The sequence below is a fragment of the Sphingomonas arvum genome (genome assembly GCF_026013565.1).
Classification (GTDB): domain Bacteria; phylum Pseudomonadota; class Alphaproteobacteria; order Sphingomonadales; family Sphingomonadaceae; genus Sphingomicrobium; species Sphingomicrobium arvum.
Map to the genome: position 1 here is coordinate 57,092 of NZ_JAPDOB010000001.1, position 52,543 is coordinate 109,634.

Sequence of the window (52,543 nt, forward strand, 5' to 3'; positions counted from 1 at the left end):
GCAGGGCAATGCTTGGCCTAACCGGAGCGAACCGATAGACATCCTCCCATGCGCCGCTTCGGTCCACCCCCATCCGCCGACGAGTTGGAGGCGCTCGCCCGCCGCGCGCTTGAGGGGGTGCCGGAGCCATTCGCCGAGCACGTCCGCCATGTCGTTCTCGCGGTGGAGGAGTTCGCAGACGAGGAGACGCTGGCCGAGCTCGGGCTGGAGGACCCTTTTGAGCTCACCGGACTCTATTCCGGGCGCCCGTTGACGGAGAAGAGCGTCACGGACAGCGGGTCCCTGCCCGACAAGGTGACGCTGTTCCGTCGCGCTATCCTTGATGATTGGATGGCCGACGGCGAGGAGCTGGAGCATCTGGTCGCCCATGTGCTGATCCACGAGCTTGGCCATCATCTCGGCTTCTCCGACGACGACATGCACGCGCTCGAAGACGAGGTGCGTTGAGCGACCTCCTAACCATGGTGGACGTGGCCTGCTGGCGCGGCGGACGACTGCTGTTCGAAGGGCTGAGCCTGCGGGTGGCGCCGGGCGAAGGGCTGTGGGTGCGGGGTCCGAACGGGATGGGCAAATCCAGTCTGCTGCGAATCGCTGCCGGGCTTCTGCAGCCACTGGGCGGCACGGTCAGTTGCTCGGCCTGTGCCCTGGCGGATGAGGCGCTGGCGTTAGACCGCGAGCTGCCGCTGCGCCGCGCACTCGGGCTATGGGCGGCCCTGGACGGGTCGCGGCACGTGCCGGCGGCGCTTGGGGCGCTTGGGCTGGCGGCGCTGGCCGAGGTACCGGTGCGGCTGCTCTCGACCGGGCAGGCGCGGCGGGCCCGGCTAGCGCGGGTGCTGGCGTCCGGGTCGCCGTTGTGGCTGCTCGACGAGCCATTGAATGGCCTCGACGAAGCCAGCGTGGCCGCGGTTGCAGCCATGATCTCCGCTCATCGCGCGGCCGGCGGCGGCGTGCTGGTTGCGTCTCACCTGGAGGTTCCCGGTGGGGCGTGGCGGACGCTGGAGCTGGCCGCGTGATTGGTCTGCTGGTTGCCAGGGAGGTCCGGCGCGCGCTCGGGGCGTCCGCCTGGCTGCCGGTCGCCTTCTTCCTACTGGTCGCCACGGTGGTCCCGTTTGCGGTTGGACCCGACGCCCGGCTGCTGGCCCGGATTGGCGGCGGCGCGCTGTGGATCGCGGCGCTGACCGCCGCCTTGATGCCGATCGAGCGGCTGGTCGAGCCGGACCGGGCCGATGGCGTGCTCGACCAGCTCGCGGTCCGCCGCATCCCCGAAGAGGTGGTCGCGCTGGCCAAGATCGTCGGCCACTGGCTGACGTTTGGGCCGTTGCTGTTGCTGGCCGCCCTGCCAGGAGCAGCGCTGCTTGGCCTCGACGGTCCGTTGCTCGGGCGAACGCTGCTGACGCTGACGATCGGCACTCCGGCGCTCGCAGCCCTGGCGGTGGCGGTCGCCAGCCTTACCGCCGGGCTACGCGGCGCGTCAGCACTGGGCGGGCTGCTCCTCCTGCCACTGGCCGTGCCGCTGCTGATCTTCGGCGCCTCGGCGGCAGGCGGCGAAGGCGGCGCGCTCAAGTTGGAGGCGGCGACGGCGCTATTCCTGCTGGCCGGCGCGCCCTTCGCAGCCGGAGCGGCGCTGCGAGCGCTCAGGACCTAGTCACGGCTCCAGCGGGCGAAGATGGCCGTCGGCAGCAGCAGGCCGCGGCGCTCCTCGCGCACCGCCATCTCGCCGCATTCGACCCGTCCGCCGAGATCGCTGAGCGTCTGCCGCAGCAGCTCGCCGATGCTGAGCGCGCTCATCCGCACCGCGTAGACGGTCAGCACCAGGAAGCGGCTGTCGGTGTCGAGCAGCCGGCGGCAGTCGGCAAGCAGGGGCGCAAGGTGCTCCTCAAGCCGCCATACCTCACCGGTCGGGCCGCGACCGAACTTGGGCGGGTCAAGCAGGATGCCGTCGTAGCGGCGGCCGCGCCGTACTTCGCGGGCGGTGAACTTGGTGGCGTCGTCGACGATCCAGCGGATCGGCTTGTCGGCCAGGCCGGACAGCTCGGCATTCGCCCGGCCGCCTTCGACGCTTTTCTTGGACGCATCGACGTGGACCATCCGCGCGCCGGCCTCGGCCAGCGACAACGTGCCGACCCCGGTATAACCGAATAGATTGAGGACGTCGGCCCCGTCCGCCAGTTCCCGCATCCAGTCCCACTGAGGCGCCATGTCGGGGAAGAAGCCGAGGTGGCGGAAGGGTGTCAGGCTCGCTTGGAAGCGGACCTTCCCGCGGGTTAGGGGCCAGCTGCGTGGCACAGTTAGACCATGAACCCACCGCCCGCCGCCTTCCTCGTCACTTCCCGGCAGGAATTCCGCGTGCGCCTGCCAATCCTCGTCCGCGGGCGCCCACATCGCCTGCGGCTCCGGCCGGATCACCCGCACATCACCATAGCGCTCCAGCTTGCGGCCCTGACCGCTGTCGATCAGGCCCCAGTCCGCCCAAGGCTCGGCGATAAGAGTCAGAAGATCGCTCATGCCGCCAGGGCGAGGCGCCCGCCGCCCACCGCCGCCAGTGCGACCGGCCCGTCCAGCATGCGCCGACCGGCGGTCCGCGCCGCCGCCGAATCGACCGCGTGCAACTCGTCCAGTGATTCCTCCAGGCCGACCAGTCGCCCGAATAGCTCAAACGAGCGGGCGTGGTGATCGGCACGCCCCTGCACCCGCTCCAGGCTCATCCGGAGCGATGCTTCGATCTGCGCCTTGGCGCGCGCGACTTCGTCCTCGTCCAGCGTTTCGGCGGCGCTTGCCACCACCTGGCGCGCAAGGGCGAGCGCCGCGGGCGCGTCCGGTCGATCGGTGGCGGCGCTCACCGCCATGATCCCGGTGTCGGCAAAGCCCTGCGTCCAGGCGTAGATCGAATAGGCCAACCCGCGTTCCTCGCGCAGCTGCTGGAAAAGGCGCGACGACATGCCGCCGCCGACCGCCTGTGCGAACACGGAAGCCGCAGGCATGGCGGGATCGGCACCGCTCGGCGCCTGCCAGCCCACGTGCCAGTGCGCCTGGGCGGTGCGCCGGGGCTGACGGCGGCTGCTGCCCGTGAACGTAGCGGCTACGGACGCGGCAAGCGGCGCGGCGGGCAGGTCACCAAACCGCTGCTCCGCGAGCCGTAGGAGCGTATCGCCGTCGACCGCTCCAGTCCCGACCAGCAACAGGCGGTCTGGAGTGAACTGGCCCTTGAGCCAGCCGTGGAGGTCGCCCGTATCGAAGGCACGGATAGTCTCTTCGCGGCCGATCACCGGCGCACCTAACGGCTGGCCGTCGAAAGCTGCTTCGAACAGCAGGTCGCCAGACAGGTCCTCCGGATTGTCGAGGATCTCGCCCAATTCCGACAAGATCACGCCCTTTTCGCGCTCCAGCTCGTCGGGGTCGAACAGCGGGGCCCGCACGAGGTCGGCAATCAGCCCCACCGCCAGCGCCACGTCGTTCGGCAGCACCCGTGCATGGAAGGCGGTCTGGTCGCGCGCGGTCCAGGCGTTCAGCGATCCGCCCACGTCTTCAATCGCCTCGGCGATGGCCCGCGCGCCCCGATTGCCGGCGCCCTTGAACACCATATGCTCGACCATGTGGGCGAGGCCGCCTTTGCCGGTAGGCTCCTGGCGCGAGCCGACCGCGGCATAAAGGCCGACCGCGGCTGATTGCGCGCCCGGCATCGGGTCGGCGATTACCGCCATGCCGTTCGGCAGGCGTTGCAGCGCCGCTGTCACTTGGCCCGCTCCCGCAGCTTAGCCCGTACCGCGAGGACATAGATCACAAGCGCGGTCAGCGCGAAGGCGAACCACTGAAAGGCGTAGGCACGATGGTTGTTGGGAACGTCGGCGATGTCGGGCGCGGCGCTCGGCTCCAGCCCGGCAAAGCCCTGGTCGGAGATCAGCCGCATGCGCTGCTCGCCGTCGGGCCCGATCATCCCGCTAACCGATCCGCCCTTCCAGCCGCCGCCGGCGCGAGGGTCACGCGACCAGCCGATGTCGACCCGCATGCCCGGCCCTTCCATGCCGCCCGTCCGGCAGTCAACCAGGTGGCTGTAGCCAGTCTCGCCTTTGCGACTGCGGCCCCCCACAGCCTTGCTAGCAACCGGCTGCAGGCACAGCCCGGTCGCACGGCGGAACAGCGGCAGGTCCTTGTCGGCGACTGGAAGAGTCGGCCACACGGTCGGCGGCATCCCCTCTGCCGCCGCGTAGCGGGCGAGCAGGGCCTCTTTCTCGTGAGCCCGGCGGAGCTGCCAGACACCAAGGCCGACCATGACGGCAGCGGCGGCCAGCACCAGCAGGGTGGGGATGAGCGGCAGGCGTCGCATCATGGGATGAGGCGCCCTTCATGCGCGCGGTTGCGATACTCGGCGCCGAGCAGCCAGGCCTTCGCCAGCCGCAATCCGCCGAGCGTCAGGAAGACGCCTACCGGCAACCAGACGAGGTGCACCCACCACGGCGGCTCGGCCGCGGCGTCGGTCACCAGCGCGAGCACCGTGAGCACCGCGCCGACTATCAGGATCAGGAAGGCAGCGGGTCCGTCGCCGACGTTGAACTGGGTGAAATCGAGACCGCACGCGCTGCACCGGTCGGCAAAACGAACAGGGCCGGCGAACAGCCGGCCCTTTCCACAGCGTGGGCAGGTCCCCTTCAGCGCCGTGGTCAGCGCATCCGCGTCCTGCCGCTCGCCGTTTTCGCTCACCCGTGGACCGGCGCGCCCCAGCCGCCCCAGACGTAAATGGAGACGAACAGGAACAGCCACACCACGTCCACGAAGTGCCAATACCAGGCGGCGGCTTCGAAGCCGAAATGCTTCTGCGGCGTGAAGTCGCCCTTGGTTGCACGGACGTAGCAAACGATCAGAAAGATGGTGCCGATGATGACGTGCGCGCCGTGGAAGCCCGTCGCCATGAAGAAGGCCGACGTATAGACGTTGGCCGGGCTCTCCTCCGTCCCGTGCGCAGACGAGAAGGAGAAGGGTGCATGCGCATATTCGTACGCCTGAATGAAAGAGAAGATCAGGCCCAGGGCAATGGTCAGCAGCAGGCCGGTCTTCAAACCCTTGCGGTCGCCGTTGATCAGCGAGTGGTGGGCCCAGGTCACCGTAGTGCCGGAGCAGAGCAGGATTAGCGTGTTGAGGAGCGGGAAGCTGAACGGGTTCAGCACTTCCATGCCCTTGGGCGGCCATTGCGCGCCGATCGACTCCACCGCACTCGGGAACAGGGCGTTGGCGAAATAAGCCCAGAACCAGGCCACGAAGAACATTACCTCCGAGGCGATGAACAGGATCATGCCGTAGCGCAGGTGCAGCTGCACAACCGGGGTGTGATCGCCCGCGCGGCTTTCGTGCACCACGTCGCGCCACCAGCTGAACATCACCGCGAGTACGCCAAGCAAACCGAACGCGAATACGAACTTGCCGTACGGATTCTCGTGCATCCACATGACGCCGCCGCCCGTCAGGAACAGGGCGGCCATGCTGCCGGCGAACGGCCACAGGCTCGGCGGAAGGATGTGATAATCGTGGTTCTTGGTCGCGGCCATGGGCGGTGTGTGCTTCCCAGTTGATTTGCCGCGGTTCTTAGCTGGCAGTTTCCGGATTTGCCACCGGGTAAAATGTATAGCTCAGCGTGATCTCATGAATGTCCTTTGTCGCCTCGTCCTCGCGGATCTTGGGGTCGACAAAGAACACCACCGGCATGTCGGCGCGCTGCCCGGGCCGCAGCGTCTGCTCGGTGAAGCAGAAGCATTCAATCTTGCTGAAATACTGCCCGGCCTGCTCGGGCGAGACGTTGAAGATCGCCCGGCCGGTGGTGGTGCGCGCGGTCAGGTTGTGCGCGAAGTACTTGACCGTGGTCCGCTCGCCCGGATGGATCTTGACCACCGTCTGCTCGGGCTTGAACTGCCATGGCAGGGCGGGATTGATGTTCGCATCGAACCGCACTCCGATCTCACCCGCGACGGCGCCCGGCGCGCTGTCGGCGCGCTGCGGGGTGCCACCGTAGCCAGTCGCCTGGCAGAAGGCACGGTAGAGCGGGACTGACGCAAACGCGACGCCGAGCATGAACAGGACAAACAAGGTCGCCCGCAACGCAACCCGACGGTTGCGCCGATCAGGATCGAGCGGAACGGCCGTGCTCACCGGTTCACCGTCAGCTTGGCCAGCGTAATAGCGAACACCAGGATCACAAACAGGATCAGCAGGATGGCCGTGGCGCGGGCGCCGCTGCGCTGGCGCGCTCGGATCAGCTCGTCCTCGGGGGGCGGGTCGGTCATAGCGGCAGCCAGCGGTCGGCAGCGACGGCACCGAACAGGGCGAACAGGTAGAGGATGGAGAAAGCGAACAAACGCTTTTCCGGCTTCATCGCCGCCGGTTCGGTTGCCCGGTTGGCGAGCACGGCTGCGGCCAGCACCAGGAACACCGCGGACAACAGGACCGCTGTGATTCCGTAAAGAGCGCCGGTCAGGCCCAGCGGCCACGGCGCCACGGCCGCCGCCGCCATTGGCAGGCTGTACAGGAACACCTGCCGCCGGGTGTTGGCGACCCCTGCCACCACCGGCAACATCGGCACGCCGGCCTTCGCGTAATCCGACCGTACGAACAGGCTCAGGGCCCAGAAATGCGGTGGCGTCCAGAGGAAGATGAGCAGGAACAGCAGCACCGGCAGCAACTCGACCCGGCCGGTCGCAGCGACCCAGCCAATCAGCGGCGGAAAGGCGCCCGCAGCCCCGCCGATGACGATGTTCTGCGGGGTCCGACGCTTCAACCAGACCGTGTAGATCACCGCGTAGAAGAAGATGGAAAAGGCCAGGATCAGCGCCGCCAAGTGGTTGGCCGCCAAGTCCATCAGGATGACGGAAGCGGCGGACAGGCCCACGGCGAAGTGCAGCGCGGTCTGCCGATCGAGCCGGCCGGAGGGCAAGGGACGATTCTCCGTCCGCCGCATCTGCGCATCGAGGTCGGCCTCGTACCACATGTTCAGCGCGGCCGCGCCACCCGCACCCAGCGCAATGCACAGCACGGCGGCGAAGCCCAGTACGGGGTTCACGTGCACCGGCGCTGCCAACAGCCCGGCCAGGCCGGTGAATACAACCAGAGTCATCACCCGCGGCTTGGTGAGCGCGAAGAGGTCCCGCCAGTCGGCTGGCAGATGGGTGGTGGCGGCAAGGGTCGGCATTCGTGCCGGGCATATAGAGACGTTGGCTGGAAGGCGCTAGGCTGCACTCATGAACCGCCGAATCGCCTTGCTTGTCAGCCTGTTGGCTCCGCTCACGCTGGCCGCTCAAGCCGCTCCACCGGCACCCGCAGAGGCACCCAGGGACGACCTGGTGCGGGTCGCGCTCGACACCGATCACGGCCGCATCCTACTAGCGCTCGACCGTGGCCGCGCACCGGCCACCACCGCCAATTTCCTGCGCTACGTCGACTCGAAGCGCTTCGACGGGGTAACTTTCTACCGGGCGATGCCTTATGGTGCCAACAATGGGTTGATCCAGGCCGGCATCACCAAGGACGCGCGACTGCTCTATCCGCCCGTCAAGCACGAGCCGCCTTCGAGGACGGGCCTGAAGATGGAGGCGGGGACAATCGCGATGGCCAACCTGGGTCCAGGCACCGCCCGCTCCGATTTCTTCATCCTGGCCGGGCCGATCACTACCTTCGGCGACAGCTTCGCGGCGTTTGGCCGCGTCGTGGAGGGCATGGACGTGGTGAAAGCGATACTCGCCAGTCCGGTGTCGCCGACCAACGGCGAAGGATCGATGAAGGGCCAGATGCTGGAACCGGCAGTGGTGATCCGCACCGCCCGGCGAGTTGATCCCGCGGCCTAGCGCCGCTCGGCTGCGCTCTCCGTCCTGGCGGCGGCATAGGGACTGCCTGGTAGCCAGCCTGGCCACGCGGCGCTGTTCGCCAGCAGCTGCCCGACTCTGAACGCCGCCAGAGCCTCTTGTGCGGTGCCGGCGTAGGTCCATTTGAGGTCGAACTCGTCGCACGGCTGGTGATAGCAGCGCGCGTTATAAGCCGACACGATACGCTGACCCGCGGCTCGGCCGCCCACCTTCAGATCGCGGCCGGCGCGGAAGGCGAGGGCGGGGACGCCGCGCTGGGCGAAGGGAAAATGATCGGAGCGGAAGTACCAGCCGGCCTCCGGGCTAGGCTCGGGATCGACGCGCAGGCCCTGCTCGGCAGCGGCTCGGATAAGCAGCCCTTCGACGTCGGATTGGCCCGGCCCGATCAGCTCCAGGTTGCGGGCGGCGGGCAGCACCACGTGCGGGTCGAGGTTGATCACCACGGCGGTGCGCGCCAACGGTTGGAGCGGGTGCTGGGCGTACCATTCGGCGCCGAGCAGACCCTTCTCCTCTGAGGTCCATGCGGCAAACACGACCGAGCGCTGCGGGCGCGGACCGGCGGCGAACGCTCGAGCGACTTCCAGCAGCTCGGCCGTGCCAGTCGCATTGTCGATCGCGCCGTTGCGGATTGCGTCGCCGCTCGCGTCGGGGCCGTTGTGCCCGTTGGCGTCCCAATGCGCGCCATAGAGGACGAACTCGCTCGGTCGAGCCGAGCCGCGCAGGATGCCGACGACGTTGTGGCTAACCACCGGCGTTGCCCGATTGACCACGTCTAGGCTGACGGTGCCCGGCAGGGGAACGGCACGGAAGGCCGCGCTTCGAGCGCGCCGCTTCAGCTCGGGCAGGGTCATGCCCATTTGCGCCATGAGCGGCAGCATCGCTTCGCGCCGGACAATGCCGCTGAACAGCAGCGGGTTGGTCTTGAGCGGCGCGTAGCTGAACGCCGGGACCCGGATGCTGCCGCCAACTTGGCTGTACGGCCAGCTGTAGGCCTGCTCTTCATGAATGAAGAGCACGCCGGCGGCGCCAGCCTTGGCCGCGGCTGACGCCTTGGCGCCGCCGCGCCCGCCGAACACCAGCGCACGCCCACCGAAGCCGAGGTCGCGGCCGGCCTCCAGGTCTGGGTCTCCGGCCAGCATGACGACCACCTTGCCTTTGACGTCCACGCCGGCGAACGCGTCCCAGCCGCGCGCCGGATCGGGAGCGCCCCAGCCGGCGAACACCAGCTCGGCGTCGGTGAGAGTGGTCCGGCCCGGGTTGGTCGGATTGATGTCGAGGTCGGGGCCACGCAGGACGGTGCCGCCACGACGGGTGCGGACGGTCAGGCGGCCGCCGGGCAGGGTGTCGAGCCGCACCAGCGGTACGTCCTGGAACCAGCCGCCATTCTCTCCGCCCGGTTGCAAGCCGGCCGCGGCCATCTGGCGCGCAATGAACTCGATGGTCGGCCGCTCGCCTTTCTCACCGGGTCCGCGGCCGTCGAACGCGTCCGATGCCAAGGTGCGGACGTCGGCCTTGATGCGGGCGGGGTCGATCGGCCCGGCGGCGGCGAGGGTGAGGAGCAGGGCGGGGGCGAAGAGAAAGGGGCTGCGCATGGCGCGAGTGGAGCGCTGCTCCGTGCGCCTTGCAAGAAGAAAGACAGCATTGAGTGGATCCGCACCGTCCATCGGGCTGGAATTGCGCCTACCCGCCGGCCGAAGCTCGGCGTCTCAACGAAGAAGGCCCGCCTTGCTCTCGCAAGACGGGCCTTCTTCGTGTGCGCCTTGATCAGTCGATCCGCGGGAGCGTCTCGAACTGGTGGAAGGGCGGCGGGCTGGGCAGGGTCCATTCGAGGGTGGTCGCGCCCTCGCCCCAAGGATTGTCCGGCGCCTTCTTGCCCTTGGCCAGCGACCAGATCACGTTGACGAAGAAGATGCCGACCGCGGCCGCCGTGATCATGTAGCCGATGGTCGAGATCTTGTTCCAGTAAGCGAACGCGTCCGGATAATCCGGGTAGCGTCGCGGCATGCCGTCAAGGCCGAGGAAGTGCTGCGGGAAGAAGATGATGTTCACGCCGGCGAACATCACATAGAAGTGAAGCTTGCCGAGGAACTCGTTGTACATCTTGCCCGACATCTTCGGGAACCAGTAGTAGAACCCGGCGAACAGGCCGAACACGGCGCCCAGTGACAGCACGTAGTGGAAATGCGCCACCACGTAGTAGGTGTCGTGCAGGTAGTTGTCGACGCCGCCGTTGGCGAGGACGACGCCGGTGACGCCGCCAACCGTGAACAGGAAGATGAACCCGATCGCCCACAGCATGGGCGTTTCGAACGAGATGGAGCCGCCCCACATGGTGGCGATCCAGCTGAAGATCTTCACGCCCGTCGGGACCGCGATGATCATGGTCGCGGCGGTGAAGTACATCTTCACGTTCACGTCGAGACCGGTGGTGAACATGTGGTGGGCCCACACGACGAACCCGACCACGCCGATCGCGACCATGGCGTAAGCCATGCCGAGGTAGCCGAACACCGGCTTGCGGCTGAAGGTGGCGACAATCTGGCTGATGATGCCGAACGCCGGCAGGATCATGATGTACACTTCGGGGTGCCCGAAGAACCAGAACAGGTGCTGGTAGAGCACCGGGTCGCCGCCGCCTGACGCGTCAAAGAAGCTGGTGCCGAAGTTACGGTCGGTCAGCAGCATGGTGATCGCACCCGCCAGCACCGGCAGCGCCAGCAGCAGCAGGAAGGCGGTGACCAGTACCGACCACACGAACAGCGGCATCTTGTGCAGGGTCATGCCCGGCGCGCGCATGTTGAAGATCGTGGTGATGAAGTTGATCGCGCCCAGGATCGAGCTGGCGCCCGCGAGGTGAAGTGCGAAGATCGCCATGTCCACCGCCGGTCCGGCCGAGCCGGACGTGGACAGCGGAGCATAGACGGTCCAGCCGGTGCCCGCGCCGAGGCCCGAGCCGCCGGGTACCATGGTGGAGCCGAGCAGCAGGATGAAGGCCGGTACGATCAGCCAGAAGCTGATGTTGTTCATGCGCGGGAACGCCATGTCGGGCGCACCGATCATGATCGGCACGAACCAGTTGGCGAAGCCGCCGATCAGCGCCGGCATGACCATGAAGAAGACCATGATCAGGCCGTGGCCGGTGATCAGCACGTTCCAGTGGTGATAGGCCTCATCGAGATTGGCGCTGCCCGCGCCGATCGGCCAGCCCATGGTCAGGTACTGGATGCCCGGCTCGGCCAACTCGGCCCGCATGATGCCCGAGATCGCGCCGCCGATGATGCCGGCCGTGATCGCGAAGATCAGGTAAAGGGTGCCGATGTCCTTGTGGTTGGTGGACATGAACCACCGGGCGAAGAAGCCCGGCTTGTGGTCCGCGTCGTGGTGGTCGTGCGCGCCGTGCGCCTCGGCCCCGGTCAGCGGAAGGGTGTCTGCGGTGGTAGCCATGATCGTTGCGTCTTCCGCTTACTGGGCGCCGTCGGTCGCGCGCTGGGCGACGCCGGGCTGGGTGTTGCCGGGAGCGGCCGGAGCGCCGGTCGCCGGAGTGGCGGTGGCCGGAGTCGGAGCCGCGCCCGGAGTGACGTTGGTCGGCGACATGGTGGTCGCAGCAGTGCTGTCGGCAGTCGGCGCGGGGCGCGCGCCGGGCATGGTGCCGCCCTTGCTGGCGACCCACTGGGCGAAGCGCTGCGGCGTCACCACCTCGATCGCGATCGGCATGAACGCGTGGCGCGCGCCGCATAGCTCCGAGCACTGGCCGAAGTAGACGCCCGGACGGTCGACGCGGGCCCAGGTCTCATTGAGGATGCCGGGGTTGGCGTCCATCTTCACCCAGAAGGCGGGCATAGCGAAGCTGTGGATCACGTCGTTTGAGGTGACGATGAACTTCACCGTCTTGCCGGCCGGAATCACCATCCGCTCGTCGACGCCCAGCAGGCGCGGGCCGTCCGCATCGGTGCGGAAGCGCGCGCCGGCCGCGACCTCGTTCTTCTCCTTGAGCATGTTCGAGACGATCTCGAACCCGCCGTTGTCCGGATACTGGTAGGTCCAGTACCACTGGTTACCGATCACCTTGATGGTCAGGTCGGCTGGCGGCGGGCTATACTGGTGCCGGATCAGGCGAATGGACGGAATGGCGATCGCCACCAAGACCAGCACCGGCAGCAGGGTCCAGACCACCTCGACGAAGGTATTGTGGCTGGTCCGCGACGGGGTCGGGTGGGCGGCCCGCCGAAACTTGACCACTGCATAGAGCAGCAGGGCCAGTACCAGCAGGCTCATTGCCGCGCACAGCACCAGCAGCCAGTTGTTGTGAAACGAAGCGGCTTCACGTCCGATCGGGGTGAACTGGTCCTGGGTACCCATGCGGCCGTCCGGCATGCCGATGCCGGGGGTCGGCACCGCATGCTGGAAGGTGGGGCCGGACACAGCGGGCTGGCCAGCGGAAGCAGGCGCCACCGCGCTGGGCCCCGGGGTCGGGTCAGCGATCGCACCAGGCGCCGGGGCAGGTTGCGCCGCCGGCGGGGTGCCGGTGTTCGCACTGGGACTGGCCTGGCCACTGCTGGGGGTCGGCGTCGAGGTCGCGTCGACCGTGCCCTGCTGCGGGGCGGGAGACGCCGTCTGCGCTGCCAACGGAGTGAGCCCGGCAGCGGCCAGGGCGAGTACCCATGCGGAGAACTTCATTGCTACCCTTCAGGTCAGTGACGCACCGACGCGAGGGCGCGCGGCACGGGGGAAACGGCGGCCTTATAGGTACAGACCGCCCGTCTCTCAAGCGCCTCGCTCGGCCTTGGTTGAAGGCGGCCGGGCCAGACCCTATCAACGGCTGTCAGCGGGCGGATAGTGGCAATGGACGAAGCACAGGTTCTGGCGGAATTCCGGGCGGCGGGAGCGCTGCTGGAGGGGCATTTCATCCTCTCATCCGGCCTGCGCAGTTCGCGCTACCTGCAGTGCGCGCGGGTGCTGATGGACCCGCGCCGGGCCGAGCGGCTGGCGCAAGCGCTCGCCGACCGGTTGCCAAGCGAGATGCGGGACTTGGTCGAGGTGGTGGTTTCGCCGGCGATGGGCGGCGTGATCATCGGCCATGAGATGGGCCGGGCGCTGGGCGTGCCGGCACTGTTCGTGGAACGCCCGACCGGCACGTTCGAGCTGCGCCGCGGCTTCGCGCTTGAGCCTGGGCAGAAAGTGCTTCTGGTGGAAGATGTCGTCACCACCGGCCTCAGCAGTCGCGAGGCAATGGCGGCGATCGGGGCGGAAGGCGGCGAGGTGGTCGGCGCCGCGGCGCTGGTCGACCGGTCGAACGGGGTGGCCGACCTCGGCGTGCCGTTCACGCCGCTACTCAGGCTGGATGTGCCGAGCTACGCGGCCGACGCCCTGCCGCCCGAGCTGCAAGCCATTCCGGCGATCAAGCCGGGCAGCCGGACCGCCGCGTGAGCGCCGCCCTGCGCCTCGGCGTCAACATCGACCATGTGGCGACCATCCGGAACGCGCGGGGCGGAAACTATCCCGATCCGGTGCGGGCCGCGCTGCTGGCGTGCGCGGCAGGGGCGGACGGAATCACGGCACACCTGCGCGAGGATCGGCGGCATATCACGGACGAGGACATCGCGCGACTGTCGGCAGAGCTGCCGGTGCCGCTCAACCTTGAGATGGCAGCCACGGACGAGATGCTGGGCATCGCGCTTCGCCATCGCCCGCACGCCGCCTGCATCGTGCCGGAACGGCGTGAGGAGCGGACCACGGAGGGCGGGCTGGATGCAGCCGGGCAGTTCGACGTGTTGCTGCGGTTCGTCGACGAATTGGGCGGCGCAGGCGTTCGGGTCAGCCTGTTCATCGAGCCGGACGAGCGGCAGATCGACGCGGCCTTGCGCCTGGGTGCCCCGGTGGTGGAGCTGCACACTGGCCGCTTCGCCCATCTGGGCGAAGGCGAGCGGGAGACGGAGCTGAAACGGTTGACAGACGCTGCGGCGCTGGCCGCCAAGAACGGGATCGAGGTGCATGCCGGGCATGGCATGACGTTTGATAACGTGGTGCCGGTCGCCGCAATCCCGCAGGTCAGGGAGCTGAACATCGGGCATTTCCTGATCGGCGAAGCTATCTTCATCGGCCTGGAGGCTAGCGTGCGGCGGATGCGCGGATTGATGGACGCGGCGCGGTGATTCTCGGCCTCGGGTCCGACCTGTGCAACATCGAGCGCATCCAGGCTTCGGTCGATCGCTTCGGTGAGCGGTTTCTCCAGCGCGTGTTCACGCCGCAAGAGCAGGCCAAGGCTGCCCGTCGACCCTTCACCGCCGCCGGCACGCTGGCCAAGCGCTTCGCCGCGAAGGAGGCGTTCAGCAAAGCCGTCGGCACGGGCTTCAAACGCGGCGTGTTCATGAAGGATATCGGAGTCGTTAATGCACCCTCGGGTAAGCCGACCTTGATCCTGACGGGGGGCGCCCGGGCGAGGCTTGACGCGCTGACCCCGCCGGGCCACGCCGTGGAGGTCCACCTGACGATGACCGACGATCATCCCTGGGCCCAGGCATTCGTGATCCTGGAAGCCCGCAAGCTGGAGCCCTGAGTGAGCGACACCGTCCTGACCGCCGACCCCAACGCCGCGCCGGTCGCGAGCCCGCCGGCGGCGCCTGCCGAGAAGAAGAGCTCGGCCCTGTGGCGCGAGCTGAAGGGGCTGTTCTGGGTCCTGCTCGCGGTGCTGGTGTTCCACAGCTTCGTCGCCAAGCCGTTCTACATTCCGTCGGAGAGCATGATGCCGGCGCTGCTGAAGGGCGACCGGCTGGTGGTCAGCAAATATGCCTATGGCTGGTCGTGGGTCAGCCCGACGATTCCCAATCCGCTCGGCATCTTCCGTTCGCTGGTGCTGCGCGATCCGAGCGCGTCGTGGGGCGTGACGTTGCCGCCGATGCAAGGGCGGCTATGGGGCAAGATGCCGGAGCGCGGGGACGTGGTGATCGTCACGCCTCCGGGCCGCAGCGAGGACTGGATCAAGCGGGTGATCGGCCTGCCGGGCGACACGGTCGAGGTGCGTGACGGGCACCTGATCCTCAACGGCAAGGAAATGCGCCGGCAGATACTCCCGCCGGCCATGATCCCGGTCGACCCCAATGCGCCGTGCGGGTTCGAGTTCATGGGCTACCAGGTGCAAGCGGCGGACGGCGGACGTTACTGCCGGCTGCCGATCGTGCGCGAGACCCTGCCCAACGGCGTCGCCTACAACACGATCGACGTCGGTCTGTCGCCCGGTGACAATTTCGCGGCTACCACCGTGCCGGCCGGCCAGCTGTTCCTGATGGGCGACGACCGTGACAAGAGCGCGGACAGCCGGTTCGACGCGGCGTCCGGTGGCCTCGGCGGGCCGGTGCCGTGGGAGAACATCGGCGGCCGGGCCGAGTTCATCACCTTCAGCCTCGATGGTACGACCCAGGTCTTCAACCCGGTGAGCTGGTTCGAGGCGTTCCGCTCCGGCCGGGCCGGCACCTCGCTGCGCGCCCATAAGCAGGACTGACCCAGGGTGGCCAAGGCTCCCCGACGGCATGTCGAGCAGCCCGGCCCGGCGGAGATCCGCGACCCCTTGGTGCTGACTGAATTGAAGCGCGCCAGCGTGTGGGCGGCGGTAGCGCTGGCGGTGCTCGGCGTGATCTTCCTCGCGCAGCCGCTGCTGCTGATCATCGGCGGGTTGATCTTTGCGGTTCTGCTGGACGGCGGCTCGCGGCTGATCGGGCGGGTGCTGCCGATCCCGCGCGGGTTCCGGCTGCTGCTGGTGATCCTTGCCGGCCTCGCGTTTGTCGGCTGGCTGCTGTGGTATGCGGGCACGACGTTCGCGGCGCAGTTCGAAGCGCTGCGAGCGACGGTCGAGGCTCAGGCATCAAGGCTGTTGGCATGGGCGTATGATCACGGGCTGGTCAGTAGCGGCAGCCCGGACGCCTTGCTGCAGCAGGTGGTGGGATCGGTCGGGCGGCTGACCAGCGCCGTCGGCAGTGCGCTGGGCGCGGTCACCAGCGCGGTGCTGATCCTGGCGCTTGGCATCTTCTTCGCGACCGAGCCGCGGCTGTATGACCGGGGCGTGGCATGGATGCTGCCGCTTAAGCACCGGGCATTGTTCTACCAGCTGATCGAGCGGGTCGGTTTCAACCTGCGGCGGCTGCTCTTCGGACGGCTGGTAGGGATGGTGTTCGAGGGCCTGTTCACCTGGCTGATGCTGGCGCTGGGTGGGGTACCGTTCGCGGCGCTGCTAGGCCTCATCACGGGCACGCTAGCGTTCATCCCCAACATCGGCGCGATCGTGTCGGGTGTGCTGATGGTAGCCGTCGGCTTCTCGGCCGGAAACGGCACCGGGCTGTGGGCGATCTTCGTCTATTTCGCGGTGCAGAACATCGATGGTTACCTGGTGCTGCCGTACATCGCGCGGAAGACGGTCGATCTGGCGCCGGCCATGGTGCTGGCCGCGCAGCTGGTGTTCGGGGCGCTATTCGGATTCCTCGGCCTATTGCTGGCCGATCCGATCCTCGCCAGCATCAAGGTGTGCCTGGAGCAATGGGCCCGGCACCGCCACCCTGGCGATGCCGTGGACGGCGAGCCGGACGCCTGATTACTGGCCGGAGGGCGGTGGAACTGCGCTGGGGTCGATGCCCGGCGGAAGCTGCCCGGCCATCTGCGCGGCGTTCGCGACCACCTGCACGACGTGGACGTCGAAGCTCAGGTCCGCGTTGGCCGGAATGGGGCTGCCCGGCGGCGGGCTGGCACCGTAGGCGAGCTTAGCCGGGATCTTGATCTTGTAGCGCCCGCCCTTCTGCATCTTCTGCAGCGCTTCAGAGAAGCCCGGAATGACCTGACCGGCCAGCATCGGCACGGCGCCCTTGCCTTGGGTGGTGTCGAACACGGTACCGTCCGGCAGGCGTCCTTCATATTCGATCAGCACGCCGTCCTGGCTGGTCACAAGCGGACCTTCGCCGGCCTGCACCGTGCGGAACTGGAGACCGCTGGCGGTCGCCTCCCCACGCAGCTGCCCAGCGCCGAACCAAGCCAGAGCCAGGCCGGCGAGCAGCACCAGGACGAAGCCGATGGTGGCCCGCACGCGGGTGGCGCGGGCAATGGGACGGATCGGAACCTGGGTGGCGCTCACGGGCGGACTCGCGTTCAGAAGGACCGGATACAAGAAGGGCCGCTCCGATCCGAAGCGGCCCCGATTCGCAAAGCCTGGCTTAGCGGGCGTTCTCGCGGTCGGCCCGCTTGCGCTCCAGCTTACGGGCGCGGCGGATGGCCGCGGCGCGCTCACGGGCGCGCTTCTCCGAAGGCTTCTCGTAGTGGCGGCGCAGCTTCATCTCACGATACACGCCCTCGCGCTGCAGCTTCTTCTTGAGCGCGCGCAGCGCTTGGTCGACGTTGTTGTCGCGAACGATGATCTGCATAAAAGTTCTTGCCGCTCCTTGTCTTGTTGCGCTCCCCTCGTGGGAGCCGTGCCCGACCGAAGCGGAACCGATGCGTCCCACGTCCAAGCCGCGCAATGAAACTTGTCGCCGCGAACCGAAGATACGCCACGTCGCCGCGCCCATAACCGAGGCGGTGACCCATTTCAACCTGAGTCCGACGGCGGCCTTCAGGATGAATCGAAGGGCGGTTGCGGCCAAACGACTTTTCGCACGCAAACTGGTTATCGGCCATTAACCCGTTGGATGGTATAAGCTTCGCTCAACTTCGGAGGATTATGCGGATGCAGGTCAATCGCCGGGAGATGCTGCGCTGGGGCACGATCGGGGCTGGAGCGGCCATGGTTTCGAGCGCTGCAAGCACCGCCGGCCTGCCTGCCGTGGTGTTCGCGCCGCCGCCGCTGGCGCGCGATCCGCTGCTGCCGTTGACCTCTCCGGCGCCCGTCCCGGCGGCCGCTGCGCCGACACTGCCGGGCCTCAATCCGCAGCTGCTGGCGAAGGCAAAGGCAGCGTTGGATGTTCATGTCCGCAACCGCGGCGTGACGGCGCGTGACACGATCGGCATTGTCGACTTCTCCGCGGCTAGCCGCGAGGCGCGTTTCCACTTGGTGGACCTGATGAACGGCCGGGTGGACAGCCACCTTGTCGCCCACGGCCGCGGCTCGGATCCCGATCACTCGGGCTTCGTGGAGCGCTTCTCCAACCAGCCGGGGTCGGAAGCGACCAGTAATGGCGCTTACTCCACCGGCGAATATTACCAGGGCAAGTACGGGCTTTCGATGAAGGTCCGCGGGCTCGACTGGTCGAACAACAACGCGGAGGCGCGGGCGATCGTCATCCACAATGCCTGGTACGCCGAGCCGGACATGATCGCCCTGCACGGCAAGCTCGGCCGCTCGGAAGGCTGCTTTGCGTTCAGCAAGGCGAGCCAGTGGGAAGTGATGCGGCGCCTGGCCGGCGGCCGCATGATCTACGCGGATAAGCTAGCGTAATCGCGGAGCTCCGAGCCTAAGCTAACGAACGGCGCCCGTTCGGCAGCTTAGGCGAGAGAGGCGGAGCGACGGCCGGCGTGTCGGCGGAGCCGAACACGACCGACGTCGCGCGATCGATCCGCGTGACCCCCTTCCAACTTTCTACTTGCTCGAAGCCGTCTTCGTCGGCGTCGTACCCGGCGTCTTGGGCCCGTCGCGGTCGTTCAGGGCCGCCAGCACGGCACCGTCACGCTTGTACAGGTCGTCATACTGGACGAGGCTGCCATCGGTCAGCGCGGCGGTGCTGAAGTAGACGATGTAGACCGGCACCGGCTTCACGAAGTCGGCCTTCACCGTCTTGGCGCTGGCCAGCGTGCTGTCGATCCGCTCCTGCGTCCACTCGCCGCCATCGTCGGCCAGCAGCTCGGCCGCGAGGTCGAGGATGTGCTCGGTGCGGATGCAGCCGTGACTGAGGAAGCGGGCGCGGCTGTCGAACAGGCCACGGTTGTTGGTGTCGTGCAGGTAGATGTTGTGCGGATTCTGCATGACGAACTTGATCTTGCCGAGCGCGTTGCGGGCGCCGGGCGGCTGGCGCCAGCGCTGGACCTTGCCGTCCTTGCCCTTGACCGCGACGTAGCCGGCCTTGCCGGCGACCTCGCCAGACAAGCTGGGCGGCACTTCCCACCAGGGATTGAGGATCACGCCCGTGGCGTTGACCGACAGCTGCGGCGTCGGGGTCCGGACCGCGCCGGCGATCGCCCGGTGCTTCCAGCGGGTCTGGCTGTTCTCGACCAAAGTCGCGAACTGACCGGGCACGTTGACGATGATGTACTTCTGCCCAAGGTCGCGCGGCAGCCAGCGCCAGCGATCCATGTTGGTGCGAATTTTGTTCACCGCGGCGGTGTCGCCCGGCTTGGCGAGCGCCAGCGCCTGGCGGAGAGCGCCATATTGTGGATGCGTCGGCAGCAAGCCGTTAAGGATGTCGGCCACTCGGCCGCCGCTGACCGCCTGGACCAGCAACTGGTCGGAGCGGGTGACATCCAGGTCGGGATCGGTGACGAACCACTGGGTGCGGGCCGAACGGGGCACATGGCCGAGGGCGAGATCGCGGGCGACCTTGCGGAAGCTGCCGGTGGCGGCCTTGGCGAGGGTGGCGGGATCGCCGCCGCGGATTGCGAGCTGCAGTGTGTCCGGGTCGTAGTCGCGCGGGTCGAGACCCTCGCGCGCTACCCCGCGGATGTAGGTGAGCAGGTCCTGTGCCGCCGCGACTGGCCAGACGGGCGGCGCCATCTCGACCACGGGCGGTGGCGGAGGCGGCGGTGCCGGCGTCGCGGCAGGCGCGGTTGGGGCCAGCGGGTCGGTGCCCGGGGGCAGGGTCGGTTGGGCCGTCCGGGCACTCGCTGGAGCGGTCGGCGCAGGAGTGGACCGGACCGCCGTCTGGGCCCAGGTAGCCGCCGGCACGAGCGTGGCCGAAGCCATCAGCGTCACACAAAGAAAACGCGCGTTCATCTGTCCCCAACCCGTTGTTTTGGTGCGCATTGTCGCGCCCCGTCCGACGCCATCATGCCCGCTCGTCCCCATACCAGTGATGAACCGGGCGGAACAGTGTCGCACGGGTGCCACACTGGCCTTGGCGCTTAGGCTTTCTTAAGGGCTGCGGCGCCAGGCTTGGTGAACGCGGGAGGAACCAAGCGATGGAGCTGTACGCTAAGGCCGTAACGACCGACCTGGTGGGCGACGCCTGGCCGGATGGCGGGGAGTCGTGGAGAGTGTCGATTGAGGCGCGCATCGCCGGGGACAACACGGCCGCCGAACGGCGCCGTGCCGCCCGTGCGCCGGTGGAGGTCGACGCCCGCGTGCGTGAGTTGGGCTCCGAGGGCTGCGAAGCCAAGGTGCTGAACATCTCGGCCACAGGCTTCATGGCGGAGACCGCGGCCGAGTTCGAGGTTGGCGCCCGGGTGTGGCTGATCCTGCCGGGGCGCGAGCGAGCCAATGCAGTGGTGCGCTGGTGCGAAGGCGACCGGATCGGCGCCGAGTTCGCCGAGCCGATCGACACCACAGGCCTGCTGCAACGCTGAACTAGCGGCGGCGCGCAAGGGCCCGCTGCACCGTCGGCAGGATCCCGGTCACGATCCGCTTGATGCCTTCGAAGTTGGGGTGGACGCCATCGGGCAGGGCCAGCGCGCGGTTGCCGACCACGCCCTGAAGGAAGAACGGGTAGAGGGTCGCGTCATATTTGCGCGCGATCGTCGGGAAGATGCGGTCGAAGCGGCTGCGGTAGCGTGGGTCGAGGTTGGGCGCGGACAACATGCCGGCGACCAGCACAGGAATGCCGCGCTTATCGAGCTCTCCGACGATGGCGTCGATGTTGGCCTCGGTGACGCCCGGATCAACGCCGCGCAGCATGTCGTTGGCACCCAGTTCGACGATGGCGAGATCGGGCTTGCGCGGAAGGCCGTCGAGAGTCCAGCCGAGCCGGGCGCGCCCGCCTGAGCTGGTGTCGCCGGAAACGCCGGCGTCGTGCACCGAAGCCTTGATGCCGTGGCGGCGCAGCGCGGCCTCGAGCTGCGGCGCAAAGCCCAGCCCGCGGCCCAGGCCGTAGCCGGCGGTCAGGCTGTCGCCGAACGCCAGGATGAAGGGCTCGCCAGTTGCGGTGGCCCGGGCGGCGGGCTGGGCGGAAGCGGCGGCGGGGATGGCGGCGGAGAGTAGGGGGAGCAGGAAGAACTTCAGCATCCCTGGTCATCTAGGCCGTTGTCGCGCGCCTTCAACGGCCCTAGCTCGGCGGCTGCATGACCGAGCCCTTGATTGATCTTTCCGACATTCGCCTGACGCTGGGCCGGGACGACGCCCGGACGGAGATCCTGCGCGGCATCGATTTCCGCTTGGACGAGGCCGAGCGGGTAGCGATCCTCGGCGCCTCAGGATCGGGCAAGAGCTCGCTGATGGCGGTGATCGCCGGGCTGGAACGGGCGAGCGGCGGGACGGCGCGGGTGCTGGGGCAGGACGTCGGCGCGCTGGACGAGGATGCGCTGGCGCGGCTCCGCGGACGCGGGATCGGGATCGTGCTACAGGCCTTTCACCTGCTGCCGACCATGACCGCGCTGGAGAATGTCATGGTGCCGATGGTGCTGGCCGGCGTGCCCGACCCGCGCGGGCGGGCGGCGGCGGAGCTTGAGGCGGTCGGCCTGGGGCATCGGCTGAACCATTTCCCCACCCAGCTGTCGGGCGGCGAGCAGCAGCGGGTGGCCATAGCCCGGGCGACCGCGCCGGCGCCGAGATTGCTGCTGGCCGACGAGCCGACCGGCAACCTTGATGCGGCGACGGGCAGCCAGATCGTCGACCTGCTGTTCGAGCGGGTGCGGGCAGCCGGCGCGGGTCTATTGGTTATCACACACGACCCCGCCGTGGCCGAGCGGGCGGACCGGATCGTCCGCATCGCGGACGGGCGGATCGCGGGCGAATGAACGTAGCGGCGCTCGCCCGGCGTGACCTGCGTGGCGGCATCGGCGGATTGTGGCTGCTGCTGGCCTGCCTGACGATCGCGGTGGCGGGACTGGCGTCGGTGACCAGCCTGGCCAGCTCCATTCGCTCGGCCTTGGCGGAGAACAGCCGCGGGCTGCTGGGCGGCGACCTGTTGCTGAGCACGGCGCAGCGTTCGGCGACGGCGGAAGAGCTCTCGGCGATGCGGCGCCTGGGGGCGGTGGCGGAGAGCGTTACGACCCGTGCGAACGTGGTTGCGCCTGGTGGAAGCGCTTTGGTGGAATTGTCGGGCGTGGGTCCCGGTTGGCCGCTGGCAGGCCGGGTTGAGCTGGATGCCGGGCGCATGCCGGGCAGCGGCGAAGTGGCGCTCGGCCGCGAACTGGCGGACCGGTTCGGGCTGCGGCCCGGCACGGCGGTGCAGGTCGGCTTCGCGCAATTCAGGGTGAGCGGGGTGATCCGCTCGCTGCCGGCCGTGTCCGGCTTCGCGCTCGCGCCGCCGGCGCTGGTCAGCCCGGAGGGCCTGCGGGCAACCGGGCTGATCCAGCCGGGGAGCCTGTATACCAGTGGGTACCGGCTCCTGCTGCTGCCCGACGCGGACGGCGTGGCGGTCGGCAAGGCGTTCCAGGCGCGCTTCCCCGACGGCGGCTGGCGCGCCACCGACAAAGGCGACGCCGCCGGGGGCACACGGCGGTTCGTTGACAATGTCGGGCAGTTGCTGCTGCTGATCGCGCTGGGCGCCTTGGGGATCGGCGGCATCGGGGTGGCAAGCGCAATCGCTGCCTTCGCCGCCTCGCGCCGGAGCAGCATTGCCGTGCTGAAGATCCTGGGCGCGCGACGGCGCGACCTCGCGTTCATGCTGGGCATCGCCGTGGCGGCGCTGGCCGGGGCGGCGATCCTGCTCGGGTTGGCGATAGGCGCGCTGACACCGGCGATTGTCGGTCGGGCCACGGCGGACCTGCTGCCGATCCAGCCGGACCCGTCGCCGCAATGGGGCGCACTGGGGCTGAGCGCCGTCTTCGGCCTGCTGATCACGCTGGCGGCGGCGTGGCGGCCGCTGGCGCGGGCCGTGAACGAGCGGCCGGCAACCGTGCTGCGCGGAGACGTGGCCGAGGCGGACGGGCGGCCGGGCTGGCGCTCGCTGCTGGTGCCGGTGGCGGCGGTGGTCGCCGCGGCCGGGCTGGCGCTGGCGACGGCCGCCAGCCGCGAGCTGACCTTGTACGCATTCGCCACAGCCGCCGTCCTGACCGGCCTGTTCGCGCTGCTCGGCTGGCTGGTGAAGCGTGCCGCTCGGCTGGCCGGCGGCCGCGGCGGGCCAGTGACCCGGCTCGGCATCGCCGCGCTGCATCGACCCGGGTCGGCCACCGTGCGGCTGAGCATCGCGCTGGGGCTCGGCCTGTCGCTGCTAGTGGCGCTGAGCGCCATCGGGTCGAGCCTGTCGCACGAGCTGCGCGGGACCGTGCCGCAGAAGGCGCCGGCGCTGTTCATGCTCGACATTCCGGCGACGGAGGAAGCGCGGTTCAGGGCGCTGGCGGCGCGGGAACTGCCGGGGTCGGAGCTGCGGCTGGTGCCGTCGCTGCGCGGGCCGGTCACCGCTGTGAATGGCCAATCGGTGTCGGCGATGCGCGCCATTCCGGAGGGCGCCTGGATCCTGCGCGGCGATCGTGGGCTGACGTTCGCCGCCGAATTGCCGCCGGGCAACCGGGTGGTGGCGGGAGAATGGTGGCCGGCGACGTACCGCGGGCCGCCGTTGGTGTCGCTCGACGTCGAGGCGGGCAAGGCGCTGAACCTGAAAGTCGGAGATCGGATCACCGTGGCGGTGCTCGGCCGGCCGATCGAGGCGCGGATCGCGTCGTTCCGGGAGATTGACTGGCGCAGTTTCGGGTTCAACTTCGCGATCATCTTCGCGCCGGGAACGCTGGAGAGCGCGCCCTACACGCTGATGGCGACGGTCGCGCCCGGCGCCGGCCGCTCCACCGCCGGGTTCGAGCGCGCGCTGGCGGCCGAGCTGCCGATGGTGAGCTCGATCCGGGTGGCGGAGGTGGTGGAGCGCATCCAGACCATCCTTGATGCAATGGACGCGGCGATCCGGCTGGCGACGGGCCTCGCCATCCTGATCGGGGTTGCGGTGCTGGCGGGCGCGGTGGCCGCGACCCGGGCCAGCCGGGCGCGGGAAAGCGTGCTGCTGAAGCTGGTCGGCGCGACGCGGCGGCAAGTGCTCGCCGCTCAGCTGATCGAATTCGGGCTGATGAGCGGGGCCATCGCGCTGGTCGCTCTCCTGCTCGGCACTGCGGCGGGCTGGGCGGTGGTCGGTCCCTGGTTCAAGCTGCCGTTCCGGCCTGACTGGGGGAGCCTAATCGGGCTGCCGCTGGCGGGCATCGCGGTGGCGGTGGCGGTCGCCCTGCTCACCGCCTGGCCGGCGTTGCGGGCGCGGCCGGCCGAGGCGCTGCGCAGCCTCTAGGCCGGCGATCCCGCGTTAGGACAAATGAAACCATATCGTCACGGTTCGCGTTGGGCGGGGCGAAAGGATTGTTATCCATGTCGAACTTCCCGAGTCTCGGCGATCTTGGCCTGAAGCATGACCCGGCTGCGCGCGGCTACCACGCCGTTTATCGCGAGCATGAGGTCAACCATTGCCCGGGCTGCGGTCGGACTCACTGGCTGATCGGCCGGGTTTCCGCCGAGTGTGCCTTCTGCACCACAGCCCTGCCGCTGGCCGAGGCCAGCACGCGCCATCACAATGCGCCGGTCGTGATCCAGCATCGCAACCGCCACAACACCGACCAGGCCTGGGCGGCCTAACGAGACTCTCCCCCCGGCACCTGTGGCGACCAGTGCGCGAGCGGCGTTGACCCGTTGCCGCGCCCGCCCGCCGGGAGGGGAGACTATTCCAACAGGGACCTACTGCGCCGGTGTCCGCCGAACGGGCACCGGCGCATTGCATATGTCGACCCCGCCAGCGGCCACGCGGTAGAAGGGGTCGTTGCGGTTGGCGCGGGCGCGGGCGTAGGCCGCGAACGTCGGGCTGGTCTCCGCCATATACTGGAAGCTTGGACGGTCGGCGGCCGGCAGGGCCGAGGCGAGCCGGACGGACGCAATCTTCCTGGCGACGCTGCCTTCCTTGTAGAAGCCGAGCGCCTCCGTGCCGCGGGGCAGCGCGGACATCTGCTCGATGCCCTCCACCACCCGGCCGACGATCGCGATGTTGCGGTCGAGCTGGCGCGGCGCGTGGCCGATCACCGCGTAGAGCTCCCCACCCATGCCGGTGTCGGGTGCGAGGTCGCGGCCGACGCCGACCGTACCGTAGCAATGGATCAGGCTGACGCTGCCGTCGCGGTACTGGGCGACCGGCCAGCCGCCGGCATGGCCGGTGCGGACCGCATAGGGATCGGCGAAGCCGAGCGGCCGGATGGCAAAGCCCCGGGCGGAGCGGACGTACTCGGCCGGTGGCTTCGCGACGATGCCGGGCGGAAGCGGCTTCTTGTCGTCGTTGGTGCCCCATTGCGCGACGTAATTGTCCTGCACCCGGTATACCGCCGAACCCTGCCAGTAGCCGCCGCTCGCCAGTGCGCGGATGTTGGCGACGTGCACCGGCGCGAAGGTTGGCGCGAGCTGAACCACCGTCCGGCCGCCGGCGTCATAGTCGATCACCAGCAGGTCCTCGGCCGGGATCGTGCGCCAGGCCGAGGCGGGTGCGGCGGCGACGATGTCCGACGGGGTGAGCGGTTTCGCCGGCTCCGGCGCGGCGGTGAGCGGAGCGGCCAGGATCAGCGTCTGGACAGGAAAAAGGGCGAGTGTCCCCTTTGTCCACTTCGCAGCTGACCGGTCGTTCTCCATGCTTTCGCCCCCGTTGTGCCCAAGCTTGCCCATGAGCGGCAGAGTGGCACAGCAAGCGGCCGATAGGACAGAGATTTCGCGAGCGGCGGCCATCCGCTAAGCAGGGCGCCATGTGGGTCGCACGATTGATGCTGCTGGGCTCGGGCGAGCTTGGCCGGGAGTTCGCCATTGCGGCCAAGCGGCTGGGGTGCGCGGTGATCGCCTGCGACCGCTACGCCGGCGCGCCGGCGATGCAGGTGGCGGACGCGTCCGAGGTCTTCTCTATGCTGGATGGCGCCGCGCTGCGGGCGGCGGTGGAGAAGCACCAGCCGGACGTAATCGTGCCAGAGATCGAGGCGATTGACACCGTGACCCTGGCCCGGCTGGAGGCGGAAGGGTGGCGCGTGGCGCCGTCGGCGAACGCCGCGCAGCTGACCATGAACCGTGATGGCATCCGCGACTTCGCCGCGCAGGAGCTGGGGCTGGAGACAAGCCGCTACCGGTTCGCGGAGAGCCGCGAGGAGGCGCTGGCAGCGGCGGAGGCGGTCGGCCTGCCGTGCGTGGTGAAGCCGGTCATGTCCTCGTCGGGCAAGGGCCAGAGCGTCGCGCGGACGGCGGCCGAGGTTGGCTCGGCGTGGGACCATGCGGTGGCCAACATGCGAGGCGACCGGCCGCGGGTTATCGTGGAGGAGTTCATCAGCTTCGACACGGAGATTACCCTGCTGACCGTGGCGGCGGCGGACGGCATCCACTTCTGCGCGCCGATCGGCCATGTGCAGGAAGCGGGCGACTATCGGGAGAGCTGGCAGCCGGCGGCGGTAGCGCCGGTGACGCTCCGTTCGGCCCAGGAGCAGGCGGCCAAAGTCGTGGAGGCGCTGGGCGGACGCGGGCTGTTCGGGGTGGAGTTCTTCATCGCGGGCGACCGGGCGATCTTCTCCGAGTTGAGCCCGCGACCGCACGACACCGGCATGGTGACGCTGGTCAGCCAGCAGCCGAATGAGTTCGAGCTGCACCTGCGCGCGATCCTCGGCTTGCCGGTGGCGCCGATCACACTGGCGGGACCGTCAGCCTCGGCGGTGATCCTGGCCGACCGGGACAGCGAACGCTTCGCGTTCGAGGGCGTCGGCGAGGCGCTGGCGACCGGTGCGGAACTGCGTCTGTTCGGCAAGCCGCGAGCGCTGCCGGGGCGTCGGATGGGCGTGGCTCTGGCGCGCGGCGCAATGGTGGAGGAAGCGCGGACGCTGGCGCTTGAGGCAGCCGGGCGCGTCCGGATACGTTATGAAGGCAACTGAACGGAGCGGCCGACACATGCGCCTGATCATCATCTCCGCCGTCCTGCTTGGACTCCCCGGGTGCGGCGACCAGCCGACCCAGCAGCAGGCACCGGCGAACCGGCAGATTGCCGTGCGCAGCCCGGAGCAGGACCGGCTGCACCAGCTCGACACCATGGCGCGCGATATCGGGCTGAAGCGCGCCATCCAGGACAGCGGCGTGACCTGCAAGCGGGTGGTCCGTTCGGGCTATGTGCAGGAGTATAACCAGCTGTCGATGTGGTCGGCGGAGTGCGGCGACAAGCGCCAGTGGGCCATTTTCGTCGGTGCGGACGGCAGTGCGCAGGTGCGGCCGTGCGGGGACATGACTAAATTCAACCTGCCGGAGTGCCGGATCGCGGCTGACCCGACCGGGCGGACGGCACGCGGGCTGGCCCAGCCGGCCGCGGCGGAGTCGAACGCGCAATAGGAAAGGGCCGCGGCTTCCCGCGACCCCCTACCTGTATGACTCACGCGATCAGTGCATCAATTGCACTGCCGCGTTTCCTTATACTCGCCTTGCGCAGTCTTTTCCTTGACTACGATGCACGGTCCCTGGCGCTGTTCCTCACGCCAGCTTCCGTCCGGATTGGTAACGCGATTGCCGCCCTTGGGCACGCGCTGACCATTGCAGATCATGTAGTTGAGGCCGGGCGGGGAGATGCAGCCATTCTGGCCGGAGCCTTGCTGGGCCTCGGCGCCGGACGCACCGAAAACGGCCGCGGCAGCGAGGCCGGCGACCGGGATCAAGGTGCGGAGAAAGATGGTCATCGTCGTCATGGCTCCTGTCCCTGCCCATATAGGACGGGTCAGCTTAACCGCCAATGGACGACGGAGCGTGGCGGATCAGCGGCAAGCTGAGTTGAAGCCACCGGGTTTGCTGGCGCGCTTCAAGAGCGCGCCAGAGCCGTCAGCCCTGCCGCGCTTTGAAGCGACGGTTCGTCTTGTTAATGACGTAGGTGCGGCCGCGACGGCGGATCACGCGGTTGTCCCGGTGACGATCCTTCAGCGACTTCAGCGAATTGCGAATCTTCATGGCCGGGGCTGCCCGTTTCTCTTGTTCTAGTTGTCAGCTGACGCTCGCGAACGAGCTTCGGTCGGGGCGCTTATGGGAGGGGTACGGGAGAGTCAAGGTCAGTGGGGCGCGGAGTGTCTGCTTGGGCCGGAAAGCGGACGCGTTACCGGGTGGCCTGACGTTCGATGATAGCCGCCAACACCCAGAGCAGCCCTCCAACTAAGAACGACGCCCCGCCCAGATACCAAGCGGTGCCGAGCAGCCTGGTGGTGTATATGCCGTGCGGACCGAGCATGGGAATGAAGACCTCACCGATCCATATCGAGGAGTTGCCCTTGTGGAACATCGCCCAGAGCGAGATTAAGCCTACGCACCCGCCGGTCAGAGCAACGGCGAGTGAGATTTTGCTGATTATCCGAAGCAAGCTCACGCCACGACATCTCGCCGAAGAGCCATGGGTTCGCAATGGGGCGAGAACGGACCTTTGCCTCGCCGCCGCAGCCGTCACGGGATTGAATCCGTGACGTCGATCTTGCCAGCCTGGGCGGCTGCAGGCCGTCCGGCCGCCGCCCCTCTTCGCGCTGCTCGGGCGACGCCTTGCGTCGGCGTCGCTGCGCTCGGCCGCTAGCGGGTCGCTTTCGCTTGCTGAGGCGCGAACGCCTTGCCGAAGTAGCTGTCCGCGTACCATCTGGGGCGCTGGGGATCGTCGGCGAGGCGCCGGGAGATCCGATAGTTCAGCTCTGCGTAGCGTGCCGCGGCGTCCCACAGAATGGCCTGGCTGAGGTCGTCGCCGACTTGGTGGTAACGATCGGCGAAGAACTTGTCCCAGTAGGGTTTGCCGTTGGCGCCATAGCCGGTGAACATCAGGATCGCCGGCACCCCGCGCTTGGCGAGCGGATAATGGTCTGAGCGTACGAAGATCGATTGTTCGGGAAACGGGTCGACGCCGACCTTGAGGCCCATGGTCGAGGCGGCGGCGGCAACGGTGCGGGCGACCGTGTTGTGAGGGGCGCCGAACGCGACCACTTCGGTGAACTGGTAGAGCGGCATCGGCATGTCGAGGTCGACGGCGGCGGCAACCTGGGCAATCGGCACGGTCGGGTGCGCGGCCCAGTAGCTGGCGCCAAGCAGGCCGAGTTCCTCCGCCGTGTGAGCAATGAACAGGACCGAGCGGCGCGGGCGCTTGCCCGAAGTGGTGAACTCGCGCGCGGCCTCCAGCATGGTGGCGACGCCTGCGGCATTGTCGAGCGCGCCGTTGTAGATCGCGTCCTCGCCCGGCTTGGCGTCCTTCTTGACGCCGAGGTGGTCGAGGTGACTCATCAGCAGGACGTACTCGGCTGCGAGCGTCGGGTCGGAGCCGGGAATCATGCCGAGCACTTCGGGGCTGGTGAAATCCTCCCATCGCGAGGTGGCGTCGAGGCCGATGGTGCCGGTCAGCGGAAATCCGGCCGGGCGAGCGCCGGCTTTGGCGGCCTCGGCGCGGACCTGGGCGAGGGTGCGGGGCGTGCCGGTGAACAGGCGAGCGGCGGCGTCGTCGGACAGGGCCATGCGAAAACGCAGGCCCTGAGGATTGCTGCCGGCCTGGCCCTGCGCGTCGACCCAGTCGACCGCCGATCCGCGGGCGTACTGGCCGATGCGCGAACCGCGGGCGGACTGGCCGATCTCGATCAGGCCGACGGCGCCGGCGCGGGCAGCCATTTGCGGCTTAACCGAGCCGAGGTGTGCCGCGACCTCCGTGTCGAGGCCGGCGGGGGTGCCGCCCAGCACGACCACCGTCTTGCCCTTGACGTCCAGGCCTTTGAACTCGTCAATGCCGAGCGCCGGATCGCTGATGCCGTAGCCCGCGAAGACGAGCTGGGACGTGAGCTTGCGGGACTTCTCCGTGACGCTCGGGCGGACGCCGACGTCCGTGCCCCAGGCGAGGCGCGCGGCCTGGCCGCCGCTGGTGAGGGTGACGACCGGGGTGCCGTCGGTGCTGGCGCGGCGCAGGGGCACGCGCTGGAACCAGCCGCCGTTCTCGCCGGCAGGCTTGAGGCCCAGCGAACGGAACTGCGCCGCGACGTAGCGGGCGGCGATCTCGTGCCCGCGGGTGCCGGCGGCGCGGCCCTCGAGCAGGTCGTCGGCGAGGAACTCGACATGGGCTCGGATGCGGTCGGCGGCTGCGTTGAGCTCGGGCGAGGGCTGAGCGGGCTGGGAAGCCGGGGCAGCGCCGAGCAGGGCGAACGCGGCAAGCGGCGCGAGTGCGAAAGTCTTGATAGTGCTACTCCTGTCCGGCCAGCCGCTGCTCCCAGGCGAGGGCGGTGCCGATGATGTGCTCGATGGCGTCGTGGGCCGGCGTCCACCCGAGCCGTTCGACCAAGCGGCGGTTGGAGGCGACCAGTTGCGGCGGATCGCCGGCCCGGCGCGGGCCGACCTGGCGCGGCACGGGCGTGCCGTTCACCCGGTCAAGCGCGTCCAGCATCTCCAGCACGGAGAAGCCCCGGCCGTAGCCGCAGTTGAGGGTGAGGTTCTCGTCGGGAGCAGCGATCAGCGCAGCGAGCGCGGCGACGTGCGCACCAGCAAGGTCGGACACGTGGATGTAGTCGCGAATGCAGGTGCCGTCGGGCGTCGGATAGTCGGTGCCGTATACGTCCACGTGGGAGCGCTTGCCGACGGCGGCTTCGCAGGCGACCTTGAGCAGGTGGGTCGAGCCCTTACCGACCTGGCCTGAGCGGCCCTGCGGGTCGGCGCCGGCCACATTGAAGTAGCGCAGCGCGCCGTAATTGAACGGGTGCGCAGCGCTGCAATCCGCCAGCATGGTCTCGGTCATGAGCTTGCTGTTGCCGTAAGGGTTGATCGGCCGCGTGGGGTCGGTCTCCTCAATGGGCACCCGATCCGGCGCGCCATAGGTCGCAGCGGTGGAGGAGAAGAGGACATGGCGCACCCCGACTGCGACCGCCGTTTCGATCAGGCTGTGGGTGGCGACCGTGTTGTTGCGATAGTATTTGAGCGGGTTCTCGACGCTTTCCGGCACCACGATCGAGCCGGCGAAGTGCATGATGGCGGTGACGCCGTGCTGGCGCAGGAAGGGCTCCACGGCCGAGCCGTCGGCGATGTCGGCCTGCAGAAAGGGGACCCCGGTGGGGACCGCCTCCCGCCGGCCGTTGGACAGGTCGTCGACCACGACGGTGGACCAGCCAGCGTCGGTCAGGGCGAGCACGGCGTGGCTGCCGATATAGCCGGCACCGCCGGTGACGAGAACGGTTGGACGGTCGATGACAGTCATGGTGATGGTAACTGCTCCTTAACGCCCGCCGCCCACGAGCCCGCTAGACGTTTTCTTGCTGACGGCGCAAGCCGCGGCCCGTAAGAGCGCGTCCGCATCTATCGAGATTAACCATCACCAGCGGGGCTCATGAGCATCACGATTTCGAGCGCGTTCGATTCGGGCAACATCCGGGTCGTGAAGCAGGACGGACCGACGATCGACCTGGAGATCGTCGCCGACCACCTCAGCGACTTCTACCAGTGGTTTCACTTCCGGGTCGCCGGAGCGGCCGGCCAGGCGCTGACGCTGCGCATCGTGAACTGCGCGGCCAGCGCCTATCCGAACGGCTGGCCCGACTATAAGGCGCGGGTCAGCTACGACCGTGAAGAGTGGAGTCTGGCGCAGGAGACGAGCTACTCCGACGGCGTGCTGACCATTCGGCTGACGCCCGAGAGCGACCTGCTGTGGGTGGCTTACTTCGCGCCTTATTCGATGGAGCGGCACCACGATCTGGTCAGCAGCTTCGCGCAGCTGGATGGCTTTTCCTATCGCAGCCTGGGCAAGAGCCTCGACGGGCAGGACATCGACTGTCTGTCGGTCGGCGAGGGGCCGCTGACCGCGTGGATCTACGCCCGCCAGCATCCGGGCGAGAGCATGGCCGAATGGTGGATGGAAGGCGCGCTCGAGAAGCTGGCCGACCCGGACGATCCCGTCGCCCGTGTGCTGCGGCGCGAGCTGACGTTCCACATCGTGCCCAACATGAACCCGGACGGGTCGAAGCGCGGCCACCTGCGCACCAACGCGGCCGGCGTGAACCTCAACCGTGAGTGGCATGCCCCATCGGTCGAGAGGAGCCCGGAAGTGCTGTGCGTCCGTGACGCGATGGACGCCGCCGCTCCGGACTTCGCCATGGACATCCACGGCGACGAGGCGATCCCCGCCAACTTCCTGGCCGGGTTCGAAGGCATCCCATCCCTGACCGAGCGCCAGTCGCTTCTGTTCGCCCGCTACAGCGAATTGCTGGAACAGCTGTGCCCCGATTTCCAGACCGCCCAGGGCTATGAGATCCCGGCGCCGGGCGAGGCGAACATGAGCATGTCGACGACCCAGCTGGCCGAGCGCTACGGCTGCCTGTCAATGACGCTTGAGATGCCCTTCAAGGACAATTTCGATCTGCCCGATCCGGTCTACGGCTGGTCGGCGGAGCGGTCCAAATATCTGGCGCACCATTGCCTCGCCGCGCTGCACGCCATCCTTCCGGAGCTGAAGTCGTAAGATGCCGACCCTTGTCCTGCTCCGCCATGGTCAGTCGCAGTGGAACCTGGAGAATCGCTTCACCGGCTGGTGGGATGTGGACCTGACCGAGGCTGGCGTCACTGAGGCGGCCGCCGCCGGCCAGCTGTTGGCCGAGCGCGGGTTCGACTTTGATCGCTGCTTCACCTCCGTGCAGAAGCGGGCGATCAAGACGCTGAACCTGGTGCTGGAATCGATGGAGCGGCTGTGGCTGCCTGTCACCAAGGACTGGCGGCTCAACGAGCGGCATTATGGCGGGCTGACCGGGCTCAACAAGGCCGAGACAATCGCGAAGGTCGGCGAGGAGCAGGTCAAGATCTGGCGGCGCAGCTTCGACGTGCCCCCGCCGCCCCTGGAGGCGGACAGCGCCTACGCCTCGTTGCAGGCCGACCGCCGCTACGCCGGTGTAACGGTGCCGGCCACCGAGAGCCTGAAAGACACGATCGCGCGGGTACTGCCTTATTTCGAGGCGGAGATCGCGCCGGCGCTGAGGGGTGGCGAGCGGGTGATCGTCGCGGCCCACGGCAACTCGCTGCGGGCGCTGGAGAAACAGCTGTCCGGGATTTCCGACGCTGACATCGTTGGGCTGGAGATCCCGACGGGGCAGCCGATCGTTTATGAGCTGGGCGACGACCTGACGGTGAAGGATCGCTATTATCTGAGCGAGCGCGGCTAGGCCGCCGCCAGGCCGCTAAGCCGCGGCCTTTTCCTCGTACATGGCCCGATCGGCGCGGATCAGCACCTGTTCGGCCAAGTCGCCGGGCTCGATTATGGCGATGCCGATGGCGGCCGACAGCGGGATGGCGTGCCCGTCGTGGCCGAAATCCGTGCCGGCAATAAGGTCGACCAGCCGGGCGGCGGTGTCGCTAGCCTGGTCCGCATCGGTCCGTTCCAGCAGGATGGCGAATTCGTCCCCGCCGAAGCGCGCTACGCAGTCGCTCTGCCGGACGCCGCCGAGCAGCAGCTTGGCGACGTGGACCAGCGCCGCATCCCCGGCATGGTGGCCGAAGCTGTCGTTGACCATCTTCAGGCCGTCGACGTCGATGAACAGCATGGCGCCGCCGTCGCCATAGCGGTTGGTGCGGTCGATCAGCTTTTCCAATTGCCGCACGAAGCCGCGCCGGTTGAGCAGCGGAACCAGGCTGTCATAGTGCGCGAGGCGATCGAGATCCTCGATCTGGGCTCGGAGGCCCACCACTTCCGCCCGCAGCCGGCCGATCTCATCCAACAGGCTCTTGGGATCGGCACTGAGTACATCAGCCATGGCGGAGGATCCGAGCGGTTGAGCCGTTTTCATAACCCAGAATCATGATATTGCAGAGTCCCTCAACCCCCTTTGCGGCCAAGCGTTGCACCGCCGCACACCCTTTCGTAAGGCGGGGGCATGAGCGCGGCGGTCGGCATCATCATGGGCAGCCAGTCGGACTGGGAGACGATGCGCCATGCGGCCGAGACGCTCGACCAGCTGGGCGTTTCGCATGAGGTCAAGGTGGTGTCAGCTCACCGCACGCCGGACCGCCTGGTCCAATATGCCAACGGCGCGCGCGGGCGCGGCCTCAAGGTGATCATCGCCGGCGCGGGCGGGGCGGCGCACCTGCCGGGCATGGCGGCGGCGATGACCAGCCTGCCGGTCCTGGGCGTGCCGGTGAAGAGCAAGGCGCTGCACGGGGTCGATAGCCTCTTGAGCATCGTACAGATGCCCGGCGGCGTGCCGGTGGGGACGCTGGCCATCGGCAAGCCGGGCGCGATCAACGCTGCGCTGCTGGCGGCGGCGATCCTGTCGCTGGCGGACGAGGCGCTGGCCGGGCGATTGGAGGCGTGGCGCTTGGCGCAGACCGAGGCGGTGGCCGAGGCGCCCGAGTGATCCCACCCGGCGCCACGATCGGGATTATCGGCGGCGGCCAGCTTGGCCGCATGTTGAGCGTGGCGGCGGCGCAGCTGGGCTATCGGTGCCATATCTTCGACCCCCACGAGCGGCCATGCGCGGCGGACGTCGCGGCGGAGTTCACGCGAGGCGCGTTCGACGATGCGGCCGCGCTCGAGCGGTTCGCGGCCGCATGCGACGTGGTCACCTATGAGTTCGAGAATCTGGCGGTGGAGCCGCTGGCGGGACTGGCGGGCACGTTGCGCCCGGGAGCGCGGTCGCTGGCAGTCGCGCAGGACCGGGCCGAGGAGAAACGCTTCATCGAGGCGAGCGGGGCACCGGTGGCGCCGTGGCGCGCGGTGGAAAGCCTGGCAGAAGTCGAAGCCGCGGTGGCGGAGCTTGGCTGTCCGCTGGTGCTGAAGACGCGGCGCTATGGCTATGACGGCAAGGGGCAGGCGTGGGTGCGCGAGCCCGGCGAGGCGGCGGCGGCTTGGGCCGCGATCGGCGAGCAGCCGGCGGTGGCGGAGCGCGGCATATCGTTCGAAGCCGAGTTTTCGGTGATCATGGCGCGGGGGCTGCACGGGGATACGGCCTTCTTCGACTTGCCGGAGAACCGGCATGAAGGTGGCATCCTGCGGCGGTCGCTGGTGCCGGCCGGTCCGGAGGTGAAGCGCCATGCGGCGGCGGCGCGGCGAATGGCGCAGGGGATCGCGGATGCACTGGAGCATGTCGGCGTGCTGACTGTTGAGTTCTTTGCCTGCGCCGACGCCCCGATCGTCAACGAGATTGCGCCGCGGGTGCACAACAGCGGCCACTGGACGATTGAGGGCGCGGCGACGTCGCAGTTCGAACAGCACGTGCGGGCGATTTGCGAGTTGCCGCTGGGCAGCACGGCGCTGCGCGGTGCGGGCGCGCAGATGGATAACCTGATTGGCGCGGACGTGGACCGCTGGCCGGAGCTGGTGTCCGAGCCTGGGGCGGCGCTGCACCTTTATGGCAAGGGCGAAGCGAGGCCAGGAAGGAAGATGGGGCACTGCACGCGCGTCCGCGTGTAAGGAGCGTTTGCCGGTCGGTCCGCCGCCTTCCGAACGACGCGGCGTTCCTCTTGAAGGCAGGATCAAGGGATTTGCACCCTGCTGCCCTTGTGGTGGGATTGGCTGATGGCGCGCTGGTCCTCAGTTTCCCTGGCGAGCTTCGGTAAGGATAGGGGCGCTGGTCGGCATCTGGTCCGGGTCAAGCCACTGAACACCCTCGCTCGTCACCCGTTTCACCTCCATGAGCATGAGCGATGCATCCAACGAGACCGCCGGCGGCTGCCTGTGCGGCGCGGTGCGGGTGGTGGCGCGGGGGGAGCCGGCGCGGGTGGGCCTGTGCCACTGCCTCGATTGCCGCAAGCACAGCGGCACCCTGTTCTTCGCCGCCGCCATTTTCCCGGCCGAGGCGGTGACGATCACCGGCGAGACGCGCGAGTACAAGAACCGTCATTTCTGCCCGACCTGCGGCAGTAGCGTGTACGGCTTGTGGCGGGACGAGGTGGACCTGCACCTGGGCGCCCTCGACGCCCCCGACCAGTTCACCCCGACCTACGAGCTATGGACGGTCCGCCGCGAGGCGTGGTTGCCGGAGTTTGGGCTAAGGGGTTTCGAGGGGGATCGGAAGGCGCCGGAACCGCTCAAGTGAAAAGCCCCCGAGCTTGAGCTCGAGGGCTTTTCGATCGACACCGTGCCAAGCTTGTTATCGCTTTGGCACGGCCGCCCTTCGCAGGGTCTTGAGGCTCAACGGTTGCCCGCGAGCAATCGATGCTGAGTTGGAGTCTGCAATCCTACTTGTCAAGTGAAATGCCGAGTGCGTAACGAACCGCGACCATGATGGCTTCGAACTGCTGTTCCGAAACGCGGAGGTTCGTCAGATACTTACGCCTGCCGTGCTGGTCGCGTTCGGTCCGAAACAGATCAAGTCGTTCGAAGCCCACTGTTGCCAGCATGTCAGCCTTCACCCACCAGACGGTTTCGGCAAAGGGCGCAGGCAAGGGCTGCGGCAGTTCGATCCGGCAATGGTAGAGATTGCGTTCGTCGGAGGGCGTGCCGCTAAGCGGAACGATCGTGTGCAGGTTGTTGCGGCGGGGCAGCACGCCGGTGATCACCACGGCTGGCCGCCGCTTGACCATCTCAGGCGGCCGAAAGCCCCCGAGCGAGTAGTCGCACAGCAGGATCGTTCGCGGCAGGACAGGATACTTCAGAACTGTAGTTCTCTGTTTGTTCTTGACACCGTTTGAGCGCAAGTTATAATCGGAGCATCGCGACGTTTTCGCACTGCAGTGCCCTTTTCGATTTTGCGTGGCGTATACGCTTCTCAGTCTTTCGCATAATCCTCGTATGCTTGCTCCTGTTGCGAGATGCTTTACTCACAGACTTGCTACGCCTTTTTTTGGGTATCTGAAGTACCAGCGGATTTAGGCTTAGAGTCGCGAGCCGCGATCCCATCAAGCTTGCTCTTAGGCAATGAGTCGTACAGCTCGTCCAGTCGCCTCGGCTCTGTAATGGCGGTTTCGACGATCAGATTCACAATTCGAAACAGGGCGAGAGCGGTATCGCGATCATCTCGGAGGTCCATCTCTCCTGGATGCACGCATTCGTTGCCAATCACCCGGACGGTGTCCAGCGCTCGCTGAATGGGCGTCTTTATCTTTCCTGTCGCAACCAATTCACCAATCGCCGCATCGATTCCGGATTTGGTTGCGCCGAGTGCCGGCAGTAATTTCTGAATCACTAAGCGTAGGAGTGCTGCGGAACCTCGCGGTGACCGCGGCAGGATCGATTGCGCTTCTTTGTAGTCTGCGATTAAGTCAGGAGGCATGTCCGACGCGGGCGGAGGAGCGTCGCTCTGAGCAGACTCGATAAGTTGCTCACCCAGGAAGACAGTTTCTCTGTCGCAAGCTGTGCACCGCGCGAGGCTGAGCGTTGGCAATTTTCCCAATTCCCTATGTGAGAAGCGCCCCGCTCCCCACGCGACCTGAAGCCCCTGCACATAGCCAAGCTGTTGGACCGCATAGGTTCGACAGTCAGGATGTAGACACACAAACTTGATGGTTCCGGTAGCCGGAATTCCAGCTGCTTTCGGAACTTCCAAGAAGGCGCATTGGGCGGTCACATCAGACTTCGACACGTGCCCTACTCCGCCGCCACCCCAGCAGCCGCGAACAGACCACCCTCACCCTCACCCTCGTCAGCCACCTCGGCGCTGCCCACGGCCTTGGCCTTCATCCGCCGATCGAAGTTGTCCCACACCGTATTCCAATCCCCCCGCGTCGCCGCCTTGGAATACTCCGTCGCGCGGGTCTCGAAGAAGTTGGCGTGCTCGACGCCGTTCAGCAGCGGGGCGAGCCAGGGGAGGGGGTGCTCCTCGATCATGTAGATCGGCTGGAAGCCCAGCTGGCCCAGGCGCCAGTCGGCGATGTAGCGGATGTACTTCTTGATCGACTTGGGCGTCATGCCCTCGACCGGCCCGGCCTCGAACGCCAGGTCGATGAACGCATCCTCCAGCCGCACCGTCTTCTGGCAGGTGTCGATGATCGAGTCCTTGACGTCGCGGGTCAGGCAGTCGCGTTCCTTCACAAAGGTGTGGAACAGCTTGATGATGCCTTCGCAGTGGAGGCTCTCGTCGCGGACCGACCAGCTGACGATCTGGCCCATGCCCTTCATCTTGTTAAAGCGCGGGAAGTTCATCAGCATGGCGAAGGAGGCGAACAGCTGCAGCCCCTCCGTAAAGCCGCCGAACATGGCCAGCGTCTTGGCGATGTCCTCGTCCGTGTCGACGCCGAAGGTCGACAGATAGTCGTGCTTGTCCTTCATCTCCTTGTACTGAAGGAACATGCCGTACTCGCTCTCGGGCATGCCGATGGTGTCGAGCAGGTGCGAGTAAGCGGCGATATGCACCGTCTCCATGTTGGAGAAGGCCGCCAGCATCATCTTGATCTCGGTCGGCTTGAACACCCGGCCGTACTTCTCGTGGTAGCAGTCCTGCACCTCGACGTCCGCCTGGGTGAAGAAGCGGAAGATCTGGGTCAGCAGGTTACGCTCGTGCGGGGACAGCTTCTGCGCCCAGTCGCGGCAATCCTCGCCCAGCGGCACTTCCTCCGGCATCCAGTGGATCTGCTGCTGCCGCTTCCAGAACTCGAACGCCCAGGGGTATTCGAACGGCTTGTACTGCTTGCGGGCTTCGAGGAGGGACATGGGCTAGGCTCCTTTGAGCGAGAGAACGGCGGCGGCGCCGAGGATGACGCCGCACACGGCGACGGTGATGAGCAGCCACTTGCGTCGGGCGGCGGCGAGTTCGGGAGCTGGGTCGACCACCGGCTCGCGGCGGCTGTTGACCAGAAGGGAGCCGATCAGCGCCGGGATGAAGACGGGGGCGTGGCGGAGCGACCGGAAGGACGTAAGGCCGAACTCGCCGGCCAGCATCGCTGCCACCAGCAGCAGGCTGAGCACGATCAAGGCGACGCCCGTCCACTGCACCCGGTTGAACGGGCGCAGCGGCCGGCCGCCGGCGGAGGTGGCCAGCGGATCGTAGGAGGACTGGCGGTAGCTCATGCGGCACCGTCCGTGCGACCGGCGCGGCGGCGCTTGCGGAACCGCAGGCTGACGAGGGTCGCGATTGTGCCGACCACCGTCGCCACCGTGCTGACGAGTTCCACCGTGCGCATCAGGCCACTCCGCTCTCGACCGTCGCGGCGAGGCCCGAGCGCCGGCGCCAGCGGCGGAGCAGGGCATGGCCAAGGGCGGCGGCGCACAGCAGGCCGGCGCCAGTCATCGTGAACAGGAAGAACAGCCCCGACGCCAGCGGGACCTGCGGCAGCGGCCCGGACATCTGGCCCAAGACCACGCCGACCTGCCCGCCGGCCAGAAAGGCTCCGGCCAGGAAGGTGACCGCGCCGTAGGTATTGAACAGGGTGCTGAGCCGAGGCGCGCGAAAGGCGCGGCTCAGGTAGGCGGCGAGTAGCGCGGCGCTGGTGCCGATAAAGGTGAAAAACGCGCTGCGGATGCCCAGCACCATGTAGGTCCGACCGTCGGGCCCGAGCTGACCGAACATGTCCGCACCGAACTGCAGCAAGCCGAGCACCATCACCCCGGCGCCCGCCGTGGCGAGCATCAGCGGCCGGAACACGGTTTCCGCATCGTGCGCCGTAACCGAGGTGGGAGCAGAGCCATCGCTCACGCCGCACCGCTTTCGTTGCTGAAGTCGTACGGCTTGGTGGTGGCGTAGGCGATGGCGAAGCCGCCCATCACCAGGCCGAACGCGAGGATCATCATGCCGGCGATCAGCAGGCCGGTGCTCTTGCGCGATTCGCCCACACGGCCGCGCAACGCGGCGATCAGCATGCCCAGCCCGACAAGGGTGGCGATGATCCCGACCACCAGGAACAGGATGTTGCCCCCGCTCACAGCAGGCGGTCCAGGAAACCGCTCGCAACGGCGATGAACAGCGCGCCGGCGAGCAGGAACAAGACGCCTGCGGTGCGGCGATTGCGGCGGCGCAGCGGGTCGGCCGACTGACCGGGCAGCAGCAACAGCAGCACGCCGGCCACGCTCAGCAGCACGCCCGGCACCCAGAAGAAACTCATGTGCGGGTTCACCAGAAGAACCTCCCGCCGCGGCTGTGAGCCTTGCGCCCGCGGGCGGCGAACATGCGGACGTACATCCACAACCCACTGATCGCGAAGAAGATCAGCGACAGGCCCGAGAGGATCGAGATGGCGGTGCCGACGGGTCCGAACGTCTCGCCCGAATGAAGGTGGTGGAGCAGCCCCACGTTCCACCCGCCCGGCTGCGGCTTGGGCCGGCAGTTCATAGTCTCCGGGCAGACGAAGCCGGCGGGCGGGGCCGGGCGCGGCACAGCGGCTGCGCGGCGCTCGTTGGCCAGGCTGCCAACTTGGCTGAGCACGCCGGTGGCCGCGATCCACAGCATGAAGATGCCGAAGAAAACCGACAGCCAACGATGCCACTTGCGCATGGGGAATTCCTTGTTGCGAACGTTTCGCAACCCATTCCCTTCTTGCGAACTATTTGCAAGAGGCGCGTTCACCGGCCCAGCTCCGCCGCGGTCGGGTGCGCGAACAACCCTCCGATCACCCATGCGATCAGTAGCGCCCCGACGCCCAGCAGCAGCACGCCCGATTGGCTGCCGTAGCTGCCGTTCTCACCGCCCGAGCGCCGGCGGTACTGCCATACACCGGCGCCCAGGAAGAGCACGCCGACGAGCAGCTTCAGGATGTCGGGCGTGTCGAACGGCACCGTTCAGCTCCGCACTGCCGGCGTCACTGGCACGCCAGGCATTCGTCGTAATCGGTGGTGGCCAGCTCAAACTTGGGCGCTTCGGCCGTGTTGTCGGCCTCCACCCCGCCCGCGAAGCCGGCGCGCTGCACCGACTTGGACCGCAGGTAGTAGAGCGACTTCACGCCCAGTTCCCACGCGCGGAAATGGAGCATCATCAGGTCCCACTTGTCGACGTCGGCCGGGATGAACAGGTTCAGGCTGGTCGCCTGGTCGATATAGGGCGTGCGGTCGGCCGCGAGCTCGAGCAGCCAGCGCTGGTCGATCTCGAAGCTGGTCTTGAACGTGTCCTTTTCCTCCTGGGAAAGGAAGTCGAGGTGCTGGACCGAGCCGCCCTGCTCCAGGATCGAGTTCCACACGCCTTCAGAGTTCTTGGACTTCTCGATCAGCAGCTTCTCCAGGTACGGATTGCGAATTGAGAAGCTGCCCGACAGGGTCTTGTGGGTGTAGACGTTGGCCGGAATCGGCTCGATGCAGGCGCTGGTGCCGCCGCAGATGATGCTGATCGACGCGGTCGGCGCGATCGCCATCTTGCAGCTGAAGCGCTCCATCACGCCCATGTCGGCGGCGTCCGGGCACGGCCCGCGCTCGTGCGCCAGCATCATCGAGGCTTCGTCGACCTGCGCCTTGATGTGCTTGAAGATCTTGAGGTTCCAGCTCTTGGCCATGGCGCCTTCGAACGGCAGCCCGCGCGCCTGCAGGAAGCTGTGGAAGCCCATGACACCGAGCCCGACCGACCGCTCCCGCTCGGCGCTATACTTGGCGCGCGCCATTTCGTCGGGCGCCCGGGCGATGTAGTCGCTCAGCACGTTGTCGAGGAAGCGCATCACGTCCTCGACGAAGCGCTTGTCGCCCTTCCACTCGTCCCAGGTCTCCAGGTTCATCGACGACAGGCAGCACACGGCCGTGCGGTCGGCGCCGAGGTGGTCGCGGCCGGTCGGCAGCGTGATCTCGGAGCACAGGTTGGACGTGGTGACCTTCAGGCCCAGGTCGCGGTGATGCTTGGGCATGGCCCGGTTCACCGCGTCGATGAAGATGATGTATGGCTCGCCGGTCGCCAGCCGGGTCTCGACCAGCTTCTGGAACAAGGAGCGGGCGTCGACCTTGCCACGCTCGCTGCCGTCCTTGGGGCTGCGGAGCGTGAACTCGGCGCCTTCGCGCACGGCTTCCATGAACTCGTCGGTCAGCAGCACGCCGTGGTGGAGGTTCAGCGCCTTGCGGTTGAAGTCGCCCGACGGCTTGCGGATCTCCAGGAACTCCTCGATCTCCGGGTGCGACACGTCGAGGTAGCAGGCGGCCGAGCCGCGCCGCAGCGAGCCTTGGCTGATGGCGAGGGTAAGCGAGTCCATTACCCGCACGAACGGGATGATGCCGCTGGTCTTGCCATTGAGACCGACCGGCTCGCCGATGCCGCGCACGCTGCCCCAATAGGTGCCGATGCCGCCGCCCTTGGACGCCAGCCAGACATTCTCGTTCCAGGTGTCGACGATGCCGTTGAGGCTGTCGCTGACGGAGTTGAGGTAGCAGCTGATCGGCAGCCCGCGGCCGGTGCCGCCGTTAGACAGCACGGGGGTCGCCGGCATGAACCACAGGCGCGAGATATAGTCGTAAATTCGCTGTGCGTGGTCCGCGTCATCGGAATAGGCAGCGGCAACGCGGGCGAACAGGTCCTGGTAGGATTCGCCCGGCAGCAGGTAGCGGTCCTTCAGCGTCTCCTTGCCGAACTCGGTCAGCAGGGCGTCGCGGGAGGAGTCGGTCACGACCTCGAACCGCCGCTCGGCGATCGACTTGCTGCCGCCGTCCGCCGGATGAGTCGCCACATCGTCCGAGGTGACATTGCTGCCGGTCGAGAAGTCCATGGTCGATCCCTCCTGGCGGGCCGGCGCACCGACTCGCGTGTTCTTGTTCCGTTCACGTCGGGCCATGGCAGCGCCACCTCCCAGATCCAAGCGCGCCGAGGGACTGGCAAGCAGCTGTCCCCGCTATCCACAGGGCACACTTCTCCTCGCTGGAGATGTAGTTATCCCCAGCCCCAATCACAAGCTTGTGTGGGTGCCCCCTCGGCGTCGCTACCAGATGTTGTGCTTGCATCCGGGCTGGGACGCAAGCGGCTTTCTTTGCGCGGAGCTCATTTTGCGGTGGATAATGTGGCGTGAAGGACGCAGCGTGCGGAGTGCCCGACGGATTGAACGGACCTGTCCCATCCAGGCACAAATGCCGCCTACATTCATGAGGAAGAACCGTGCAGCTGACCCAGTTCCTGATCCCGACGCTTAACCATCAACTGGCCGCTTTAGGCCAGTGGCTCGACAAGGCGGAAGCCTTCGCCGAGACTCGCGCGGAGGCGCCGGACCGGCTGCTCAACCTCCGGCTCGCGCCCGACATGTGGCCATTGGCCAGCCAGATCCGCATCACCGCCTTCCAAGCGCAGGAAGCGCTGTTCCGTCTGCGCGGGCGGGCCGTCCCGGACGCGGTAGTCGCGGTGCGCACGGAAGCGAGCAACGCCGGCGAGCAGCCGGGCAGCTGGGCCGACGCTCGCGCCCGGCTGAACGAGGCGGCGGCGCTGGTCGGCACGGTGCGCGTGGACGAGTTCGATGCCGACCCACAGGCGCCGCTGGCCCATGCGCTGCCGATGGGCATGACGTTCGACATGACGCGCGAAAGCTATGTGCGCGACTGGGCCCTGCCGCAGGTCGCGTTCCACCAGTGCATGACCTACGCCATCCTCCGCCAGGCGGGCGTGCCGCTCGGCAAGGTCGACTTCGTGCCGCACATGTTCGGCTACCTGCGCCCGGGAACGATGCCTCAGGCCTGAGCAGGCCGAGGCCGTCACGGAGTGAATCCCGTGACGCCGATCAGGCTGCGCTGGCGCGCACCTGTCGGCCGGCTGGCTTGGGCTCTTCGCGCTGCTGTGGGCGGCGCCTGAGGCACCGCCCGCACTGCGCTCGGCGAAGCCTATCCGATCGCTTCGCCGCTTTCTTCTTCCTCGAACAGGCTGGCGGCGACATCGCCGTTGGCGCTGAGCCGCACCTGATCGCCTTCGACCTCGGCCACCAGGCCGCCCGGGATGAAGTGGTGGTGGCCGGTATGGGCCATGCCGCTGTCAGCTTTGACCAGCTTGATGCGCTCGCCCTCGACCCGGTCGACCGTGCCAAGATGGACGCCGTCGGCGCCGATGATTTCCATATGTTCGCGAATCTGGCTGAGGTCGGCCATGGCTTGCTCCTTCATGATGGTGCGGGGTTTGGCGGCTTAACGCCCCGCCTGCCGCTCGGGTCCGCTTCGCTCTTGCCCTTCGCGACCGAGCCGCCAATGATCACGGCGAGCACAGGGCAAAGGGTGTCTGCATGAAGTATCGCTTGGGCGCGGCTGCGGTCGCGCTGGTTGTGTGTGCCTCAGGCGCGGCGGCGCAGCAGGGCAAGGACAAGGAAGCTTCCCCACCGCCTGTCGCCGACATGAAGCCGCAGGTCGTCACCACCCGCCACCAGGGCGTGTTCGGCGGCGTGCGGACCAACTATTCCGCGACGATCGGCGAGACGCTCATCAAGAACGACGAGGGCGTGCCGCAGGTGGCGGTGGTCACCACCGCCTACGTCCGGGAACCGCGCGACCCGAAACGGCCCGTCTTCTTCCTGTTCAACGGCGGCCCCGGCTCTGGCTCCGTGTGGCTGCAGATGGGCGCATTCGGGCCCAAGCGCGTCGCCATTCCGTCCGATGCCCGCGACGATGGCGCGCCGCCTTATCCGCTGCTCGACAATCCAGACTCGCTACTGGACGTTGCCGACCTGGTGTTCATCGACCCGCCCGGGACCGGCTTCTCGCACCTGATCGGCAAGGCCGACCCGAAGGAATATTACGGCGTCACGCAGGACGCCAAGCTGGTAGCCGAGGTGATCCGCCGCTGGCTGAACGACAATGGTCGATGGGGCAGCCCCAAGTTCCTCGGCGGCGAAAGCTACGGCACGACTCGCTCGGCCGCGGTCGTCAACCAGCTGGAAGGCTCGACCTACAACGACGTGGGCCTCAACGGCGTAATCCTCATCTCCACCGTGCTCGACTTCGCCGCTGGCTCCGACACGCCGGGCAACGAGCTGGGCTACATCACGAACCTGCCGTCGATGGCGGCGACCGCGCTCTACCACGGCAAGGCGCAGAGCCCGTCGGTCGAGCAGTTCGCCGAGGAAGCCCGGCAATTCGCGCTCGGCCCCTACGCCGCCTTCCTCCTGAAGGGTCAGCGCGCCACCGCTGAGGAGCGCACCGCCATCCGCGGTCCGCTTGCCCGGTTCACCGGTCTCTCCGAAAGCTATCTCGAGCAGGCCGACCTGCGCGTCACGCCCGACCGCTTCTACAAGCAGCTGCTGCGCGACCGGGGACTGACCATCGGCCGCCTCGACACGCGCTACACCGGGCGCGACTATGACAATGCCGGTGAGAGCCCCGACAACGACCCCAGCTTCTACGGCATCGACGCGGGCTATACCTCGGCGATCAACAGCTGGGCGCGCGGCAGCCTCGGCTTCCGCACCGACCGCGAATACCAGTCGATCAGCGGCATCGGCGCACAATGGGATTGGCGCATTGGCGGCCGCGACAGCAACGCTTACCTGAACGTCGCACCGTACATCGGCCGCGCGCTGCGCGAGAACAGTGGGCTCCGGGTGTTCGTCGGCCAGGGCTATTATGACTTCGCCACCCCCTTCTTCGCCGCCGAATATGCCCTGTCGCGCACCGGCATCCCGCAGGATCGCGTGCAGTTCCATTACTATCACGCCGGCCACATGATGTACGTGCGCGACGAGGACCGGGCCAAGCTGACCCGCGACATCCGCGCGTTTATCCGGGGCCGCTAAGGTGGCGACGACCCGCATTGCCGCTTGCGCTTGTGGGCAGCTGCGGGTTGCGTGCACGGGCGATCCGGTGCGGGTGTCGGTGTGTCACTGCCTCGATTGCCAGAAGCGCAGCGGCAGCAGCTTCGCCGCCCAGGCCCGCTGGCAAGTTGCGGACGTGGCGATCACCGGCATCAGCCACCACCTCGACAGGCCCGGTGAAAACGGGACCATGCGGTTCCACTTCTGCCCGGACTGCGGCGGCGGGCTCTACTACCTGCCGGCCGGAGACCCGAACGGGCTCGTGGCGGTCGCGGTCGGCGGCTTCGCCGATCCTTCATTCCCGCAGCCGGACTATTCCGTGTACGAAGGGCGCAAGCACCGCTGGGTCGCGATCACCGGCGACGGCATCGACCATTACGACTGACGCTCAGCGGAGCAGTCCGCGGGTCAGCGCCCGTCCGGCGTAGGCCAGGAACAGCACTGCCGCGACGGCGATCAGGATTGGCATGACCGCATTCGGTCCTTCCGTCATGACGGGCGGCGGGGGCGGGCCGAGATATTGCCAGCCGAAGCTCAGCGCCATGCCCATCAGCGACAGCGCGAAGGCGGTTACCGCATGCCGGCTGCGCAGCAGCAGCAGGAGCGATCCAGCCACCGCGCCCCAGACCGCCAGTCCCCAGCCGATCGATGCCCAAGTCGGGAAGGCATCGATGTAGTTCAGGATGACCTGCGGATCGCCCATTTGCCCTAGATAAGCCTCGTTGCGGGTCCGGGTCATGAGATAGTCCACCGCGCCGAACCCGTTCCACAGCAATGCGACAATCCCGACCGCCCACAGGTGCCATGGCGTGCGGCGGGGGCCAGCGGGCCGGGCCTGACCAGTGCTGATACCTGGATCATGGAGGACGGTGTCGCTCATGCTCGTTTCTCCCCTGACGAAACGGGCCCGGGACGCGACTGGGGTCCGGCCATTCGATGAGGCTCCCAAAGCAAGCGCTTGTCAAGCAAGCATGCCCCCCTGTGCAGCCCGCACGCTCCTGTGCCACAAGTGCCGCGATGGCCACCGATCCCGCCCGCCTGACCACCCCCGAGCGCACTGCGGAGGACGCCGATGCCGCACTTCGGCCCAAGAGCCTTGACGAGTTCGTCGGCCAGCAAGCCGCGCGTGAGAACCTCCGCGTGTTCATCAGCGCAGCGAAGGCGCGCGGCGAGGCGCTGGACCACGTCCTGTTCTTCGGCCCGCCGGGCCTGGGCAAGACAACCCTGGCGCAGATTGTCGCGCGCGAGATGGGCGTTGGCTTCCGCGCCACCTCCGGCCCGGTCATCGCCAAGTCGGGCGACCTCGCCGCCCTGCTCACCAACCTTGAGGACGGCGACGTCCTGTTCATTGACGAAATCCACCGCCTCAACCCGGCAGTGGAGGAAGTGCTCTATCCCGCGATGGAGGATCGCGCACTCGACCTGATGATCGGGGAGGGCCCGTCCGCCCGCTCGGTCCGGATCGACCTGCCGCGCTTCACTTTGGTCGGTGCCACCACCCGCCAGGGCCTGCTGACCACGCCGCTCCGCGACCGGTTCGGCATTCCGGTGCGCCTCAACTTCTATACTGTGGCGGAGCTGATACAGGTGGTGCGGCGTGCTGCCCGGCTGCTCGGTGCCGACCTCACGGAGGACGGGGCCGAGGAAGTCGCCCGCCGCAGCCGCGGCACCCCGCGCATTGCCGGCCGGCTGCTGCGCCGCGTGCGCGACTTCGCTTATGCCGCCGGCGACGACCGGATCGACACCGCGACCGCCGACCGGGCGCTGACCCGCCTGGAGATCGACGCCCTCGGCCTAGACGCGATGGACAGGCGTTACCTCCTGATGATCGCCGACCTCTACAATGGCGGCCCAGTCGGGGTGGAGACGCTCGCCGCCGGCTTGAGCGAACCCAGGGACACGATCGAGGACGTGATAGAGCCCTACCTCATCCAATTGGGCCTGGTCGCCCGTACCGCCCGCGGCCGCTACCTCAATGGCCGCGCCTGGACCCACCTTGGCCTCAACCCGCCCGCCGGCACCACGCCGGGCCTGTTCGACGGAAATGGAGTGACATGATCCCCCTTCTCGCCCTCGCCGCCGTGCAGGCCGCCGCCCCCGCCGCCGCGCCCGATTACCGCCAGGAGAGCGCCTGGCTGTGCCTGCCCGGCCGCGCCGACGTCTGCTCGACGCCGCTCGCTACCACCGCGCTCAATCCGAACGGCTACGGCTCCAACGGCCGCAGCACGGTAGCAGCCAACCCGCGGCTCGACTGCTTTTATGTCTATCCGACGGTGTCCCGGGATCGCGGGCTCAACAGCGATCTTGCGGTCAGCGAGGAACAGGGCGTCGCCGAGGTCCAGTTCGCCCGCTTCGCTTCCGTATGCCGGACCTTCGCACCCGTTTACCGCCAGATGACGTTGGGTGCGGTCGCCGCCTCCGCCGCAGGCGCCGACATCCGGGCGGCCGGCGCGCTGGCCTATGGCGACGTCCTCGCCGCCTGGCGCAACTACCTCGCCACCCGCAACAACGGGCGACCGTTCGTGCTGATCGGCCACAGCCAGGGCAGTCTCATGCTGCAGCAGCTGATCGCGCGGGAGATCGAGGGAAAGCCGGTCGCCCGCCAGATGCGGCTCGCGATCATCCCCGGCTTCAACCTTCTGGTGCCGCAGGGCCGGCTGACCGGCGGCACGTTCAAGACGACGCCGCTGTGCAGCCGCCCCGGCGAGACCGGCTGCGTCGTCAGCTACGTCAGCTTCCGCACCCGCAACCCGCCGCCGGCCGGCGCGCTGTTCGGCAACGCGTCGGCGCCCGGCATGACGGTCGGCTGCGTCAACCCGGCCGCGGTCGGCAGTCGCGACTGGCGGAGTCTCGATAGCTACTGGTACGCCCGCTCGGCCCAGCCGGTCCCCGGCGGCCCGATCCAGTGGTCGACGGAGGGCGCTCCGCCCACGCCATTCCTGCGCACCGAAGGCCTGGTCTCCGCCCGCTGCGTCAACGACGGGCCGCGCGGCTACCTGGAAGTGCGGGTCAACTCCGACCCCACCGACAAGCGCACCGACCGCATCGGCGGCGAAGTGGGCTTGGGCGGGTTCTTCCTCCCAGGCTGGGGCATGCACCTCAACGACCTGCCCCAAGCGCAAGGCGACCTCATCCGGCTGGTTGAAACGGTGAGCCGCTAGGCTTCCACCCAGAACAGCTCCTCGACCGGCCGCTCCAGCACCGCGGCGAGCTTCAGCGCGAGCACGGTGGACGGCACGAACACGCCATTTTCCACCGTGTTCACGGTCTTGCGGCTGACGCCAACCCGTTCGGCGAGTTCCGCCTGCGTCCAGCCGAGTTCCCCGCGACGGTCCTTCAATCGGTTGCTGAGCCGCTCAGCCATGGGCGTGGGCACGCCGTTCGAGCACGCCCCAGCGCAGCAGGGCGGTGGCGATCCCGAAGGTCATGATGATGTGCACGGCCTCGCGCCCGGTGACCGGCTCGAACATGCCCAGCACGTAGACTGCCACCGCGGTGCCCATTGCGAACAGGAAGCCCCAGCGCATGGCCTCGTTCCGGTTGGCCTGCGTGTTCTCGTCCTCCATCAGGTCGCGGACTGCGCGCGGCTCCAGCCAGAAGCTCTTGGTCGCGAGCGCGGCCAACAGGACCAGCGAAAGGACCAGCCAGGCGCTCATCTTGACCCGCTCGACCGGGGCATGCTCCGCGCCGGGCATCTGCGAGAAGAACATCGCCTGCTGCGTCAGGAACACGACGGCGAGCGCCGGGAGCATCCGCGCCCGTCGCTGGCTCAGCTGGTCGGCGCGCTCCACGGTTGTCATCGGCCGGCGCCGATCCCGCCACTTGATGATCACGGCGATGGTCACACCCACGGCGAGCCCCGCCAGCAGACCTAGGAGATACGAGTTCATACTAGTCCCCTGATGTAACCTGTTGGTGACAAGTAACCTGTGAGTTACATCGTCGTCAAGCCCCATCTCGTCGCGCTCCGTTTGCCCTGCCGCGCCCGCGTCGGTAACGCGCCGCCATGACGTTACCGGATCTGGACACACCCTATCGCGGCGGATTTCTGGGCCGGGAGCATCGCTTCGCGCTCACCGTCTATTTCGAGGACACGGACACCGCGGGCATCGTCTACTATGCCAACTACCTCAAGTTCATGGAGCGGGCTCGCTCCGACATGCTGCGCGCCGTCGGAGTCGACCAGAAGGCCGCGATGGACGCCGCACAAGGTGTCTATGCCGTGGCGGAGGCGAACATTCGCTACCTGCGTCCTGCGAAGCTCGGCGACGACCTGCTGGTGGTGTCCACAGTCGAGCAGGTCCGCGCCGCGTCCGTCCTGATTCATCAGCGAGTCATGCGCGGAACCGAACAACTGACGGACGCGCGGGTTACCGCGGCCTTCCTGACCATGGACGGCCGCCCGACCCGCCAGCCGCGGGAGTGGGTCGACGTGTTCAAACGCATCATGGGGGGAGAAGGCGCATGAGTGCCGCCGCCGCGCCGTCCGACCTGATGAGCCCGCTGGCGCTGTTCCTGCACGCCGACGCGGTGGTGAAGATCGTCATGATCGGCCTGTTGCTGGCCAGCGTGTGGACCTGGGGGATCATCATCACCCATGCGCTGCGCCTGCGCCGACTGAACCGAGCCAGCGACAGCTTCGAACGGGACTTCGCCGCGGCCAAGGACCTCGATGCCTTTCATGCCAGTCGCGGCGCCGACCCCGTTCCGCATGCGCGGATCGTCTCGGCCGGCCTCGACGAATGGCGCCGCTCGGTGCGGGTCAAGGCCGCCGACCGCTCCGGCGCCCGCGAACGCCTGTCCACGGTCATGAACGCGGAGGTCGCGGGCGAACTCGACCGGCTTGGTGACCGCCTCAACATCCTTGCCACGGTTGGCTCCGTCGCGCCCTTTGTCGGCCTGTTCGGCACGGTATGGGGCATCATGCGCAGCTTCACCGCGATTGCCGGCGCGAACAACACGTCGCTGGCCGTGGTCGCCCCCGGCATCGCGGAGGCGCTGTTCGCCACCGCCATCGGCCTGTTCGCCGCGATCCCCGCCGTGATCGCCTACAACCGCCTGACCCACGGCCTCGACCGGCTGGAAGCGCGGCTCGGCCGCTTTGCCGACCGCTTCCACGCCACCCTTAGCCGCGAGCTCGAACTGGAGGGCTGATGGGCGCCTCGCTCAAGACCCGCCGCCGCGGCGGCCGCCGTGCCCCCATGGCGGAGATCAACGTCACCCCGCTGGTCGACGTCATGTTGGTGCTGCTGATCATCTTCATGGTGACCGCACCGCTGCTGGTCGCCGGCGTCCCGGTCGACCTGCCCGAAAGCCGCGCCGGCGCGCTCGAGCAGCAGGCACAGCCGGTGCAGGTCGCGCTGGACGGGCAAGGCAACATCTTCGTCGATGACCAGCCCGTCGCCGCCGCCGCCCTGTCGCAGGAGCTGGCCCGGATCGCCGCCGAACCCGCCCCGCCCGAGGGCCGCCGCATCTACCTGCGCGCCGACCGCGCGCTCGACTACGGCAAGGTGATGGCGGTCATGGGTGAACTCAATCGCGCCGGCCTGAACCGCGTCGCCCTGGTCAGCGTCGGGGGCGATGGTCCGTGAGGCTCGACCGCGGCGAAGTTGGCGGCACCGGCCTTGCGCTGCTGCTCCATGCCGGGCTGATTGCCGCCCTCACCATGAGCCTTGCCGGCGTTCCACCCAAACCCGAACCGCCGGCGATGGAAGTTGAGTTCGTCGACTCGCCCGAAGTGGCGTTGACCGCCGGCGCACCAACGCCGCTTGCTCCATCACCGGCCCAAGCAACCGCACCGGCCGAACCGGCCGAACCAACAGTGCCGCAGCCCGCCCCGGCACCGCCGCCGCCAATCCCTTCGCCAGCACCGCGGATCGAACCCACTCCCGCGCCCCGGCCAACGCCCGCCCCGCGCGCAGCTCCGCCGCAGCCGCGCCCCACCCCAACGCCGCCGCGCAGCACCGCGCGTCCACTCGACAGCCTGCGCCTGCCGCCTGCGCCGCGCGCCTCCCGCCTGGGCGACGACTTCCTTCAAGGCATCGGCGACGCGCCGTCCCGCGCTCCCGCCCAGTCGGCCGCGACCTTCAGCGCCGAGGCCAAGGCCAGCGTCGACAGCGCGATCAAACGCCAGATCCAGCCCTGCGCCAACCGCCAGCCGGCGCTTGGCTCCGGCGCGGAGCGGATCCGGGTCGTCCTCAACCTTCGCCTTGACCGGTCGGGCCGGCTGTCGCGTCCGCCCACCGTGGTCCGGACCAGCGGCGTGGACGACGACAACGATCGCTACGAACAGCCGGTGATCGACCAGGCCATTGCCGTCTACCGCGCCTGCTCGCCCCTGCGCCTGCCGGCCGAGCTGTACAGCACGCCGCAAGGTGGCTGGGGCAACATCAACATGACCTACCGGGTACCGTGAGGGGACATATGAGATCCATTCTGCCTGCCATGCTGGGGCTGCTGGCGCTGTCCACGCCCGCCTTCGCGCAGGACGAACCACCACCGGTCGAAGTCGACATCGTCGGCGGCGGCGTCCGTACGGGCACAGTCGTAGCCGTGCCCGCGCTGCCGGTGCAGAACGCACCGCTGGCCTACGGCCGTGACATCGCCGCGACCATCGCGTCGGGCTTGCGCACCACCGGCCTGTTCAATCCGATCGGTCCGACCGGCATCCCCAACTACCCCTATGCCCAGGCCAACACGCCCGACTTCCCGACCTGGCGCTCGGCCGGAGCGGCGCAGCTGGTCACCGGCTTTGTCGAGGGCCGGCCGGACGGCAACCTGACGGTCGGCTGCTACCTGTTCGACGTCGCCTCCGGCCGCGAGCTGGTGCGGCAGGGTTTCGCAGTCAGCCAGGGCAACTGGCGCCGTGCCGCCAACAAGTGCGCCGACGCCATCTACTCACGGCTGACCGGGGAGGGCGCGTTCCTTGACACCCGCGTCGTGTTCGTTGCCGAAACCGGGCCGAAGAACCGCCGTCTGAAGCGCATCGCCATCATGGACTCGGACGGCTCCAACCTCCGTTACCTGACGGAAGGCGAGGCGACAGTGGTCACCCCGCGCTTCTCGCCTGACGGCAACCGGCTGGCCTATC

General features: G+C 68.0%; 67 protein-coding genes (1 of these 67 only partly in view). 31 read left to right on the forward strand and 36 right to left on the reverse strand.

Annotation, left to right across the window (positions count from 1 at the left end; translation table 11 throughout):
- Positions 1–48: 48 nt before the first annotated feature.
- The 3 genes from OMW55_RS00235 to OMW55_RS00245 are packed head-to-tail and all read left to right on the forward strand — an operon-like array spanning position 49 to position 1,645.
- Positions 49–447 (forward strand): metallopeptidase family protein, encoded by a 399-nt coding sequence (locus tag OMW55_RS00235; protein ID WP_264879998.1) that lies wholly within the window; start codon positions 49–51, stop codon positions 445–447.
- A complete protein-coding gene (ccmA, locus tag OMW55_RS00240) occupies positions 444–1,013 on the forward strand; it encodes a heme ABC exporter ATP-binding protein CcmA (protein ID WP_264879999.1) in 570 nt (189 codons plus the stop codon). The genes OMW55_RS00235 and ccmA overlap by 4 nt, the downstream gene beginning before the upstream one ends.
- A complete protein-coding gene (locus tag OMW55_RS00245) occupies positions 1,010–1,645 on the forward strand; it encodes a heme exporter protein CcmB (RefSeq protein WP_264880000.1) in 636 nt (211 codons plus the stop codon). The genes ccmA and OMW55_RS00245 overlap by 4 nt, the downstream gene beginning before the upstream one ends.
- On the opposite strand, the gene OMW55_RS00250 is transcribed toward OMW55_RS00245, so the two are convergent.
- The 8 genes from OMW55_RS00250 to OMW55_RS00285 are packed head-to-tail and all read right to left on the reverse strand — an operon-like array spanning position 1,642 to position 7,174.
- A complete protein-coding gene (locus OMW55_RS00250) occupies positions 1,642–2,505 on the reverse strand; it encodes a class I SAM-dependent methyltransferase (RefSeq protein ID WP_264880001.1) in 864 nt (287 codons plus the stop codon). The genes OMW55_RS00245 and OMW55_RS00250 overlap by 4 nt on opposite strands.
- A complete protein-coding gene (locus OMW55_RS00255; RefSeq protein WP_264880002.1) occupies positions 2,502–3,734 on the reverse strand; it encodes a M16 family metallopeptidase in 1,233 nt (410 codons plus the stop codon). The genes OMW55_RS00250 and OMW55_RS00255 overlap by 4 nt, the downstream gene beginning before the upstream one ends.
- Entirely contained in the window at positions 3,731–4,327 is a 597-nt protein-coding gene (locus OMW55_RS00260) for an SURF1 family protein (protein WP_319950644.1), read from the reverse strand. Before OMW55_RS00260 ends, OMW55_RS00255 begins: the two co-directional genes overlap by 4 nt.
- Positions 4,324–4,698: a DUF983 domain-containing protein gene (locus tag OMW55_RS00265; protein ID WP_264880003.1), complete on the reverse strand. Its 375-nt coding sequence runs from the start codon at positions 4,696–4,698 to the stop codon at positions 4,324–4,326. The genes OMW55_RS00260 and OMW55_RS00265 overlap by 4 nt, the downstream gene beginning before the upstream one ends.
- Positions 4,695–5,540: a cytochrome c oxidase subunit 3 gene (locus OMW55_RS00270; protein ID WP_264880004.1), complete on the reverse strand. Its 846-nt coding sequence runs from the start codon at positions 5,538–5,540 to the stop codon at positions 4,695–4,697. Before OMW55_RS00270 ends, OMW55_RS00265 begins: the two co-directional genes overlap by 4 nt.
- 37 nt (positions 5,541–5,577) lie before the next feature.
- Entirely contained in the window at positions 5,578–6,138 is a 561-nt protein-coding gene (locus OMW55_RS00275; RefSeq protein WP_264880005.1) for a cytochrome c oxidase assembly protein, read from the reverse strand.
- Positions 6,135–6,272 (reverse strand): hypothetical protein, encoded by a 138-nt coding sequence (locus OMW55_RS00280; RefSeq protein WP_264880006.1) that lies wholly within the window; start codon positions 6,270–6,272, stop codon positions 6,135–6,137. The genes OMW55_RS00275 and OMW55_RS00280 overlap by 4 nt, the downstream gene beginning before the upstream one ends.
- On the reverse strand, positions 6,269–7,174 hold the full coding sequence (locus OMW55_RS00285; protein ID WP_264880007.1) for a heme o synthase: 906 nt from the start codon (positions 7,172–7,174) through the stop codon (positions 6,269–6,271). The genes OMW55_RS00280 and OMW55_RS00285 overlap by 4 nt, the downstream gene beginning before the upstream one ends.
- 49 nt (positions 7,175–7,223) lie before the next feature.
- On the opposite strand from OMW55_RS00285, the gene OMW55_RS00290 reads away from it, so the two are divergent.
- The gene (locus OMW55_RS00290; RefSeq protein ID WP_264880008.1) at positions 7,224–7,826 is read left to right on the forward strand and encodes a peptidylprolyl isomerase; all 603 of its coding nucleotides are present in this window, start codon (positions 7,224–7,226) and stop codon (positions 7,824–7,826) included.
- Here OMW55_RS00290 and OMW55_RS00295 read toward each other — a convergent pair.
- From OMW55_RS00295 to coxB, 3 genes are all read right to left on the reverse strand, one after another.
- Positions 7,823–9,436, reverse strand: coding sequence for a M28 family peptidase (locus OMW55_RS00295; protein WP_264880009.1), 1,614 nt, complete (start codon positions 9,434–9,436; stop codon positions 7,823–7,825). The genes OMW55_RS00290 and OMW55_RS00295 overlap by 4 nt on opposite strands.
- A gap of 172 nt (positions 9,437–9,608) precedes the next feature.
- Positions 9,609–11,288 carry a cytochrome c oxidase subunit I gene (ctaD, locus tag OMW55_RS00300; RefSeq protein WP_264880010.1) on the reverse strand — a complete coding sequence of 560 codons (1,680 nt, stop codon included), beginning with the start codon at positions 11,286–11,288 and terminating at the stop codon, positions 9,609–9,611.
- 18 nt (positions 11,289–11,306) lie between these two features.
- The gene (gene coxB, locus OMW55_RS00305) at positions 11,307–12,521 is read right to left on the reverse strand and encodes a cytochrome c oxidase subunit II (RefSeq protein WP_264880011.1); all 1,215 of its coding nucleotides are present in this window, start codon (positions 12,519–12,521) and stop codon (positions 11,307–11,309) included.
- Positions 12,522–12,686: 165 nt separating this feature from the next.
- On the opposite strand from coxB, the gene pyrE reads away from it, so the two are divergent.
- The 5 genes from pyrE to OMW55_RS00330 are packed head-to-tail and all read left to right on the forward strand — an operon-like array spanning position 12,687 to position 16,425.
- Complete coding sequence (gene pyrE / locus OMW55_RS00310) at positions 12,687–13,271, forward strand: orotate phosphoribosyltransferase (RefSeq protein ID WP_264880012.1); 585 nt, start codon at positions 12,687–12,689, stop codon at positions 13,269–13,271.
- Complete coding sequence (locus OMW55_RS00315) at positions 13,268–13,996, forward strand: pyridoxine 5'-phosphate synthase (RefSeq protein WP_264880013.1); 729 nt, start codon at positions 13,268–13,270, stop codon at positions 13,994–13,996. Before pyrE ends, OMW55_RS00315 begins: the two co-directional genes overlap by 4 nt.
- Positions 13,993–14,400, forward strand: a complete 408-nt coding sequence (acpS, locus tag OMW55_RS00320; protein ID WP_264880014.1) for a holo-ACP synthase — start codon at positions 13,993–13,995, stop codon at positions 14,398–14,400. The genes OMW55_RS00315 and acpS overlap by 4 nt, the downstream gene beginning before the upstream one ends.
- Positions 14,401–15,342, forward strand: coding sequence for a signal peptidase I (gene lepB, locus OMW55_RS00325; protein ID WP_264880015.1), 942 nt, complete (start codon positions 14,401–14,403; stop codon positions 15,340–15,342).
- Between the two features lie 6 nt (positions 15,343–15,348).
- Positions 15,349–16,425: an AI-2E family transporter gene (locus OMW55_RS00330; RefSeq protein ID WP_264880016.1), complete on the forward strand. Its 1,077-nt coding sequence runs from the start codon at positions 15,349–15,351 to the stop codon at positions 16,423–16,425.
- Here OMW55_RS00330 and OMW55_RS00335 read toward each other — a convergent pair whose 3' ends face one another.
- The gene (locus tag OMW55_RS00335) at positions 16,426–16,959 is read right to left on the reverse strand and encodes an FKBP-type peptidyl-prolyl cis-trans isomerase (RefSeq protein ID WP_264880017.1); all 534 of its coding nucleotides are present in this window, start codon (positions 16,957–16,959) and stop codon (positions 16,426–16,428) included.
- 79 nt (positions 16,960–17,038) lie between these two features.
- Positions 17,039–17,245, reverse strand: a complete 207-nt coding sequence (rpsU, locus tag OMW55_RS00340; protein WP_264880018.1) for a 30S ribosomal protein S21 — start codon at positions 17,243–17,245, stop codon at positions 17,039–17,041.
- 302 nt (positions 17,246–17,547) lie between these two features.
- Between rpsU and OMW55_RS00345 the strand changes: the two genes are divergently transcribed.
- On the forward strand, positions 17,548–18,255 hold the full coding sequence (locus tag OMW55_RS00345; RefSeq protein WP_264880019.1) for a murein L,D-transpeptidase catalytic domain family protein: 708 nt from the start codon (positions 17,548–17,550) through the stop codon (positions 18,253–18,255).
- Positions 18,256–18,396: 141 nt separating this feature from the next.
- On the opposite strand, the gene OMW55_RS00350 is transcribed toward OMW55_RS00345, so the two are convergent.
- Positions 18,397–19,743, reverse strand: coding sequence for a L,D-transpeptidase family protein (locus tag OMW55_RS00350; RefSeq protein ID WP_264880020.1), 1,347 nt, complete (start codon positions 19,741–19,743; stop codon positions 18,397–18,399).
- A 185-nt stretch (positions 19,744–19,928) separates the two neighbouring features.
- Between OMW55_RS00350 and OMW55_RS00355 the strand changes: the two genes are divergently transcribed.
- Entirely contained in the window at positions 19,929–20,312 is a 384-nt protein-coding gene (locus tag OMW55_RS00355) for a PilZ domain-containing protein (protein ID WP_264880021.1), read from the forward strand.
- A 1-nt stretch (position 20,313) separates the two neighbouring features.
- Here the strand turns inward: OMW55_RS00355 and OMW55_RS00360 are convergent, their stop codons facing one another.
- The gene (locus OMW55_RS00360; protein WP_264880022.1) at positions 20,314–20,967 is read right to left on the reverse strand and encodes an arylesterase; all 654 of its coding nucleotides are present in this window, start codon (positions 20,965–20,967) and stop codon (positions 20,314–20,316) included.
- A gap of 56 nt (positions 20,968–21,023) precedes the next feature.
- On the opposite strand from OMW55_RS00360, the gene OMW55_RS00365 reads away from it, so the two are divergent.
- The 3 genes from OMW55_RS00365 (at position 21,024) to OMW55_RS00375 (ending at position 24,513) form a co-directional block, all read left to right on the forward strand.
- Positions 21,024–21,698: an ABC transporter ATP-binding protein gene (locus OMW55_RS00365; protein WP_264880023.1), complete on the forward strand. Its 675-nt coding sequence runs from the start codon at positions 21,024–21,026 to the stop codon at positions 21,696–21,698.
- Positions 21,695–24,172 (forward strand): ABC transporter permease, encoded by a 2,478-nt coding sequence (locus tag OMW55_RS00370; protein WP_264880024.1) that lies wholly within the window; start codon positions 21,695–21,697, stop codon positions 24,170–24,172. Before OMW55_RS00365 ends, OMW55_RS00370 begins: the two co-directional genes overlap by 4 nt.
- Before the next feature lie 77 nt (positions 24,173–24,249).
- Positions 24,250–24,513, forward strand: a complete 264-nt coding sequence (locus OMW55_RS00375; RefSeq protein WP_264880025.1) for a hypothetical protein — start codon at positions 24,250–24,252, stop codon at positions 24,511–24,513.
- Positions 24,514–24,612: 99 nt separating this feature from the next.
- On the opposite strand, the gene OMW55_RS00380 is transcribed toward OMW55_RS00375, so the two are convergent.
- Positions 24,613–25,548 (reverse strand): peptidylprolyl isomerase, encoded by a 936-nt coding sequence (locus OMW55_RS00380; RefSeq protein WP_264880026.1) that lies wholly within the window; start codon positions 25,546–25,548, stop codon positions 24,613–24,615.
- 110 nt (positions 25,549–25,658) lie between these two features.
- On the opposite strand from OMW55_RS00380, the gene purT reads away from it, so the two are divergent.
- Complete coding sequence (gene purT / locus OMW55_RS00385) at positions 25,659–26,819, forward strand: formate-dependent phosphoribosylglycinamide formyltransferase (RefSeq protein WP_264880027.1); 1,161 nt, start codon at positions 25,659–25,661, stop codon at positions 26,817–26,819.
- Between the two features lie 16 nt (positions 26,820–26,835).
- Complete coding sequence (locus OMW55_RS00390; protein ID WP_264880028.1) at positions 26,836–27,267, forward strand: hypothetical protein; 432 nt, start codon at positions 26,836–26,838, stop codon at positions 27,265–27,267.
- Positions 27,268–27,323: 56 nt separating this feature from the next.
- Here the strand turns inward: OMW55_RS00390 and OMW55_RS00395 are convergent, their stop codons facing one another.
- The 5 genes from OMW55_RS00395 to galE all read right to left on the reverse strand — a co-directional run bounded on the left by OMW55_RS00395 (position 27,324) and on the right by galE (position 31,117).
- Positions 27,324–27,617 (reverse strand): hypothetical protein, encoded by a 294-nt coding sequence (locus OMW55_RS00395; RefSeq protein WP_264880029.1) that lies wholly within the window; start codon positions 27,615–27,617, stop codon positions 27,324–27,326.
- A 130-nt stretch (positions 27,618–27,747) separates the two neighbouring features.
- Entirely contained in the window at positions 27,748–27,873 is a 126-nt protein-coding gene (gene ykgO / locus OMW55_RS00400; protein WP_003046794.1) for a type B 50S ribosomal protein L36, read from the reverse strand.
- Between the two features lie 142 nt (positions 27,874–28,015).
- Complete coding sequence (locus tag OMW55_RS00405; RefSeq protein ID WP_264880030.1) at positions 28,016–28,282, reverse strand: hypothetical protein; 267 nt, start codon at positions 28,280–28,282, stop codon at positions 28,016–28,018.
- 194 nt (positions 28,283–28,476) lie between these two features.
- Positions 28,477–29,847: a M20/M25/M40 family metallo-hydrolase gene (locus tag OMW55_RS00410; RefSeq protein WP_264880031.1), complete on the reverse strand. Its 1,371-nt coding sequence runs from the start codon at positions 29,845–29,847 to the stop codon at positions 28,477–28,479.
- 265 nt (positions 29,848–30,112) lie between these two features.
- On the reverse strand, positions 30,113–31,117 hold the full coding sequence (galE, locus tag OMW55_RS00415; RefSeq protein ID WP_264880032.1) for a UDP-glucose 4-epimerase GalE: 1,005 nt from the start codon (positions 31,115–31,117) through the stop codon (positions 30,113–30,115).
- A 129-nt stretch (positions 31,118–31,246) separates the two neighbouring features.
- Here galE and OMW55_RS00420 point away from each other — a divergent pair, with 129 nt between their 5' ends.
- Together OMW55_RS00420 and gpmA are read left to right on the forward strand one after the other, a co-directional pair.
- Positions 31,247–32,374, forward strand: coding sequence for a M14 family metallopeptidase (locus OMW55_RS00420; RefSeq protein ID WP_264880033.1), 1,128 nt, complete (start codon positions 31,247–31,249; stop codon positions 32,372–32,374).
- Between the two features lies 1 nt (position 32,375).
- The gene (gene gpmA / locus OMW55_RS00425) at positions 32,376–33,068 is read left to right on the forward strand and encodes a 2,3-diphosphoglycerate-dependent phosphoglycerate mutase (RefSeq protein WP_264880034.1); all 693 of its coding nucleotides are present in this window, start codon (positions 32,376–32,378) and stop codon (positions 33,066–33,068) included.
- Positions 33,069–33,083: 15 nt separating this feature from the next.
- Here gpmA and OMW55_RS00430 read toward each other — a convergent pair whose 3' ends face one another.
- Positions 33,084–33,656 (reverse strand): GGDEF domain-containing protein, encoded by a 573-nt coding sequence (locus tag OMW55_RS00430; protein WP_264880035.1) that lies wholly within the window; start codon positions 33,654–33,656, stop codon positions 33,084–33,086.
- Positions 33,657–33,776: 120 nt separating this feature from the next.
- On the opposite strand from OMW55_RS00430, the gene purE reads away from it, so the two are divergent.
- The 3 genes from purE (at position 33,777) to OMW55_RS00445 (ending at position 35,936) form a co-directional block, all read left to right on the forward strand.
- Positions 33,777–34,256 (forward strand): 5-(carboxyamino)imidazole ribonucleotide mutase, encoded by a 480-nt coding sequence (gene purE / locus OMW55_RS00435; protein ID WP_264880036.1) that lies wholly within the window; start codon positions 33,777–33,779, stop codon positions 34,254–34,256.
- Complete coding sequence (locus OMW55_RS00440; RefSeq protein ID WP_264880037.1) at positions 34,253–35,311, forward strand: 5-(carboxyamino)imidazole ribonucleotide synthase; 1,059 nt, start codon at positions 34,253–34,255, stop codon at positions 35,309–35,311. The genes purE and OMW55_RS00440 overlap by 4 nt, the downstream gene beginning before the upstream one ends.
- Before the next feature lie 226 nt (positions 35,312–35,537).
- Positions 35,538–35,936: a GFA family protein gene (locus OMW55_RS00445; RefSeq protein ID WP_264880038.1), complete on the forward strand. Its 399-nt coding sequence runs from the start codon at positions 35,538–35,540 to the stop codon at positions 35,934–35,936.
- Between the two features lie 142 nt (positions 35,937–36,078).
- On the opposite strand, the gene OMW55_RS00450 is transcribed toward OMW55_RS00445, so the two are convergent.
- From OMW55_RS00450 to OMW55_RS00495, 10 genes are all read right to left on the reverse strand, one after another.
- Complete coding sequence (locus OMW55_RS00450) at positions 36,079–36,537, reverse strand: type II toxin-antitoxin system PemK/MazF family toxin (RefSeq protein ID WP_264880039.1); 459 nt, start codon at positions 36,535–36,537, stop codon at positions 36,079–36,081.
- Between the two features lie 134 nt (positions 36,538–36,671).
- On the reverse strand, positions 36,672–37,421 hold the full coding sequence (locus tag OMW55_RS00455) for a DUF4145 domain-containing protein (protein ID WP_264880040.1): 750 nt from the start codon (positions 37,419–37,421) through the stop codon (positions 36,672–36,674).
- A 5-nt stretch (positions 37,422–37,426) separates the two neighbouring features.
- Complete coding sequence (locus tag OMW55_RS00460; RefSeq protein ID WP_264880041.1) at positions 37,427–38,488, reverse strand: ribonucleotide-diphosphate reductase subunit beta; 1,062 nt, start codon at positions 38,486–38,488, stop codon at positions 37,427–37,429.
- Between the two features lie 3 nt (positions 38,489–38,491).
- Positions 38,492–38,845, reverse strand: a complete 354-nt coding sequence (locus tag OMW55_RS00465) for a hypothetical protein (protein ID WP_264880042.1) — start codon at positions 38,843–38,845, stop codon at positions 38,492–38,494.
- Between the two features lie 112 nt (positions 38,846–38,957).
- Positions 38,958–39,470, reverse strand: a complete 513-nt coding sequence (locus OMW55_RS00470; protein ID WP_264880043.1) for a hypothetical protein — start codon at positions 39,468–39,470, stop codon at positions 38,958–38,960.
- On the reverse strand, positions 39,467–39,697 hold the full coding sequence (locus tag OMW55_RS00475) for a hypothetical protein (protein ID WP_264880044.1): 231 nt from the start codon (positions 39,695–39,697) through the stop codon (positions 39,467–39,469). Before OMW55_RS00475 ends, OMW55_RS00470 begins: the two co-directional genes overlap by 4 nt.
- Complete coding sequence (locus OMW55_RS00480) at positions 39,694–39,876, reverse strand: hypothetical protein (RefSeq protein ID WP_264880045.1); 183 nt, start codon at positions 39,874–39,876, stop codon at positions 39,694–39,696. Before OMW55_RS00480 ends, OMW55_RS00475 begins: the two co-directional genes overlap by 4 nt.
- An 8-nt stretch (positions 39,877–39,884) precedes the next feature.
- A complete protein-coding gene (locus OMW55_RS00485; RefSeq protein ID WP_264880046.1) occupies positions 39,885–40,265 on the reverse strand; it encodes a PepSY domain-containing protein in 381 nt (126 codons plus the stop codon).
- Between the two features lie 68 nt (positions 40,266–40,333).
- Complete coding sequence (locus tag OMW55_RS00490; protein WP_264880047.1) at positions 40,334–40,546, reverse strand: hypothetical protein; 213 nt, start codon at positions 40,544–40,546, stop codon at positions 40,334–40,336.
- A gap of 23 nt (positions 40,547–40,569) precedes the next feature.
- Positions 40,570–42,444 carry a ribonucleoside-diphosphate reductase subunit alpha gene (locus tag OMW55_RS00495; protein ID WP_264881958.1) on the reverse strand — a complete coding sequence of 625 codons (1,875 nt, stop codon included), beginning with the start codon at positions 42,442–42,444 and terminating at the stop codon, positions 40,570–40,572.
- Positions 42,445–42,827: 383 nt separating this feature from the next.
- On the opposite strand from OMW55_RS00495, the gene OMW55_RS00500 reads away from it, so the two are divergent.
- Entirely contained in the window at positions 42,828–43,400 is a 573-nt protein-coding gene (locus OMW55_RS00500; protein ID WP_264880048.1) for a DUF1993 domain-containing protein, read from the forward strand.
- 140 nt (positions 43,401–43,540) lie between these two features.
- Here OMW55_RS00500 and OMW55_RS00505 read toward each other — a convergent pair whose 3' ends face one another.
- Positions 43,541–43,801 (reverse strand): DUF2171 domain-containing protein, encoded by a 261-nt coding sequence (locus tag OMW55_RS00505; RefSeq protein ID WP_264880049.1) that lies wholly within the window; start codon positions 43,799–43,801, stop codon positions 43,541–43,543.
- Positions 43,802–43,932: 131 nt separating this feature from the next.
- On the opposite strand from OMW55_RS00505, the gene OMW55_RS00510 reads away from it, so the two are divergent.
- Together OMW55_RS00510 and OMW55_RS00515 are read left to right on the forward strand one after the other, a co-directional pair.
- A complete protein-coding gene (locus tag OMW55_RS00510) occupies positions 43,933–45,435 on the forward strand; it encodes a S10 family peptidase (protein ID WP_264880050.1) in 1,503 nt (500 codons plus the stop codon).
- Between the two features lies 1 nt (position 45,436).
- Positions 45,437–45,838, forward strand: coding sequence for a GFA family protein (locus OMW55_RS00515; protein WP_264880051.1), 402 nt, complete (start codon positions 45,437–45,439; stop codon positions 45,836–45,838).
- 3 nt (positions 45,839–45,841) lie between these two features.
- Here the strand turns inward: OMW55_RS00515 and OMW55_RS00520 are convergent, their stop codons facing one another.
- Entirely contained in the window at positions 45,842–46,333 is a 492-nt protein-coding gene (locus tag OMW55_RS00520) for a hypothetical protein (protein WP_264880052.1), read from the reverse strand.
- A gap of 137 nt (positions 46,334–46,470) precedes the next feature.
- On the opposite strand from OMW55_RS00520, the gene ruvB reads away from it, so the two are divergent.
- Positions 46,471–47,511 carry a Holliday junction branch migration DNA helicase RuvB gene (gene ruvB / locus OMW55_RS00525; protein ID WP_264880053.1) on the forward strand — a complete coding sequence of 347 codons (1,041 nt, stop codon included), beginning with the start codon at positions 46,471–46,473 and terminating at the stop codon, positions 47,509–47,511.
- Positions 47,508–48,614, forward strand: coding sequence for a DUF3089 domain-containing protein (locus OMW55_RS00530; RefSeq protein WP_264880054.1), 1,107 nt, complete (start codon positions 47,508–47,510; stop codon positions 48,612–48,614). The genes ruvB and OMW55_RS00530 overlap by 4 nt, the downstream gene beginning before the upstream one ends.
- Here the strand turns inward: OMW55_RS00530 and OMW55_RS00535 are convergent.
- Positions 48,611–48,817 (reverse strand): helix-turn-helix transcriptional regulator, encoded by a 207-nt coding sequence (locus OMW55_RS00535; protein ID WP_264880055.1) that lies wholly within the window; start codon positions 48,815–48,817, stop codon positions 48,611–48,613. The two genes, OMW55_RS00530 and OMW55_RS00535, sit on opposite strands and share 4 nt — an antisense overlap.
- Positions 48,810–49,343 (reverse strand): hypothetical protein, encoded by a 534-nt coding sequence (locus OMW55_RS00540; RefSeq protein ID WP_264880056.1) that lies wholly within the window; start codon positions 49,341–49,343, stop codon positions 48,810–48,812. Before OMW55_RS00540 ends, OMW55_RS00535 begins: the two co-directional genes overlap by 8 nt.
- 116 nt (positions 49,344–49,459) lie before the next feature.
- Between OMW55_RS00540 and OMW55_RS00545 the strand changes: the two genes are divergently transcribed.
- The 5 genes in view from OMW55_RS00545 to tolB are tightly spaced (at most 8 nt apart) and all read left to right on the forward strand, a layout consistent with a single transcriptional unit that may run on beyond the window.
- A complete protein-coding gene (locus tag OMW55_RS00545; protein WP_264880057.1) occupies positions 49,460–49,921 on the forward strand; it encodes an acyl-CoA thioesterase in 462 nt (153 codons plus the stop codon).
- Positions 49,918–50,607 (forward strand): protein TolQ, encoded by a 690-nt coding sequence (tolQ, locus tag OMW55_RS00550; RefSeq protein ID WP_264880058.1) that lies wholly within the window; start codon positions 49,918–49,920, stop codon positions 50,605–50,607. Before OMW55_RS00545 ends, tolQ begins: the two co-directional genes overlap by 4 nt.
- A complete protein-coding gene (gene tolR / locus OMW55_RS00555; RefSeq protein WP_264880059.1) occupies positions 50,607–51,044 on the forward strand; it encodes a protein TolR in 438 nt (145 codons plus the stop codon). Before tolQ ends, tolR begins: the two co-directional genes overlap by 1 nt.
- On the forward strand, positions 51,041–51,868 hold the full coding sequence (locus OMW55_RS00560) for a hypothetical protein (protein WP_264880060.1): 828 nt from the start codon (positions 51,041–51,043) through the stop codon (positions 51,866–51,868). Before tolR ends, OMW55_RS00560 begins: the two co-directional genes overlap by 4 nt.
- Positions 51,869–51,876: 8 nt before the next feature.
- On the forward strand, positions 51,877–52,543 hold the 5' portion of the coding sequence (gene tolB / locus OMW55_RS00565) for a Tol-Pal system beta propeller repeat protein TolB (protein WP_264880061.1). It continues 641 nt past the right edge of the window; 667 of the gene's 1,308 nt are visible here — the first part of the coding sequence; the start codon lies at positions 51,877–51,879; its stop codon lies off the right edge, out of view.

Bases quoted from the DNA above. Each gene is read 5' to 3' on its own strand.
- OMW55_RS00235 (WP_264879998.1), top strand. From the start codon at position 49: ATGCGCCGCTTCGGTCCACCCCCATCCGCCGACGAGTTGGAGGCGCTC.
- OMW55_RS00250 (WP_264880001.1), bottom strand. From the start codon at position 2,505: ATGAGCGATCTTCTGACTCTTATCGCCGAGCCTTGGGCGGACTGGGGC.
- OMW55_RS00260 (WP_319950644.1), bottom strand. From the start codon at position 4,327: ATGATGCGACGCCTGCCGCTCATCCCCACCCTGCTGGTGCTGGCCGCC.
- OMW55_RS00270 (WP_264880004.1), bottom strand. From the start codon at position 5,540: ATGGCCGCGACCAAGAACCACGATTATCACATCCTTCCGCCGAGCCTG.
- OMW55_RS00280 (WP_264880006.1), bottom strand. From the start codon at position 6,272: ATGACCGACCCGCCCCCCGAGGACGAGCTGATCCGAGCGCGCCAGCGC.
- OMW55_RS00285 (WP_264880007.1), bottom strand. From the start codon at position 7,174: ATGCCGACCCTTGCCGCCACCACCCATCTGCCAGCCGACTGGCGGGAC.
- OMW55_RS00290 (WP_264880008.1), top strand. From the start codon at position 7,224: ATGAACCGCCGAATCGCCTTGCTTGTCAGCCTGTTGGCTCCGCTCACG.
- OMW55_RS00295 (WP_264880009.1), bottom strand. From the start codon at position 9,436: ATGCGCAGCCCCTTTCTCTTCGCCCCCGCCCTGCTCCTCACCCTCGCC.
- ctaD (WP_264880010.1), bottom strand. From the start codon at position 11,288: ATGGCTACCACCGCAGACACCCTTCCGCTGACCGGGGCCGAGGCGCAC.
- coxB (WP_264880011.1), bottom strand. From the start codon at position 12,521: ATGAAGTTCTCCGCATGGGTACTCGCCCTGGCCGCTGCCGGGCTCACT.
- pyrE (WP_264880012.1), top strand. From the start codon at position 12,687: ATGGACGAAGCACAGGTTCTGGCGGAATTCCGGGCGGCGGGAGCGCTG.
- rpsU (WP_264880018.1), bottom strand. From the start codon at position 17,245: ATGCAGATCATCGTTCGCGACAACAACGTCGACCAAGCGCTGCGCGCG.
- OMW55_RS00345 (WP_264880019.1), top strand. From the start codon at position 17,548: ATGCAGGTCAATCGCCGGGAGATGCTGCGCTGGGGCACGATCGGGGCT.
- OMW55_RS00350 (WP_264880020.1), bottom strand. From the start codon at position 19,743: ATGAACGCGCGTTTTCTTTGTGTGACGCTGATGGCTTCGGCCACGCTC.
- OMW55_RS00355 (WP_264880021.1), top strand. From the start codon at position 19,929: ATGGAGCTGTACGCTAAGGCCGTAACGACCGACCTGGTGGGCGACGCC.
- OMW55_RS00360 (WP_264880022.1), bottom strand. From the start codon at position 20,967: ATGCTGAAGTTCTTCCTGCTCCCCCTACTCTCCGCCGCCATCCCCGCC.
- OMW55_RS00365 (WP_264880023.1), top strand. From the start codon at position 21,024: ATGACCGAGCCCTTGATTGATCTTTCCGACATTCGCCTGACGCTGGGC.
- OMW55_RS00370 (WP_264880024.1), top strand. From the start codon at position 21,695: ATGAACGTAGCGGCGCTCGCCCGGCGTGACCTGCGTGGCGGCATCGGC.
- OMW55_RS00375 (WP_264880025.1), top strand. From the start codon at position 24,250: ATGTCGAACTTCCCGAGTCTCGGCGATCTTGGCCTGAAGCATGACCCG.
- OMW55_RS00380 (WP_264880026.1), bottom strand. From the start codon at position 25,548: ATGGAGAACGACCGGTCAGCTGCGAAGTGGACAAAGGGGACACTCGCC.
- purT (WP_264880027.1), top strand. From the start codon at position 25,659: ATGTGGGTCGCACGATTGATGCTGCTGGGCTCGGGCGAGCTTGGCCGG.
- OMW55_RS00390 (WP_264880028.1), top strand. From the start codon at position 26,836: ATGCGCCTGATCATCATCTCCGCCGTCCTGCTTGGACTCCCCGGGTGC.
- OMW55_RS00395 (WP_264880029.1), bottom strand. From the start codon at position 27,617: ATGACGACGATGACCATCTTTCTCCGCACCTTGATCCCGGTCGCCGGC.
- ykgO (WP_003046794.1), bottom strand. From the start codon at position 27,873: ATGAAGATTCGCAATTCGCTGAAGTCGCTGAAGGATCGTCACCGGGAC.
- galE (WP_264880032.1), bottom strand. From the start codon at position 31,117: ATGACTGTCATCGACCGTCCAACCGTTCTCGTCACCGGCGGTGCCGGC.
- OMW55_RS00420 (WP_264880033.1), top strand. From the start codon at position 31,247: ATGAGCATCACGATTTCGAGCGCGTTCGATTCGGGCAACATCCGGGTC.
- gpmA (WP_264880034.1), top strand. From the start codon at position 32,376: ATGCCGACCCTTGTCCTGCTCCGCCATGGTCAGTCGCAGTGGAACCTG.
- OMW55_RS00430 (WP_264880035.1), bottom strand. From the start codon at position 33,656: ATGGCTGATGTACTCAGTGCCGATCCCAAGAGCCTGTTGGATGAGATC.
- purE (WP_264880036.1), top strand. From the start codon at position 33,777: ATGAGCGCGGCGGTCGGCATCATCATGGGCAGCCAGTCGGACTGGGAG.
- OMW55_RS00445 (WP_264880038.1), top strand. From the start codon at position 35,538: ATGAGCGATGCATCCAACGAGACCGCCGGCGGCTGCCTGTGCGGCGCG.
- OMW55_RS00460 (WP_264880041.1), bottom strand. From the start codon at position 38,488: ATGTCCCTCCTCGAAGCCCGCAAGCAGTACAAGCCGTTCGAATACCCC.
- OMW55_RS00465 (WP_264880042.1), bottom strand. From the start codon at position 38,845: ATGAGCTACCGCCAGTCCTCCTACGATCCGCTGGCCACCTCCGCCGGC.
- OMW55_RS00480 (WP_264880045.1), bottom strand. From the start codon at position 39,876: ATGAGTTTCTTCTGGGTGCCGGGCGTGCTGCTGAGCGTGGCCGGCGTG.
- OMW55_RS00485 (WP_264880046.1), bottom strand. From the start codon at position 40,265: ATGCGCAAGTGGCATCGTTGGCTGTCGGTTTTCTTCGGCATCTTCATG.
- OMW55_RS00495 (WP_264881958.1), bottom strand. From the start codon at position 42,444: ATGGACTTCTCGACCGGCAGCAATGTCACCTCGGACGATGTGGCGACT.
- OMW55_RS00505 (WP_264880049.1), bottom strand. From the start codon at position 43,801: ATGGCCGACCTCAGCCAGATTCGCGAACATATGGAAATCATCGGCGCC.
- OMW55_RS00510 (WP_264880050.1), top strand. From the start codon at position 43,933: ATGAAGTATCGCTTGGGCGCGGCTGCGGTCGCGCTGGTTGTGTGTGCC.
- OMW55_RS00520 (WP_264880052.1), bottom strand. From the start codon at position 46,333: ATGAGCGACACCGTCCTCCATGATCCAGGTATCAGCACTGGTCAGGCC.
- ruvB (WP_264880053.1), top strand. From the start codon at position 46,471: ATGGCCACCGATCCCGCCCGCCTGACCACCCCCGAGCGCACTGCGGAG.
- OMW55_RS00530 (WP_264880054.1), top strand. From the start codon at position 47,508: ATGATCCCCCTTCTCGCCCTCGCCGCCGTGCAGGCCGCCGCCCCCGCC.
- OMW55_RS00535 (WP_264880055.1), bottom strand. From the start codon at position 48,817: ATGGCTGAGCGGCTCAGCAACCGATTGAAGGACCGTCGCGGGGAACTC.
- OMW55_RS00540 (WP_264880056.1), bottom strand. From the start codon at position 49,343: ATGAACTCGTATCTCCTAGGTCTGCTGGCGGGGCTCGCCGTGGGTGTG.
- OMW55_RS00545 (WP_264880057.1), top strand. From the start codon at position 49,460: ATGACGTTACCGGATCTGGACACACCCTATCGCGGCGGATTTCTGGGC.
- tolQ (WP_264880058.1), top strand. From the start codon at position 49,918: ATGAGTGCCGCCGCCGCGCCGTCCGACCTGATGAGCCCGCTGGCGCTG.
- tolR (WP_264880059.1), top strand. From the start codon at position 50,607: ATGGGCGCCTCGCTCAAGACCCGCCGCCGCGGCGGCCGCCGTGCCCCC.